At 64.9% G+C, this 57671-nt stretch carries 48 protein-coding genes, 1 tRNA gene, 1 pseudogene and 2 riboswitches (2 of these 52 cut by a window edge); of the genes and pseudogenes, 30 read left to right on the top strand and 20 right to left on the bottom strand.

Annotation, left to right across the window (positions count from 1 at the left end):
- Positions 1-721, top strand: partial view of an HDOD domain-containing protein gene (locus PCE31107_RS17050; protein WP_150609977.1) — the 3' portion only. The gene continues 788 nt to the left of window position 1, outside the view; 721 of the gene's 1509 nt are visible here — the last part of the coding sequence; its start codon lies beyond the left edge, outside the window; its stop codon occupies positions 719-721.
- 431 nt (positions 722-1152) lie between these two features.
- Entirely contained in the window at positions 1153-2523 is a 1371-nt protein-coding gene (locus PCE31107_RS17045; protein ID WP_017231792.1) for a nucleobase:cation symporter-2 family protein, read from the top strand.
- A gap of 61 nt (positions 2524-2584) precedes the next feature.
- On the opposite strand, the gene PCE31107_RS17040 is transcribed toward PCE31107_RS17045, so the two are convergent.
- From PCE31107_RS17040 to imuA, 5 genes are all read right to left on the bottom strand, one after another.
- A complete protein-coding gene (locus PCE31107_RS17040; RefSeq protein WP_130026523.1) occupies positions 2585-2896 on the bottom strand; it encodes a HigA family addiction module antitoxin in 312 nt (103 codons plus the stop codon).
- A 63-nt stretch (positions 2897-2959) separates the two neighbouring features.
- Positions 2960-3241, bottom strand: a complete 282-nt coding sequence (locus tag PCE31107_RS17035; protein WP_281352581.1) for a type II toxin-antitoxin system RelE/ParE family toxin — start codon at positions 3239-3241, stop codon at positions 2960-2962.
- A gap of 127 nt (positions 3242-3368) precedes the next feature.
- Positions 3369-6677, bottom strand: coding sequence for an error-prone DNA polymerase (locus PCE31107_RS17030; RefSeq protein WP_150609975.1), 3309 nt, complete (start codon positions 6675-6677; stop codon positions 3369-3371).
- Positions 6678-6698: 21 nt separating this feature from the next.
- Positions 6699-8237, bottom strand: a complete 1539-nt coding sequence (locus tag PCE31107_RS17025; RefSeq protein ID WP_174966703.1) for a Y-family DNA polymerase — start codon at positions 8235-8237, stop codon at positions 6699-6701.
- Complete coding sequence (gene imuA / locus PCE31107_RS17020; protein WP_174966702.1) at positions 8167-9165, bottom strand: translesion DNA synthesis-associated protein ImuA; 999 nt, start codon at positions 9163-9165, stop codon at positions 8167-8169. Before imuA ends, PCE31107_RS17025 begins: the two co-directional genes overlap by 71 nt.
- A 19-nt stretch (positions 9166-9184) precedes the next feature.
- Here imuA and PCE31107_RS17015 point away from each other — a divergent pair, with 19 nt between their 5' ends.
- Positions 9185-10495: an Nramp family divalent metal transporter gene (locus PCE31107_RS17015; RefSeq protein ID WP_150609971.1), complete on the top strand. Its 1311-nt coding sequence runs from the start codon at positions 9185-9187 to the stop codon at positions 10493-10495.
- A 58-nt stretch (positions 10496-10553) separates the two neighbouring features.
- Here PCE31107_RS17015 and PCE31107_RS17010 read toward each other — a convergent pair whose 3' ends face one another.
- A complete protein-coding gene (locus tag PCE31107_RS17010; RefSeq protein ID WP_017234183.1) occupies positions 10554-11030 on the bottom strand; it encodes a nuclear transport factor 2 family protein in 477 nt (158 codons plus the stop codon).
- Between the two features lie 295 nt (positions 11031-11325).
- Here PCE31107_RS17010 and PCE31107_RS17005 point away from each other — a divergent pair, with 295 nt between their 5' ends.
- The 4 genes from PCE31107_RS17005 to PCE31107_RS16990 all read left to right on the top strand — a co-directional run bounded on the left by PCE31107_RS17005 (position 11326) and on the right by PCE31107_RS16990 (position 13822).
- On the top strand, positions 11326-11967 hold the full coding sequence (locus tag PCE31107_RS17005) for a CsgG/HfaB family protein (protein WP_130027897.1): 642 nt from the start codon (positions 11326-11328) through the stop codon (positions 11965-11967).
- Between the two features lie 123 nt (positions 11968-12090).
- Positions 12091-12462, top strand: coding sequence for a DUF4810 domain-containing protein (locus PCE31107_RS17000; RefSeq protein ID WP_130026528.1), 372 nt, complete (start codon positions 12091-12093; stop codon positions 12460-12462).
- Positions 12459-13124 (top strand): DUF799 domain-containing protein, encoded by a 666-nt coding sequence (locus PCE31107_RS16995; protein WP_130026529.1) that lies wholly within the window; start codon positions 12459-12461, stop codon positions 13122-13124. Before PCE31107_RS17000 ends, PCE31107_RS16995 begins: the two co-directional genes overlap by 4 nt.
- A 233-nt stretch (positions 13125-13357) precedes the next feature.
- Positions 13358-13822: a DUF995 domain-containing protein gene (locus PCE31107_RS16990; RefSeq protein ID WP_130026530.1), complete on the top strand. Its 465-nt coding sequence runs from the start codon at positions 13358-13360 to the stop codon at positions 13820-13822.
- Between the two features lie 243 nt (positions 13823-14065).
- Here the strand turns inward: PCE31107_RS16990 and PCE31107_RS16985 are convergent, their stop codons facing one another.
- The 4 genes and pseudogenes from PCE31107_RS16985 to PCE31107_RS16970 form a co-directional block, all read right to left on the bottom strand.
- Positions 14066-14206, bottom strand: a complete 141-nt coding sequence (locus PCE31107_RS16985) for a DUF3563 family protein (protein WP_017234185.1) — start codon at positions 14204-14206, stop codon at positions 14066-14068.
- Positions 14207-14691: 485 nt separating this feature from the next.
- Positions 14692-15081 (bottom strand): annotated as a pseudogene (cueR, locus tag PCE31107_RS16980) (Cu(I)-responsive transcriptional regulator); the annotation flags it as partial.
- Positions 15082-15088: 7 nt separating this feature from the next.
- Complete coding sequence (locus tag PCE31107_RS16975) at positions 15089-15895, bottom strand: endonuclease/exonuclease/phosphatase family protein (protein ID WP_150609970.1); 807 nt, start codon at positions 15893-15895, stop codon at positions 15089-15091.
- Between the two features lie 174 nt (positions 15896-16069).
- Positions 16070-18616, bottom strand: a complete 2547-nt coding sequence (locus PCE31107_RS16970) for a heavy metal translocating P-type ATPase (protein WP_150609968.1) — start codon at positions 18614-18616, stop codon at positions 16070-16072.
- Between the two features lie 271 nt (positions 18617-18887).
- Between PCE31107_RS16970 and PCE31107_RS16965 the strand changes: the two genes are divergently transcribed.
- The 3 genes from PCE31107_RS16965 to PCE31107_RS16955 all read left to right on the top strand — a co-directional run bounded on the left by PCE31107_RS16965 (position 18888) and on the right by PCE31107_RS16955 (position 21092).
- Complete coding sequence (locus PCE31107_RS16965; RefSeq protein ID WP_150609967.1) at positions 18888-19088, top strand: heavy-metal-associated domain-containing protein; 201 nt, start codon at positions 18888-18890, stop codon at positions 19086-19088.
- A gap of 228 nt (positions 19089-19316) precedes the next feature.
- Positions 19317-19496, top strand: a riboswitch (FMN riboswitch).
- 97 nt (positions 19497-19593) lie between these two features.
- Positions 19594-20337 carry a 3,4-dihydroxy-2-butanone-4-phosphate synthase gene (gene ribB, locus PCE31107_RS16960; RefSeq protein WP_150609966.1) on the top strand — a complete coding sequence of 248 codons (744 nt, stop codon included), beginning with the start codon at positions 19594-19596 and terminating at the stop codon, positions 20335-20337.
- Between the two features lie 188 nt (positions 20338-20525).
- Positions 20526-21092, top strand: coding sequence for a PaaI family thioesterase (locus tag PCE31107_RS16955; RefSeq protein WP_130026535.1), 567 nt, complete (start codon positions 20526-20528; stop codon positions 21090-21092).
- A gap of 107 nt (positions 21093-21199) precedes the next feature.
- Here PCE31107_RS16955 and PCE31107_RS16950 read toward each other — a convergent pair whose 3' ends face one another.
- Both PCE31107_RS16950 and PCE31107_RS16945 read right to left on the bottom strand, forming a co-directional pair.
- Positions 21200-22981 carry a cation:proton antiporter gene (locus tag PCE31107_RS16950; RefSeq protein ID WP_130026536.1) on the bottom strand — a complete coding sequence of 594 codons (1782 nt, stop codon included), beginning with the start codon at positions 22979-22981 and terminating at the stop codon, positions 21200-21202.
- 176 nt (positions 22982-23157) lie between these two features.
- Entirely contained in the window at positions 23158-23421 is a 264-nt protein-coding gene (locus tag PCE31107_RS16945) for a hypothetical protein (protein WP_150609964.1), read from the bottom strand.
- Between the two features lie 32 nt (positions 23422-23453).
- Here PCE31107_RS16945 and PCE31107_RS16940 point away from each other — a divergent pair, with 32 nt between their 5' ends.
- The 4 genes from PCE31107_RS16940 (at position 23454) to PCE31107_RS16925 (ending at position 27097) form a co-directional block, all read left to right on the top strand.
- Positions 23454-24140, top strand: a complete 687-nt coding sequence (locus PCE31107_RS16940) for a DUF2848 domain-containing protein (RefSeq protein WP_150609963.1) — start codon at positions 23454-23456, stop codon at positions 24138-24140.
- 127 nt (positions 24141-24267) lie between these two features.
- Positions 24268-24975, top strand: coding sequence for a GntR family transcriptional regulator (locus PCE31107_RS16935; RefSeq protein ID WP_246181864.1), 708 nt, complete (start codon positions 24268-24270; stop codon positions 24973-24975).
- A gap of 2 nt (positions 24976-24977) precedes the next feature.
- Positions 24978-26363, top strand: a complete 1386-nt coding sequence (locus PCE31107_RS16930) for an amidase (protein WP_150609962.1) — start codon at positions 24978-24980, stop codon at positions 26361-26363.
- 221 nt (positions 26364-26584) lie between these two features.
- Positions 26585-27097 carry a disulfide bond formation protein B gene (locus tag PCE31107_RS16925; RefSeq protein WP_130026540.1) on the top strand — a complete coding sequence of 171 codons (513 nt, stop codon included), beginning with the start codon at positions 26585-26587 and terminating at the stop codon, positions 27095-27097.
- Between the two features lie 95 nt (positions 27098-27192).
- On the opposite strand, the gene PCE31107_RS16920 is transcribed toward PCE31107_RS16925, so the two are convergent.
- Positions 27193-28158: a LysR substrate-binding domain-containing protein gene (locus tag PCE31107_RS16920; protein WP_150609960.1), complete on the bottom strand. Its 966-nt coding sequence runs from the start codon at positions 28156-28158 to the stop codon at positions 27193-27195.
- A 190-nt stretch (positions 28159-28348) separates the two neighbouring features.
- Between PCE31107_RS16920 and xdhA the strand changes: the two genes are divergently transcribed.
- The 7 genes from xdhA to PCE31107_RS16885 all read left to right on the top strand — a co-directional run bounded on the left by xdhA (position 28349) and on the right by PCE31107_RS16885 (position 38658).
- The gene (gene xdhA / locus PCE31107_RS16915; protein WP_150609959.1) at positions 28349-29821 is read left to right on the top strand and encodes a xanthine dehydrogenase small subunit; all 1473 of its coding nucleotides are present in this window, start codon (positions 28349-28351) and stop codon (positions 29819-29821) included.
- Positions 29822-29833: 12 nt separating this feature from the next.
- The gene (xdhB, locus tag PCE31107_RS16910; protein WP_150609957.1) at positions 29834-32182 is read left to right on the top strand and encodes a xanthine dehydrogenase molybdopterin binding subunit; all 2349 of its coding nucleotides are present in this window, start codon (positions 29834-29836) and stop codon (positions 32180-32182) included.
- On the top strand, positions 32182-33261 hold the full coding sequence (gene xdhC / locus PCE31107_RS16905) for a xanthine dehydrogenase accessory protein XdhC (protein WP_150609956.1): 1080 nt from the start codon (positions 32182-32184) through the stop codon (positions 33259-33261). The genes xdhB and xdhC overlap by 1 nt, the downstream gene beginning before the upstream one ends.
- An 86-nt stretch (positions 33262-33347) precedes the next feature.
- Positions 33348-34388, top strand: coding sequence for an adenosine deaminase (locus tag PCE31107_RS16900; protein ID WP_150609954.1), 1041 nt, complete (start codon positions 33348-33350; stop codon positions 34386-34388).
- A 277-nt stretch (positions 34389-34665) separates the two neighbouring features.
- Positions 34666-36090, top strand: a complete 1425-nt coding sequence (locus PCE31107_RS16895; RefSeq protein WP_240756015.1) for an NCS2 family permease — start codon at positions 34666-34668, stop codon at positions 36088-36090.
- Positions 36091-36109: 19 nt separating this feature from the next.
- Entirely contained in the window at positions 36110-37447 is a 1338-nt protein-coding gene (gene guaD / locus PCE31107_RS16890; RefSeq protein ID WP_130026544.1) for a guanine deaminase, read from the top strand.
- A 452-nt stretch (positions 37448-37899) separates the two neighbouring features.
- Positions 37900-38084: riboswitch (yybP-ykoY riboswitch) on the top strand.
- A gap of 16 nt (positions 38085-38100) precedes the next feature.
- Positions 38101-38658 (top strand): TMEM165/GDT1 family protein, encoded by a 558-nt coding sequence (locus PCE31107_RS16885; protein WP_130027900.1) that lies wholly within the window; start codon positions 38101-38103, stop codon positions 38656-38658.
- A gap of 160 nt (positions 38659-38818) precedes the next feature.
- Here the strand turns inward: PCE31107_RS16885 and PCE31107_RS16880 are convergent, their stop codons facing one another.
- On the bottom strand, positions 38819-39436 hold the full coding sequence (locus PCE31107_RS16880) for a DUF4136 domain-containing protein (protein ID WP_174966700.1): 618 nt from the start codon (positions 39434-39436) through the stop codon (positions 38819-38821).
- 200 nt (positions 39437-39636) lie between these two features.
- Between PCE31107_RS16880 and pepN the strand changes: the two genes are divergently transcribed.
- Positions 39637-42348 (top strand): aminopeptidase N, encoded by a 2712-nt coding sequence (gene pepN, locus PCE31107_RS16875; protein WP_150609951.1) that lies wholly within the window; start codon positions 39637-39639, stop codon positions 42346-42348.
- Positions 42349-42456: 108 nt separating this feature from the next.
- Here the strand turns inward: pepN and metE are convergent, their stop codons facing one another.
- A complete protein-coding gene (gene metE / locus PCE31107_RS16870) occupies positions 42457-44769 on the bottom strand; it encodes a 5-methyltetrahydropteroyltriglutamate--homocysteine S-methyltransferase (RefSeq protein ID WP_150609949.1) in 2313 nt (770 codons plus the stop codon).
- Between the two features lie 132 nt (positions 44770-44901).
- Here metE and PCE31107_RS16865 point away from each other — a divergent pair, with 132 nt between their 5' ends.
- Positions 44902-45825, top strand: a complete 924-nt coding sequence (locus PCE31107_RS16865) for a LysR family transcriptional regulator (RefSeq protein WP_150609947.1) — start codon at positions 44902-44904, stop codon at positions 45823-45825.
- A gap of 34 nt (positions 45826-45859) precedes the next feature.
- On the opposite strand, the gene PCE31107_RS16860 is transcribed toward PCE31107_RS16865, so the two are convergent.
- From PCE31107_RS16860 to PCE31107_RS16850, 3 genes are all read right to left on the bottom strand, one after another.
- A complete protein-coding gene (locus PCE31107_RS16860; protein ID WP_150609945.1) occupies positions 45860-46453 on the bottom strand; it encodes a class I SAM-dependent methyltransferase in 594 nt (197 codons plus the stop codon).
- Positions 46454-46510: 57 nt separating this feature from the next.
- On the bottom strand, positions 46511-47929 hold the full coding sequence (locus tag PCE31107_RS16855; RefSeq protein WP_150609943.1) for an MFS transporter: 1419 nt from the start codon (positions 47927-47929) through the stop codon (positions 46511-46513).
- A gap of 514 nt (positions 47930-48443) precedes the next feature.
- Positions 48444-49364 (bottom strand): LysR substrate-binding domain-containing protein, encoded by a 921-nt coding sequence (locus PCE31107_RS16850; RefSeq protein WP_026131997.1) that lies wholly within the window; start codon positions 49362-49364, stop codon positions 48444-48446.
- A gap of 134 nt (positions 49365-49498) precedes the next feature.
- Between PCE31107_RS16850 and PCE31107_RS16845 the strand changes: the two genes are divergently transcribed.
- The 3 genes from PCE31107_RS16845 (at position 49499) to PCE31107_RS16835 (ending at position 52235) form a co-directional block, all read left to right on the top strand.
- Positions 49499-50782 carry an aspartate carbamoyltransferase gene (locus tag PCE31107_RS16845; protein ID WP_026131998.1) on the top strand — a complete coding sequence of 428 codons (1284 nt, stop codon included), beginning with the start codon at positions 49499-49501 and terminating at the stop codon, positions 50780-50782.
- A 151-nt stretch (positions 50783-50933) separates the two neighbouring features.
- Complete coding sequence (locus PCE31107_RS16840; RefSeq protein ID WP_130026552.1) at positions 50934-51956, top strand: class 1 fructose-bisphosphatase; 1023 nt, start codon at positions 50934-50936, stop codon at positions 51954-51956.
- A gap of 203 nt (positions 51957-52159) precedes the next feature.
- Positions 52160-52235, top strand: a tRNA-Thr gene (locus PCE31107_RS16835).
- Between the two features lie 380 nt (positions 52236-52615).
- Here PCE31107_RS16835 and PCE31107_RS16830 read toward each other — a convergent pair.
- Both PCE31107_RS16830 and PCE31107_RS23420 read right to left on the bottom strand, forming a co-directional pair.
- Complete coding sequence (locus tag PCE31107_RS16830) at positions 52616-53257, bottom strand: DUF1415 domain-containing protein (RefSeq protein WP_246181863.1); 642 nt, start codon at positions 53255-53257, stop codon at positions 52616-52618.
- The gene (locus PCE31107_RS23420) at positions 53254-53418 is read right to left on the bottom strand and encodes a hypothetical protein (RefSeq protein ID WP_174966699.1); all 165 of its coding nucleotides are present in this window, start codon (positions 53416-53418) and stop codon (positions 53254-53256) included. Before PCE31107_RS23420 ends, PCE31107_RS16830 begins: the two co-directional genes overlap by 4 nt.
- A gap of 32 nt (positions 53419-53450) precedes the next feature.
- Between PCE31107_RS23420 and PCE31107_RS16825 the strand changes: the two genes are divergently transcribed.
- The 4 genes from PCE31107_RS16825 to hmpA form a co-directional block, all read left to right on the top strand.
- Positions 53451-54656 (top strand): hypothetical protein, encoded by a 1206-nt coding sequence (locus tag PCE31107_RS16825; RefSeq protein ID WP_150609941.1) that lies wholly within the window; start codon positions 53451-53453, stop codon positions 54654-54656.
- Positions 54657-54852: 196 nt separating this feature from the next.
- Complete coding sequence (locus PCE31107_RS16820; protein WP_150609939.1) at positions 54853-56568, top strand: ankyrin repeat domain-containing protein; 1716 nt, start codon at positions 54853-54855, stop codon at positions 56566-56568.
- A gap of 23 nt (positions 56569-56591) precedes the next feature.
- On the top strand, positions 56592-56966 hold the full coding sequence (locus PCE31107_RS16815; RefSeq protein WP_150609937.1) for a hypothetical protein: 375 nt from the start codon (positions 56592-56594) through the stop codon (positions 56964-56966).
- A gap of 190 nt (positions 56967-57156) precedes the next feature.
- Positions 57157-57671: the 5' end (the start) of an NO-inducible flavohemoprotein gene (hmpA, locus tag PCE31107_RS16810; RefSeq protein WP_130026555.1), read on the top strand. Its footprint extends 688 nt past the window's final position; only the first 515 of its 1203 coding nucleotides appear in the window; it begins with the start codon at positions 57157-57159; the stop codon falls past the right edge of the window.

Below are 57671 nucleotides of genomic sequence, written 5' to 3'. Positions count from 1 at the left end.
CGCGCTGGACGTGCGAGACGTGGTGTCCGTGGGCGAAGAAATGGTGCGCGACACGAGCCACCAGGAATTCATTGCGATCAGCACCAAGGCATCGGGCACGCGCCAGCCGCCGGCGGGCAAGCCGCTGGACTCGGCGCGACGTCTGGCAGACGGTCTCTCGGAAGTTCGGGCCGCCACGGGCGAGACCGACGCGGTCGGTCTGCTCAACCTGACGCTCGAAGCGATCATGCAGTCGCTGGGTTTCGCCAACTGCGCGGCCTTCGTGCGCGTGCCGGCGGGCAAGTCGTTCGAGCTGCGCTTCGGCATCGGCCGCGACGTGCAGCCCGTGCTGGGCCTGTCGTTCCCCGAAGCCTTCGAACCGGACGTCTTCCATCTGGCACTGACCAACGGCCGCGCGATTCTGATCGACAACGCTCGCGAGCCGCGTATCGTGCCGCGTATTCCGATGTGGCACCGTGAGCATTTCTCGAACGTGAAGTCGTTCTTCCTGCTGCCAGTTCGCCAACGTAACCAGACCGTGGCGCTGCTTTACGGCGACTGGGGCGGCACGCTGTGCGCGGGAGGCATCGGCGCGAAGGAGCTGGAATTCCTGCAGCACATGGGCAACGAGATCTCCAGCAAGCTCGATAGCGTGGCACAGCAAAGCGGCGGCGCGGGCAATACCGCCAATGCCAGCGACATGCTCGCCCGCAAGGCCTCCGGCACAACCGGCACACGCTGAGCCGCGCAGCCTGACGGCGTTGCGGCGGGGCGATATCCCGGCATCGCACTGTCGCCGAGATTCATACGCCAGTTGCAATCTTTAGTATTGCGGATTCGATATGATCCTCGGCGCGCGGCCAACGTCTGCCGCACGGTGCGGTACGATTCGCACGCATCCGATCGCGTTCCGCCCTCTCCCGCCAGTCACTCCCCTGCGACGTCGCGACCATACGGCATAAGGCTTTCCGGGAAGTCGCCCGCTGCGGCGCCAACCGGCGTACCCTGTCGCGATGCCTCAATTTTTCCCCATGACGCCCCGCCGGGGGGCAATCACGACGCACCCCCGACCATCCGCTCTGCATTTTTGACGGCACTCGCTGCGCCTCGGTAAAAAATTTACGCTCGGTTCCACCATGTAAATCGATTCGTACCGTCGGACCAGGAGAAGACATGACGCAATCTGCTGCTGCACCGGTGCATCCGGTCGACGAGCGCCTGCCGCTCCCCAAGTTGTTCACGCTGGGACTGCAACACGTACTGGTGATGTATGCGGGGGCGGTGGCGGTACCGTTGATCGTCGGCGGTGCGCTCCACATGTCGGTCGATCAAGTCGCGTTTCTGATCAACGCCGATCTGTTCGCCTGCGGGATCGCCACCTTGATCCAGACACTCGGCCTGTGGATCTTCGGCTTGCGTCTACCCATCATGATGGGGGTGACGTTTACCGCCGTCACGCCGATGATCGCCATCGGCACGAATCCCGATCTCGGGTTGCTCGATATCTATGGCGCGACCATTGCCTCGGGCCTGATCGGCATTCTGATGGCGCCGCTCATCGGCAAGCTGCTGCGGCTGTTCCCACCGGTGGTGACCGGGACCGTCATCACGGTGATCGGCATCTCGCTCATGGGCGTGGGCATCAACTGGGCGGCAGGCGGCTTCGGCAATCCCGATTACGGCAATCCGCTGTATCTGGGCGTGTCGTTCGCCGTGCTCCTGTGCATTCTGTTCATCACCAAGTACGTGCGCGGCTTCTTCGCCAACATCGCGGTGCTGCTGGGCATTCTGTTCGGCACGATCGTGGCGATGGCGCTGGGCAAAGTATCGTTCGCGGGCGTATCCGACGCGCCGTGGTTCGGCTTCGTCATGCCGTTTCATTTCGGCGTGCCACGCTTCGATCCGGTTGCCATTGCGACGATGACGCTGGTCATGCTCGTGACGTTCATCGAATCGACCGGCATGTTCCTGGCGGTGGGCGACATTGTCGGCCGTCCGGTCGACAGAAAGACGCTGGTGCGCGGCTTGCGCGTCGATGGGCTGGGCACGATGATCGGCGGCATCTTCAACACGTTCCCCTACACCTCGTTTTCGCAGAACGTGGGGTTGGTCGGCGTGACCGGTGTGAAGAGCCGCTGGGTGTGTGCCATGGGGGGCCTAATACTGATCGCGCTGGGCTTGTTTCCGAAGGTGGCACACGTAGTGGCGTCGGTGCCGCAGTTCGTGCTGGGGGGCGCGGGCATCGTGATGTTCGGCATGGTGACGGCCACGGGGGTGAAGATTCTCTCGACGGTGGACCTGTCGAAGAATCGTTACAACCTGTACATCATCGCAATCAGTATTGGCGTGGGGATGATTCCGGTGGCGTCGGACAAGTTCTTCATGAAACTGCCGCATGCGCTCGCCCCGTTCTTCCACAGCGGCATTCTGCTCGCGTCGATCAGCGCGGTGCTGCTCAACGCGCACTTCAACGGCTTGCGCAGCGAAGCCGAAGCGAGCGCCCTCGCGCAAGCGGCCGGCAAGCAGGCCGACGCCGCGCATTGAGCAATGGCATGACATCCGTCGACGCGCGACGGCAACGGCTGACGTGTCGTTGGGGGGAGCATCACGCCGCAGCGAGAAGATCCCGGGCACGTCGCTTGATGTCGCGCAGCACGTCGGCCATGTTGGCGCGTGCGATCTCGGCATCGTACTGGTTTTGCAGATTGAGCCAGCTCTGTGCATCCACGCCGAAGAACGCTCCCAGGCGCAGCGCCGTATCGACGGTAATCGCACGCTTGCCCAGAACAATTTCGTTGATGCGGCGAGGCGGCACGTCAATGGCCCTCGCCAGCGCATATTGAGAAAGCCCCATCGGGCCCAGCCAGTCCTGCGCGAGAATTTCGCCCGGCGTTGCCAGTGGTACTTGTCGGGTCATTTTTGGCCTCCGTCGACCTGTAGCAAAATCCGCAGAAATATCGGAACGCGCCCGCCTATCGGATCAGTGGTAATCCACGATCTCGACGTCAGAAGCGTTGCCCGCGTCGAAGCGGAAACACAAGCGCCACTGATCGTTGATACGAATGCTGTACTGCCCCAGGCGATTTCCTCGCAGTGCCTCGAGTCGGTTACCCGGCGGTGCGCGCAAGAAACCGAGTGTCGCGGCGGCATGCAATTGCTGAAGTCTGCGCATGGCGGCCCCTTCGACCGCGCGCCAGCGCCTCACCCGGCATCCGTTGAATAACAACGCCGTATCCCTGCATTTGAAATTTTCGATCACAATTAATAACGCAACACGTTATTAACGCATGGCGCCAATAGTAAAGCGAGGCGCCAGTCACGTCAACAAAGAAGAGGCGAGATCCACGCATGGCAGGGGGCCGGAGACACCTCATCCTATCGAAGTCCCCTTAGTGAAAGTTCCGACTCGAGATCGTGAGTTCGCCGAGCATCGACGAGAGATCGACCAGGCGATGCGCCACCAGATGGGTCACGCGCTCCTCACGCTGCCAGACCCCTTCCACCCCCAACAACGACGATGCCAGCAACGCCTTGCGCTGCGACTCGACCAGATCGGGCCAGACGATCACGTTGATGACGCCTGTTTCGTCTTCCAGCGAGACAAAGACCGTGCCATTGGCCGTGCCCGGGCGCTGCCGTCCCGTCACAATGCCCGCCGTGCGCACCCGGCGTCCGTGCACGCCCTCGGTCTGCAAATCCCTCGCCGTTCGCACCCGCATCCGGGTGAGCGTCTCGCGCAACAGCAGCAGCGGGTGACGCCGCAGCGTCAGCCCCGTGCTCGCGTAATCAGCCACGATGTCCTGCCCCTCGGCCATCGGCGGCAGCGCCACTTGCTCGTCGGCACTGCCCGGCACCGCGTCGCGCAAGACCGTCGCCCCCAGCAGCGGCGTGGGGGGCTGCCATGCGGCGACCGCCCAGCGCGCCTGCCGCCGACCGCCGAGCAACGCCGACAGCGCGTCGGCAGCCGCCAGGGCATCGAGATCCCGACGTGACAACGCGGCCCGCGCGGTCAGATCGTCGATATCCGTCAACGGCCGCTGCCGACGCGCACGCTCGATCGCATGCGCCCCATCGTCGGACAAGCCCTTGACCAGCGACAGCCCCAGCCGCACCGCCGGCCGGCGGGCATTGCCGTACCGCCCGATGCGCGCCTCGGGACGCGACTCGACATCGCTCACACAAACGTCGATCGCGCGCACCTCGACATGATGTCGTCGCGCATCCTGCACCAACTGCGACGCCGAATAGAATCCCATCGGCAAACTGTTGAGCAACCCGCACAGGAACATCTCCGGCGCATGACACTTGAGCCACGCACTCGCATAGGCGAGCAGCGCGAAGCTTGCCGCATGACTCTCCGGAAAACCGTACTCGCCAAAGCCCTCGATCTGGCGGCAGATGGCCTCGGCAAACTCGCGCGGATAGCCGTTTTTCAGCATCCCGTCGATAATGCGGGTCTGGAATTTCTCGAGCCCGCCCTTGCGTTTCCAGGCTGCCATCGAACGGCGCAACTGATCGGCGTCGCCGGCCGAGAAATCGGCGGCGATCATCGCGATCTGCATCACCTGCTCCTGAAAGATCGGCACGCCCAGCGTGCGCTCGAGCGCCGCCTTGATCTCCTCACGCGGATAGACCACGTCCTCCTTGCCTTGTTTGCGACGCAGATACGGATGCACCATCCCGCCCTGAATCGGCCCCGGCCGCACGATCGCCACCTCGATCACCAGGTCGTAGAACTTGTCCGGCTTCAAGCGCGGCAACATGCTCATCTGCGCACGCGACTCGATCTGGAAGACACCCACGGTATCGGCGCGACGAATCATGCCGTACGTCGCCGGATCGTCGCGCGGAATGTCCGCCAGCGAGATCGGCTCACCGCGCCATTCCCCCAGCAGATCGAGCGTGCGGCGCAACGCGCTCAGCATGCCGAGCGCCAGCACGTCGACCTTGAGCAGCTTGAGCGTCTCGATATCGTCCTTGTCCCACTGAATGACGTAACGCTTGTCCATCGCCGCCGGCGCAATCGGCACCAGGCGCGAGAGCTTGTCGCGCGAAATCACGAAACCGCCCACGTGCTGCGACAAATGCCGGGGAAAGCCGATCAGCCGGGCGACCAGATCGGCCCATAGCCGCGTGGTCGGGGCGTCGGGCGACAACCCTTGTGCCGCCATGCGCGCGAGCAGATTCTCGCGACCATCCCACCATTGCTGACTCTGCGCGACCTGCTCGACAATCGACAGATCGATGCCCAGCGCCCGCCCCGTGTCGCGCACCGCACTGCGCATGCGATACGAAATCACCGTCGCGGCCAGCGCCGCCCGGTCGGTGCCGTACTTGTCGTAGATGTACTGGATCACCTCTTCGCGCCGCTGATGCTCGAAGTCCACATCGATATCGGGCGGCTCGTTGCGCTCCTTCGACAGAAAACGCCCGAACAGCACCTGCACCTCGTCAGGATTGACCGCCGTGATTCCCAGGCAATAGCACACCGCCGAGTTGGCCGCCGACCCGCGCCCCTGGCACAGGATGTTCTGGCTGCGGGCGAACCGCACGATGTCGTAGACCGTCAGGAAATACGGCTCGTACGCCAGCTCCCGGATCAGCGTCAGTTCGCTTTCGATGAGACGACGCACCTTCTGCGGTACCCCGTTCGGATAGCGCCGCGCCGCGCCGGCCTCGACTTCCTGATGCAAATACGTCACCGGCGTATGCCCGGCGGGCACCAGTTCCTCGGGATACTCGTAACGCAGGCTGCGCAGATCGAAATGGCAACGCGAGGCGATCGCAACCGTTTGCGCCAGGGCGTCCGGCGGATAGAGCCACGCGAGCCGCAACCGCGTGCGTAGATGCTGCTCCGCATTGGCGGCGAGCGCCAATCCGCAAGCCTGCACCGGCTTGCCCAGACCAATGGCGGTGAGCGTGTCCTGCAACGGCTTGCGCGAGCGCACATGCATGAGGACATGGCCGGTGGCGACGAGCGGCACGTCGCACTCGGCGGAGATCGCCCGCAACCGGGCCAGATGCGCGTCGTCGTCGGCTCGGTGACGACGTTCGAGCGCGAGCCACACGCGTCCTTCGCCGAACGTCTGTGCCGCCCAGCGGGTTTGGGCCAGCGTGCGCTCGGGACTCGCGCCGGTCTCCGGCACCAGGATCATCAGGCACCCCGGCAGACCCCGCAGATGCGCCTGCCCGGTTGCCGGCGCGCTGAAGTCTCGCGCGTGCAACCGATAACCGCGCTTCGGGCCGCGCATGCGACCGAGTGTAATCATCTCGGAAAGATTGCCGTAGCCTTCGCGGTGCTGCGCAAGCGCGACCAGATGCACACTGCCCAGCGCGGCTGCGCTGTCCTCAGGCGTCAGACGAAACTCGCTGCCCACGATCAACGACACCGACGGATGCTGCACCGCCTCGGCCAGTGCGCGAACGACACCGGCCAGCGAGCACTCGTCGGTCATCGCCAGCGCGGTGTAGCCCAGGTGCGCGGCCCGCGCGATCAGTTCCTCCGGATGCGACGCGCCACGCTGGAACGAGAAATTCGACAGGCAGTGCAGTTCGGCATAGGCAGGCAGGCTGCCGTCGTCGGCAGCACGCGGATCGGGGGGCGCCGCCGGATCGGCGCCGGCCGCGTCGGCACGCTCATCATTGGCGGCCAGCCCTTCGGTCGGGCCTTGCCACGGTAGGAAATCGTCGAAATTCATCGCACAGCGGACCCGCCGGACTCAGCCGAACAGGCCATGCAAGTACCACGCGGCATCCGCCCCATTCACGGGCCGCTCGCGAAACACCCACAGCAACGCCCCCGTGATATCGGCCGCAATGAAGTAGTCGCGCGTGACGGTGCCTGGCTCCCACCAGCCGGCTTCGATACGCTCAGGACCGCTCATCAGTTGTAGCGGCCCCTGCCGCCACGGGCGCTCCTGACGTACGCCGAGGCGCTGCGGCACATCGAGCAGCCACGCCGGGCGCGGCGGCAACAGGGACTCGCCATCGGGCCGATGACGGACCGCGCCGGACATCGTGACGTGGGAGGCATGGGAAGGATTGCCGGACACCCCATACGGCACGCTGACGAATGCCGCCTCGGGCCGGTGATCGCCACGCACCTGCAAACGCCGCACGTGCTCGTCGCCCAACCGCGCCGCCACACGCTCCATCAGTTGCACAAAATCCTGCCGGGCGCGGCCCGGCTCAGGCAGGAGCGAGCCGCTTTGCGGTACATGGGGCGCCGTCTGCGTGACATCGAGCCGCAACGTCAGCACCGGGGCCACCAGTGGCGAGCGGGCCAGCCGCTCCTTGCACAACGACAGCAAGTGCGCGGGCGCCGCACTCGCTTCGGCAAGACGGATGTCGAAACGCGTCGGTGCCAGCGTTTGCCGCCCAAGCGGCTCATGCTCGAGCACCAGCGCGAGCGCGCGCGTGGCCAGTTGCCCGGCGGCCAGCCATCCCGTGAGTTGGGCGAGCAGACGGCGCAGACCGAAGAGCAGCACGTCCACGTCATGCGTGAGCGACGGCAGCGGCAGCACCGCCTCGAAATGGGGCGGGGCGCGATACCAGGCGGGGGCTTCCGGCGTCTCGCCATAGGCCCGGGAAAGCGCAGCGGGTAGTTCCGCACCGCAGCGGCGCCTCACGCCCGCCGCAGGCAGCGCGCGCAGTTCGCCCAACGTCGCACAACCGATTTGCGCGAGCCAGTCGAGCCACGGCTGCGCCTCGGGCAACAAGGCGACCGAGCGGGAATCGAGGGATTGCGGCAGCGTCATCGGCGTCGGTGGTGTCGATGGCAACCGCGGCGGCCCACCAGGAGCACCGGCACGCGCGAGCAACGCCGCCGCGCTGGCCGTGGCGGCAAGGCCCAACGACGCCCGGTGCCCGAGCGCCTCGGCACTCTCAAACACCTGCGCCGCCAGCGATGCCAGACCGCCAAACAGACGCAGGCTCGGTGCCACGTCGATCAGCACGCATTGTGGCGAGGCGATCGCAACGTCGGGGCCGAAGCGCAGCAAGGCCAGCGCCAGCGCTTCGAGCGCGACCGTCTCGGCCGCTTCGTCGCGATCGTGGAATCGTGCCTGCGGCAATAGCGCCAGCACGCCGCCACGGCGCATGCCGGGTTGCACGCCGGCTGCCTGCGCCGCCTCACTCGCCTGCCAGACACGCGACTGCGCCAGCACGACCGTCGTGTCGGTCAGCGTGTCAGCCGGTGTGAGCGGAGAGGCGATCTCGAGCGCCAGATAGGGCAGATGCAGGGCGATCCAGCAAGCCATGCGAGACTCCGGAAACAGAAACCAAAGGCACCGTGGACGGTGTGGACGAAGGTGCCGGACCGGGCCCGACAGGCCCCGGCCGCGCATCGTCGGCCGCGCCCGTCACCGGTTGCGAGACATGCGCATACGGCGCGGGCAACGTCAGCCAGAGCGGCTCGAGACGCGGCGGCCCCCGCCGCTTGTGAAACTGCACGCCGAGGCGACTCCCCGGCCCAACGGCAAGCCCCAGTCGCAACGGTGCCGCCGAGGCGGTCGCGACGGCGGCGGGCCCTCGCACCACCCAGGCCAGCGTCTCGCCGCCACCGGCCGCGACCTGAAGCCGCCGAATCTGCTCGGGCGTCGCGGCCGGAAGCCAGGTGAGCACCGCCCCGCAGCACGCGCTTTTGAGGGCCTGCTCGGCACACCAGAGCATGTCGCGATCCTCCGCCTTCAGGCCGCGTGTGCCGCGCGCCCGAGGCGCCTGACGTGCCGGGCTCACCGGACGCATCACGACACTGAGCCAGCGTAGATCGATGCCCCATCCCGCCAGTGCCGGGGCATATGGCAGCATCGGCGGCGCAATCACCATCACCGGCTGGCCCGCCTGCGTGAGATCGCGTAGCGCCGGGGCCAGCAACCGCCATTCACCGATGCCCGGGCGCTCGCTCAGCAACTCCGTCACCGCACCATGCGGCCACCCGGCGCCGGGCAGCTCGGCGTCCAGCGCGGCAAAACCCGTGGTGTGGCCAGCACGGTGGCAATGCGCCAGTTCACTGGCGCGCCACAGCCCGGCAGGCAAAGAGGAAAGTGGCAGGGTCATCGCGCACCCAAAATACTGTATGAATGTACAGTATAGCAGTTCATCTGCCACCGCCGCGATATCCGTGACCTTGCCGCCGCCATGATCGCGCTTGCCGGCAGGCGCCGGCCCGGCTACCGTTGGCGTCATCGACCGATCTCCTTTCCTCATGCCGCTGCCGACCACCGCCACTGCGCCCTTCTGCCCTTCCGAAGTCAAAGGCAGCATCGTCATCGACGCGCGCGAACCCCGCTGGATCAAACTCAAGCGTTTTGCCGGCCCAGGCCTGCTCGTCGCCATCGGCTATATGGACCCCGGCAACTGGGCGACGGACATCCAGGCCGGATCGCAATTCGGCTATTCGCTGCTCTGGGTGGTGGCGCTCTCCAGCTTTGCCGCCATCTTTCTCCAGATGCTCGCTGCCCGGCTGGGACTGGTCGCCGGGCGCGACCTCGCGCAGGCGAGCTACGAGCGCTACGGGCGGGCGGGACGACTCGTCCAGTGGATCACCGCCGAGATCTCGATCGTCGCCTGCGATATCGCCGAAGTCCTGGGCTGTGCGCTCGCCTTCAAGCTGTTGCTGGGGGTGCCGATCGCCTGGGGCATCGTCCTCACCGCGCTCGACACGATGATCGTGCTCGGCCTGCAGGGCAAAGGCTTTCGTCAGATCGAAGCCATCGTCTTCGGCTTGATCGGCACGATGGCGCTGTGCTTCGTCGCGCAAGTGGCCATGGTGCCGCCCGATTGGCATGCGGTGGTCGCCGGTCTTGTGCCGGGTGCGCCCAGCCACGACCGGCACGATGCCCTCGTGCTGGCGCTCGGCATCGTCGGCGCCACGATCATGCCGCACAATCTGTACCTGCACTCGTCGGTCGTGCAGACGCGGCGGGTGGTCGGCGGCAAACGCGGCGACGTGCGCGACACCCTCGCGCTGGTGCGCATCGACACATGGGTCTCGCTCGCGCTCGCCATGTGCGTGAATGCGGCCATTCTGATACTGGCGGGTTCGGTATTTCACGCCAGCGGCCAGACCAACGTCACCGATATCGAGCAGGCATATCGGCTCATCACGCCGCTCGCGGGCGGCGCCGCGGCCTTCCTGTTCGGCATCGCCCTGCTTGCGTCGGGACAAAGTTCCACGCTCACGGGGACCATCGCCGGGCAGGTCATCATGGACGGCTTTCTGCACGCCCGGATCCCCTGCTATCAACGTCGTCTGATCACGCGCGGGCTGGCGCTCGTGCCCGCGCTGATCGGCGTGCTGTGGCTCGGCGACGGCGCCGTGGGCAAGCTGCTGGTGTGGAGTCAGGTGCTGCTCAGTCTGCAACTGCCGTTCGCCATGTGGCCGCTCATCCGCTCGGTGAGCGACCCGCGCGTGATGAACGGCAACACGCTCGGGCGTCCCGCACAGGCGCTCGCGTGGGGCCTCTTCGCGGTCATCACCGCCACCAACCTGCTGCTCATCGTTGGGCTGGACTGAGGTCGCGCAAACGGCGACGCGACGCGCGTCAGCATCATCGTCGCCATGCCCGCCGGCTTTACAGCCCGAGTTCGGTCAATCCCGGATGATCGTCGGGACGGCGTCCCTGCGGCCAATGGAACAGGCGCTCGCCTTCGGTGATGCGCGAGTCGTTGATGCTGGCATGGCGCTCGGCCATGAGCCCTTGCGCGTCGAACGCCCAGTTTTCGTTGCCATACGAACGGAACCAACTACCCGAATCGTCTCGCCATTCGTAAGCGAACCGCACCGCGATGCGATTCTCGGTAAACGCCCACAGTTCCTTGATTAGCCGGTAGTCGAGTTCGCGTTGCCATTTACGCGTCAGGAACTCGACGATCTGCTCACGGCCACGCGGAAATTCGGCCCGATTGCGCCAGCGGCTGTCGACCGTATAGGCCAACGCAACCCGCGCAGGATCGCGCGAGTTCCAGCCGTCCTCGGCCATACGAATCTTCTGAATTGCAGTTTCACGCGTGAATGGCGGAAACGGCGGGCGGGCTTCACTGTCGGCCATGACAACACTCCTATCGAAAGTATGAGGGGAAGGCCGTGCGAGTGTATCGCCAAGCTGCACTTGGCGCTTGGCGCAGGGGCGCGCATACCTCCGTCGACGCACTAACACGACAATGCTGCATGCTAAGATCAGCACCCCTTACCAAATTCGAAAAAAGCAAAGCCAACCGAGCGGCAAGGGAACCAGATGCCCGTCACGGATCGATGCCACCGCGCCTCGCCCGCCGGGTAACAATACATACAGGGGTATCACCGTGCAGAAAAGCAAGTCCAGCATTGCGCTGCTCAGCGCCGTCATGCTCGCCGCCGGCGCGCTCGGCGGTTGCGCCACCGAAAGCTCGCGCACCTTGCAAGTCGCCAAGGTCGAAAGTGCCAGCCGTCCCTACGTCGGGGTGCGCACACCGATCGCCGTCGGCAAGTTCGACAACCGTTCCGCGTACATGCGTGGCGTTTTTTCCGATAATGTCGACCGCCTCGGCAGTCAGGCCAAGACCATCCTGATCACCCATCTGCAGCAGACCAACCGTTTCAACGTGCTCGACCGCGACAACATGGCCGAGATTCGTCAGGAAGCCGACATCAAGAAGACCCAGCAAACGCTCAAGGGCGCCGACTACGTGATCACCGGCGACGTCGTCGAATTCGGCCGCAAGGAAGTGGGCGACAAGCAACTCTTCGGTATTCTCGGCCGGGGCCGCGAGCAAATCGCCTACGCCAAGGTCAACCTGAACGTGGTCGATATCGCCACCTCGGAAGTCGTTTTCTCGAGCGGCGGTGCAGGAGAGTTCGCGCTGTCCAATCGCGAAGTGATCGGCTTCGGCGGCACCGCGGGCTACGACTCGACGCTCAACGGCAAGGTCCTTGACCTCGCCATGCGCGAAGCCGTCAACAACCTGGTCGCAGGCATCGAGAGCGGTGCCTGGAAGCCCGGCAAGTAAACCCGAAACGCCTTAGTTGTCGCATGCGCGGCGTATCGTTCGCGATGCGCCGGGCCTCGCACGTCACGTGCAGGCGGGCGCGATGCCTTCGCCCGCCGCCTGCCTGTCAGGATCTCTATCGCCATGAATCGCAAGTTCTCGTCCGCCCGTGCCGCCGCGCTGGCCATCCTCGGTGGCACGCTGCTCACGGGCTGCGTCACGCCGCCCAAGCCTCTGTACGACTGGGAAAGCTATCAGCCGCAAGTCTACGAATACTTCAAGGGTGAATCGAAGGAAGCGCAGATCATCGCGCTCGAGCGCGATCTCGAGAAGATCAAGGCCGCCAATCGCGCCGTGCCGCCGGGCTATCACGCTCACCTGGGTCTGCTCTACGCATCGGTGGGCAAGTCCGACAAGATGGTCGAGGAATTCCAGACCGAGAAGCAATTGTTCCCCGAGTCGGCCGGTTACATCGACTTTCTCCTCAAGCACAAGACCCCGGAGGCCAAGCAATGATCGTTCGACTCTGCCAATGGATGACGGTAGCGGCGCTGGCCGCCCTCATGACCGGTTGTGCGGTTCATCAAGCCAAACCGTACGATTACACCGCGTTCAAGGAAAGCCGCCCGAAGTCGATTCTGGTGTTGCCGCCGCTGAACGACTCGCCCGACATCGATGCAACCTACAGTGTGCTCTCGCAGGTCACGGTGCCGCTGGGTGAGGCTGGCTACTATGTGATGCCCGTCGCCCTGGTTGACGAGTCGTTTCGCCAGAACGGCCTGACCGTGGCCGGCGACATCCATCAGGTCAGTCCGGCCAAGCTGCGCGAGATCTTCGGGGCCGACGCCGCGCTCTACCTCAAGATCACGCAGTACGGCACGAAGTACATGGTGCTCGACAGCGCCACGGTGGTGACGGTCTCGGCCGACCTCATCGATCTACGCAACGGTGCCAAGTTGTGGAGCGGGGTGGCCAGCGCGTCGAACAACGAGGGGAACAACAACAGCGGCGGCGGTCTGATCGGCATGCTGATCACGGCAGCGGTCAAGCAGATCGTGAACAGTGTGTCGAACGCCGGTTACACGGTCGCGGGCACCGCCAACGCACGTCTGCTGTCGGCCGGGCATGCCAATGGGCTGCTCTACGGCCCACGGTCTCCGAAGTACGGCACCGACTGAGGCCACCTCATGTGCCCCGGGACGAGGCGGTGGGTCGCTCACCGCGCGCCCCCGGGCGGCACGCGTCTGTGCAGACGCCCGCTTGTCGCCTATAGTAGTAGCGCATCATCTGGACCGATAGCGACACCGCGTCTCAATGCGGGACGATAACGTCTGACGGCACGCACGACCGATCGCGGCGCGCGTACCGTCGGCCTGCATGCGACATCGGCAGGCTTCGTCCGGGAGTCATCATGGTCCGCCGCTTCACATCCCCCGCCACGGCATTGCTTGCCACCGGCCTGCTCGCACTATCGTCGTTCGCCCACGCGGACCCGATGCATCTCTCCGATATCAAGAGTGCCAACGGTCAGCAACTCAGTGTCGACGAATTGCGTTCGCTCATGCCCGGCGCGCACATCACCCACCTCGCCAACAACGGCAGTACGCGCAAATGGATCAACGACACCAATGGGTCGCTCAATGCCACGAGCGACAACAAGGGCAGCATCGGGTCGGGTAGCCGCGCGAATCAGGTTGCTCACGCCACCGGCACGTGGTCGGTCAACGACAACGGATCGTACTGCGTGAACCTCGAATGGCGCGCGATGACCGAGAACTGGTGCCGCTTCATGTTCAAGGTCGGTGACAAGTACTACGGTGTGACCTCGCTCGCCAACGGCGCGGCGCTCGCCACCGAGTTCAGGATCGAGAAATAGACACGTTCCGCCGGGGTACGGCGAAAGCGAAGGACGAAAGGGCAGGACATTAACGACAAAGCCCGCCAAAGTGGCGGGCTTGCACTCGCCAACCCCGAAACCGCAGGGATTGGCATCCGGACTCACGGTTGGGCGCCGTCGCACGCCATCGCATGGATGACGGGGATCGCCCGTTGTGACGATTGACTTGCCTGCTTGCGCCAGCGACGACCGTTCGTCCGGAGGGACTTGCTACAAACTTGCTTAGTAACCGGCGGTTTCGAGCGCGCGGATACGTTGTTCCAGTTCAATGATGTCCTTCGACTCAGCCAGGAACGCTTCGCGACGACGACGCTCAGCCGTTTCAAACCAAGTGTTCACGACTTCAAACAGGGCGGCAACCATGATGTTTCTCCAATTCATTTAGTGTGCTGCATCGCAGCAGTGCTTCGCATTGTATAGGGTTTTCCCGTTAAGGGTTAGCCCCTATTTGCAAAAAACATCAAAAATCTGCTAGAGGCTCACTTCAAATACAGTCAATTCATGAAAATTTTATTTAAAATCATATACATATGCAGTTGTCTACGTAACGCAACACCCCGCTGCGGCATGCTGTCGCAGCGGGCGAATCAAAATTCAGGAAACAAAAAAAGCGCCGTCATTGCGGCGCGTCATAGGGGATATCGGGCGTCAGCCGGTCATGTCGGCTTCATGTGTTAGGGTTGGGGGACGTGACGGATCTGCCCCTCGCTGTCACTAACCGAGCCGCCTGCCGACGCCGGGGCATCGGTGCCGGTCGCGGCGTCTGAGGCTGTGGCCGACTGCGCCGGACCGCACGACGCTTTCGCGCTCGCGAAACGCGCCCCCTTGCCGCCCAGGTCGCCGGGAAGTTCAGCGGCAGCGATCCCCTCGAGTATCGGGCAGTCTGGACGATCATCACCGTGACAGTGCATGGCGAGATGAGAAAGCGTGTCGCGCATGGCCACCAATTCACCGATGCGCTGGTTGAGTTCATCGACATGGGTTTGCGCCAACGCCTTCACCTGCGCGCTGGTTCGGTCTCGATCCTGCCATAGTGCCAGCAGTTGACGGATTTGATCGATCCCAAAACCCAGCCGCCTCGCCTGACGAATGAAGCGAAGCAGATGCAGATCCTGCTCGCCGTATCGCCGGTAACCTGCCTCGGAGCGGGGACTCGGGGGCATCAGGCCGATACTTTCGTAGTACCGGATCATCTTGGCCGTCACGCCGCTGGCCTGCGCCGCTTGTCCGATGTTCATGGCTGCCTCACTGGGGGGAACGAGGGTTGAACGACGGGGGGGAGGAACCGTTCATCGTCTTGTCAGCGTCCGACGGCACAAGTCGGGCGCTGATTGGTGAATGATCGGAAATCCGTGACCAGGGACGCCCGTGTAAAACCTGCGCCCCTTCGATATGAAAGCCTCGTGCGTAAATGCGGTCAAGTCGTAAAAGCGGCAATCCGCTCGGAAAACTGCGCGCCGGACGCCCCCCGCGGTTCTGAAACACCTCGGTCAGCGCCAAGCGTTCCGCCAGCAACCGGTCCGCCTGATTGCTCCAGTCATTGAAGTCACCCGCGATAATCAACGGCGCATCGGCGGGAATGGCGTCGGCCACACGCTCCGTCAACATTTCGAACTGGCGACGACGACCGCGTCCGGCCAGCGACAAATGCACACACAGGGCATGCAGCGGCTGTTTCAAACCCGGCACGGCAATCTCGCAGTGAAGCATGCCGCGCTTCTCAAAACTATAGGTTGTGATGTCGTGGTTGTCCGACCTGACGATCGGATAACGGCTCAGAATCGCATTGCCATGATGCCCCTGCTCATAGACAACATTGCGCCCATACGCGTGATCGCGCCACATGGCGCCGGCCAGAAACTCATGTTGCGGCTGCACCGGCCAATTCCTGTGACGCACCGCATGCCCCTGATGCAGGCCCTGCACTTCCTGCAGGAAGACCAGATCCGGCGCAAGCCCTTCCAAGCCGGCACGCAGTTCGTGAACACGCAGACGGTTGAATGCGGAGAAGCCCTTGTGGATGTTGTAACTCGCGATATGGAGGCTATTCATGTTCGGCAGGATTCATTCCGCGCCGGAAGGCAGACGATATCAGTCAAATGATGCCGCTTTCGACGAATTTAAAGTCAGTTAAAAATTCAGGCACCGCATCGGGCGGTCGCCGACCGCGCGCCCCCCTAACGAATTCATTATGCGCCGTTCGCCTTGTGCCCGGGCAAACCACCCTCAAGCTCTGGCGCTGCGGGCCTCGCCAATCTTGGCGGCAGCGCCGGCACTGACGTCTTGCGTCGCCGATGAACGCCAGCGCCGCAGCAGCAACGCGTTGCTCACCACACTCACGCTGCTGAGCGCCATCGCCGCCCCCGCAATCACCGGGCTCAAGAGCCCAAACGCCGCCAGCGGAATCCCGACCACGTTGTACGCGAACGCCCAAAAGAGGTTCTGGCGAATCTTCGACCAGGTGCGACGCGACACATCGATGGCATCGGCCACCCGCAGCGGATCGCCGCGCATGAGCGTGATGCCCGCCGTCTGCATGGCCACGTCGGTACCCGAGCCCATCGCGATGCCGACGTCGGCCGCTGCCAACGCCGGGGCGTCGTTAATGCCGTCGCCCACCATCGCTACGACCGCGCCGTCGCGCTTGAGTTGCGCGATCACCGCCGCCTTGTGCTCCGGCAGCACGTTGGCATGCACTTCGTCGAGTCCCAACGCGTCGGCGACCGCCTTGGCGCTCCCTGCGTTGTCGCCGGTCACCATCACGCAACGCACGCCCAGCGCATGCAAGCGCTCGACGGCCGGCCGCGCCGTGGCCTTGAGCGTGTCACCGAACGCCAACAGACCCAGCAAGCGCGCCGGCGCGTCGTCATTTGCGCCTTCCCCCGCAGTCTCGACCAGCCACGAGACGGTACGTCCCTCGGCCGCCAGACGCGCTGCCTCGTGAGCCAGTGCCCCTTCCGAGACACCCAACTCCTCAAGCAACCGCGCGTTCCCCAACTGCAGCGTATGACCGTTGCGCGAGGCGCCCGCGTTCTCGACGCCCCTAACACCCCCGCCCTCCCCAACTTCCTCGATACGTGCCCGCATCCCTCTCCCCGGCAGCGCAGCGATGTCGAATGCCGTCGGCACCGCCGAGGTCACCCCGGCTTGCGCGGCGGCGGTCGTGACCGCCTTCGCCAGCGGATGCGAACTGCCCGACTGCACCGCCGCGGCCCATCGCAGCAAGGTATCGGCACGCACCCCCGTCGCCGGCAGGTGGGCCACGAGGCGCGGCTTGCCCTCGGTCAACGTGCCCGTCTTGTCGAACGCCACGACGCGGATGCGGTGCGCCAGTTCGAGCGCTTCGGCATCCTTGATCAGAATGCCCTGCCGTGCCGCCGCCCCGGTGCCCACCATGATCGCGGCAGGCGTTGCAAGACCCAGCGCACACGGGCACGCGATGACCAGCACTGCCACCGCATTGAGCAGCGCTGTCTCCAGGCCGATGCCGAGCCCCCAGCCAACGACCAGCGTCATGACGGCGACCAGCACCACCACCGGCACGAACACCGCGGCCACCCGATCGACGGCGCGCTGGATCGGCGCCTTGCCCGCCTGCGCATCTTCGACCATGCGAATGATGCGGGCCAGCGCCGTATCGGCGCCGACCGCCGTCGTCTCCACCCGCAGCGTACCGGCGCCGTTGATCGAGCCGCCAACGACCTTGTCGCCGCCTGCTTTTTCGATCGGCAACGGTTCGCCGGTCAGCAACGACTCGTCGAGCTGGCTCGCCCCCTCGCGAATGACGCCATCGACGGGCACCCGTTCACCGGCGCGCACCTCCACCCAGTCGCCGACTTTCACCTGGCCCAACGGCACCGTCACCTCGCTCGCCGCGCCCTGCGGATCGCGCAACACGCGCGCGGTCTCGGGACGCAAGGCCGCCAGCGCACGAATCGCTTCCACGGTGCGACGCTTTGCCCGCGCTTCCAGCCACTTGCCGAGCAGCACCAGCGTGATGACCACGGCCGCCGCTTCGAAATACAGGTGCGCCATGCCCTGCGCCGGGGCACGCCACCATTCGTAAAGACTCAGCCCATAGGCGGCCGACGTGCCCAATGCCACCAGCAAATCCATATTGCCGCTACCGGCGCGCACCGCTTTGTACCCCGCCCGATAGAAGCGCGCCCCCAGCCAGAACTGCACCGGTGTGGCGAGCAACCATTGCACCCACGGCGGCAACATCAGATGAATGCCGAAGGGTTCGAGCAGCATTGGCAGCAACAACGGCAGGGACAAGACCGCCGCCACGGCAACCGGCCACCACGCCGGACCTTCGTGGGATGCGGCCGCCTGCGCGGGGTCCGTGACTGGCGACGCCTCGTATCCCGCCTGCTCCACGGCAGCGGTGAGCGCCGCCACGTCGAGCACGCCACGCACCCCGCGCACGGCGGCACGCTCCGTCGCCAGGTTCACGTTTGCCTCGACCACACCGGGCACCTGGCGAAGGGCCTTCTCCACGCGCCCCACGCACGACGCGCAGGTCATGCCGCCAATCGCCAACTCGAACGATTGCTCCGCCACCCGGTATCCCGCGTCGTTGACGGCCGTCTCGACCGCGCCAAGCAGAGCCGCGGGCGTCACGCCAGGTGCAGCTTCCACGGCCGCCGTCTCGGTCGCGAGATTGACGTTGGCGCTGGCCACACCCGGTGCGCGCCGCAATGCCTTCTCGACCCGTGTCACACACGAGGCGCAGGTCATACCTTCGATACCGACCGACCAGTTCCGAATCATTTCAAGGTCTCCAGGAGCATTGTCATCATGCGTCGAAGCATAGACCTTTCCATGAAGGGAAGGTCAAGCCGCCAGCGTCAATCTGCCGCACGCCTTGCCATGCCAGTCTCGTCAATTATTACGATAGCGCGCCCGGAACCGCCCGGGTTTGGGCTGCGTCTGGGCGATCCAGCGAATACACTGAAAATAGCGCTTGAGCTTCCTGTCGTAGGAAGGTCTATTATCGATTTGTCTGATCACCGTCACCGAAACCGCTTTCAAGGAGTGCAACATGCAAGTGCAAGTCGAAGGGATGAGCTGCGGTCATTGCGTCAAAGCCGTCACGCGTGCGATCACCGAGCGCGATCCCGCCGCCAAGGTCAATGTGGATCTGGACTCGGGGCGCGTCGACGTCGAAAGCCGACTCTCGCCCACTGAGGTCAGCGCCGCCATCAGCGACGCCGGCTATACCGTCAAGGGCACCCACGCCTGAGCATCACCCGGCACGTCCGACGTCGCGCAACGCTCACGTCGGCGGCCGGCGCGACATCCGCGCCGGCCCTCCTCCCGAGCCGACGTCGACCCAATCACCCGCCATCATTCCCACGTGCGCGGCGCAGTCTTCCCTGCAGCGCCGCAACACCCTGTGCTACGCTCTCTCTCGCCGACTACGCAACCACGCCACGCGATCAGTGACAGCGAGGTGCGCTGCGTGCGGCATACACGTCTTCAGGGCGGGGTGAAAGTCCCCACCGGCGGTATGTGACGCCGCGCAGTGCAAGCTGCGTGCGTCATGAGCCCGCGAGCGCCTGCCACCGTCGCTTACGTGACACTGGCAGGGTCAGCAGATCTGGTGCAAAGCCAGAGCCGACGGTCATAGTCCGGATGAGAGAAGATGCGTCGATACCCGCGCGCCATGGGACGTCGTCCCATGGAGGCGTCCGTTCGCATGCCCCGAAAACGTTTTTCGCCCGATTGATTTACGCGAGGAGCGTTTCATGTCCGTTACCCAAAGCACCACCCAAGCCGTATCGCAAGCCGTTACATCGACAGCGCACAGGGCCGATGCGACCCGCACAACCGACGATCTGCATGCCTACCCGGCGTTCGCCAACCTGGCATCGGTCAACGTCCGTCTGCCAGCCGCGCTCGACGCCATGCGCGAAGGCCGTCCGGTCATTCTGATGGACGACCTGGACCGCGAGAATGAGGCCGATCTGATCGTCGCCGCCGAGAAAATCACGCCGGCGACCATGGCCATGCTGATCCGCGAATGCAGCGGCATCGTGTGCCTGTGTCTGCCTGACGAGACATTGCGCCGTCTCGATCTGCCGCCGATGGTCGAGCAGAATCAGAGCCGTCATGGCACGGCCTTCACCGTGACAATCGAGGCGCGTCAGGGCGTGAGCACCGGCGTGAGCGCCGCCGACCGCGTGACCACGATTCGCGCCGCCATCGCCGACGATGCCCAGCCCGCCGACCTGTCCCGCCCGGGCCATGTCTTCCCGCTGCGTGCACAGCCGGGCGGCGTGCTGACGCGTCGCGGTCACACGGAGGGCTCGGTCGATCTGGCGGTGCTTGCCGGTCTGAAACCTGCCGCCGTGCTGTGCGAGTTGATGAATCCAGATGGCACGATGACGCGCGGCGCCGACATCGAGCGCTTCGCCGAGCAACATGGCCTGCCGATCCTGACCATCGACGAATTGGCCCAGTATCGTCGCAGCCGCGCCCAAGCGGCCTGAGCCGGCGGCGCGGCCAGCGCCCTCCTTCCGAGGTACCGGCGACAACCCGAATCGCGGCGACGGCGTGAGCCACCGTTGCAGTGATTCGGTCTCGACGCTTCCCTCTAACGCCGAACCCCCCGGGGCGCACCGCGACTTTTATAATCTCGCGCCATCGCTTGCCTGATAAAAGTTACGAGGAAAACGCCATGAATACCCGACCGGATGCCGCCGCCGTACTGGCGCAATGGGAAGCCGACGAAGCCGCCGTGCGCGAACGGCTCACACGTAGCGGTCCGCTACGCTACGGCGTGGCAACGCCGTCCGAAGTGATCGGCCTGTCGGGCACGGAAATATTTGAAGCGATGTTCGACGGCAGGCTGCCGCTGCCGCCGATCAGCGAGACACTGGGCTTCATCGCCATCGAAGCCGCGAACGGCCGCGCGGTCTTTCAGGGCCGCCCGGCGTTGCCCTATTACAACCCGCTCGGTGCCATACACGGCGGCTGGTTCGCCACGCTGCTCGACTCCGCGCTCGCCTGCGCGGTGCACTCCACGCTACCCGCGGGACGCAGCTACACCACGCTCGAACTCAAGACCAATATGTTGCGCGCCCTCACGCGCGACGTGCCTTGCGTGCGTGCGGAAGGCGAAGTCATCCAGGTCGGGCGTCAGGTCGGCATCGCCGAGGGCCGCATCGTCGGTCCGGATGGGACCCTGTATGCGCACGCCACGACGACGTGCCTGATCTTCGACTTGCCGCCGCGCAAGTCATAAGGGCAGCGACGCGCCATGAAAAAAGCCCGCCGGGGAAGTAAATCCACCGGCGGGCTTTTGTGCCGCTGCGCGCCGTCGTCAGGACGTCGCCACGGCTCGCGCGTCGATCAATGCGGGGAGCCGCCGCCCTGCTCGCTATCGGGCTGGTGTTCCAGCGTCTCCTTGAGTGCGATCTGCAGCTTGGCGTGCATGCGCACGAACCAGCTCCGCATGACGATCGCCAGCACCACCGTTCCCGCCACGATCAGCACGACCATCTCCGTGGACGGCAGGATACTCGCCGACAAGGCCGCCACCAGCAGGATCACCCCGACCATGGCGGCAATCGGCAGAATCTCGGCCACCACGCGGCGTACCTGGTATGTGTAGCGTCCGGTCAGGCTCGGCGGCACCGACAACTCCACAAGCAGGAGCGAGAGCGATTTGAGCTTGCGGTACACCGCGATCAGGAACGGCAGCGACAGCACGAGTGCCACGCCCCACACCACAGCACTTTGCAGGCTCGGGTCGCGCACCCACGGCGACATCAGCGCCGCCAAACGCCGATAGAAGAAGGCGCCGCCGAGGAAAATCGTCACCACGAGCGCAAGATTGATCGCCACGCTCATCACGATGCGACGCACGATGCCGACGAGCGCCGCGCTATCGCCCGTCAGATGAATGCTCTGCAACCACTGCGTGTACTGACGCAGCACGTATGACAGACGCCCGGGCATCATGCGGCCGAGCCATCCGGTGAACGGATCGGCGCTCTTGATCAGGTACGGCGTGAGCAGTGTCGTAATGACCGAGACGGCGACCGCAATCGGGTAGAGGAAGTCGCTCGTCACCTTGAGCGACAACCCAAGCGACGCAATGATGAACGAGAACTCGCCAATTTGCGACAGCCCCATGCCCACGCGCATCGACGTCCGGCCGTCCTGCCCCGAAAGGTACGCCCCCAGTCCGCACGAGACGATCTTGCCGATCACAACGGCGAGGGTGATCACGAGAATCGGCCAGATGTAGGTCGCCAGCACGTGCGGATCGAGCAGCAGCCCGATCGTGACGAAGAACACGGCGCTGAACATGTCGCGCAGCGGTGCAACCAACCGCTCGATGGTATGCAGCTCTCGCGCCTCGGCCATGATCGCGCCGATCAGGAACGCGCCGAGCGCCACGCTGTAACCCATCTGGATCACCAGCAGGCAGAAGCCGAAGCACAGGCCGAGCACGACGACCAGCAGCATCTCGTCGCTCTTGAATTTCGCCACGTACGCGAGAATGCGCGGCACGAGCAGAATGCCCACGACAAGCGACACCACCATGAACAGCAGCAGCTTGCCCAGCGTAAAGGTGGCCTCGCCGGCGTCGACCGAGCCGCTGATGGCAATGCCCGAGAGCAGCGCGATCATGCCGATGGCGAGCACGTCTTCCACGATCAGCACGCCGAAAATGAGCTGGGCGAATCGCTCCCGCTTCATGCCGAGTTCGTCGAGCGCCTTGACGATGATGGTGGTCGACGAGACGGCGAGCATCGCGCCAAGGAAAATCGAGTCCATCGCCTTCCAACCGAAGAAGCGGCCGATCTCGTAGCCGAGCCAGAGCATCAGCACAATCTCGGTGATCGCCGCCACGAATGCCGTCACGCCCACTCGCGCGAGCTTGCGCAAGCTGAACTCCAGCCCCAGCGAAAACATCAGGAATACGACACCGAGTTCGGCCAGGATGCCGATCGTCTTCTCGTCATGTATCAGCGCAAACGGCGGGGTATACGGGCCAATGATCACGCCCGCCACGATATAGCCGAGCACGACCGGCTGCCGGAACCGGTTGAAGATGACCGTCACGATGCCTGCCAGCAGCATGATGACGGCCAGGTCCTGAATGAAGTCGATGGCGTGATGCATCCGATACGTTCTCCCCGCGGCGCGTTGCGCCGATTTTGCTGTTTTTGATGTCACGCCAGCCGCTCACCGCTTCCCTGACGGGCCGCCGCGACGATGCAGAACGTGATGCTTGATGAAGGTGGGAAGCCGGCTGTGTGCTGCCGACTTGATTGACGTTGCGCTCGTTCGCCCGGTTGTCACTCGGGCATTGGCCGCCGGGCCGCTGCGCCGCCGATCCCCTGAGGGGTTTCGGCCTCCGCGACCATTTCGGCAAAAATCAGACGAATATCCGACCCGAATATCCAACCCAATACCGACGCCGATTCAATATACGCGATGGGCGAACACGCGCGCAACCCAGGATTGACGGGGCTTTTCATAAAAAATTCCCGATATTCGTCGCGCACGACGAAATTTTTCCGCTTGCTTTTTGTCTTCCGGCCTTGTGAAATATCACACAAATATCAATCGAATTTTACAGGAGTGGTCACGTATGCGTTCCCATCTGTCGTTCAGGGTGTCCGGCGACGGTCCCCATCCGTGCGTCGACGTGTCCGTCGACACGTTGATCATCGCCGGCTGGGCCGGGCGCGATCGCCACGCCGTTGAGCACCACATTGCCGAGTTGGCCGCATTGGGCGTGCGCCGCCCGTCGAGCACGCCGTGCTTCTACCGACTGGCGCCCGCGTTGCTCGCGCAAGACGACGCCATCGACGTCGTCGGCCAGACGAGCAGCGGCGAAGCCGAATGCGTGCTCGTGCGCCACGATGGCGATTTGCTCGTGAGCGTGGGCTCGGATCACACCGACCGCGAAGTCGAAGCCTATGGCGTGACCGTCTCGAAGCAGGTCTGCGCGAAGCCGGTGGCACGCGACGCGTGGCGCTTTGCCGATGTCGCCGCGCACTGGGATCAGCTGATGCTGCGCTCCTGGGTGACGTGCAACGGCGCACGGCGCCTTTATCAGGAAGGAACCGTGGCCAGCCTGCTCTCGCCGCAGGATCTGATGGAAAAGCTCGGGTCGGACGGCCTGCCGGCGGGCACCGCCATGTTCTGTGGCACACTCGCTGCCATCGGCGGCGTGGCCGGCGGCGAGCAGTTCGAAATCGAACTGCATGACCCGGTGCTCGGCCGCACGATCCGGCACCGCTACGCCACGCAGGCGCTGGCGATTGCCGACTGAAGCCGATCAGCGGTGATTGAGGCCGACCGGAGCCCACCGAAGCGCCGAGCGCCATCGATTCCGGCCGACCGAACCGACCTGCCCGATGCCCAACGACACCCAAGACGACCCCCTGCTCGCGCCCCGCATGACTGCCTCCGATGCCCCCGATGCCTCCGCTACCTCGGATGTGGCCGCTACCGCCGCACCGCAGGCCGCCGCCGATGGCCGCAGCCTTACCGAGCGCGCGTACGACGCGATCAAGCACGACATCATCACGCTGCGTCTACGCCCGGGCGAGACGCTCAACGAAGCGCAGTTGATGCAGTCGACGGGACTCGGACGCACCCCGGTGCATCAGGCGATGCACCGCCTTGCCCTCGAAGGGTGGGTGGTGATCCTGCCGCGCAAGGGGGCGATGGTCGCGCCGGTCTCGCTCAACGATGCGCTCGAGATCATCGACGTGCGCATGATCAACGAGACGTATTGCGCGGCGCTGGCCGCGCGCGCCGCCACGCCGGACGACCTCGCCGTCATCGAAGCCGTGCTGGCACGGTCTCAGGCGGCCATCGCAGCACGCGACGTAGCGGCGATGATGCGCATCGACCGCGACTTCCATCTGGCCATCTCGCGTGCCTCGCGCAACCAGACGCTCGCCGAGCTTCTGCGCGGCCTGCACGAGCGCTCGCTGCGTTTCTGGTTTCTCGCCCTGTCGACGCCCAGCCATCTGGAAGACGTCTACGAGGAGCACCTCGAACTATTTGAAGCGCTTGCCGCGCACGATGCCGAACGCGCCCGCCGGGCCATCGCCCGGCATATCGAAGAATTCCGCACCCATATCCTGAAAGCGATCTGACCATGAGCACCGACGCCATCGATCTTCAACGCCCCCTGTCCGATCTCGCCGCCGCGCTCGACGCCGGGCGCACCAGCAGCCGCGCACTGACCGAGCAGGCGCTCGCGCGCATCGCCGATCCGGCGGGTCAGGGCAACGTCGTCTTCACGCAAGTCGATGCACACGCCGCGCGCAGCGCCGCCGACGGCCTTGACGCCCTGCGCCGGGCCGGTGCACGTCTGTCGCCGCTGATGGGGGTTCCTGTGTCCGTGAAGGATTTGTTCGACGTGGCGGGACAAGTCACGCGCGCAGGCTCCAAGGTTCTGTCGGACGCCGCCCCGGCCAAGCACGACGCCCTCGCCGTGGCGCGTCTGCGTCAGGCCGGCGCCGTCATCATCGGCCGCACCAACATGACCGAATTCGCTTTTTCCGGCCTCGGCCTGAACCCGCATTACGGCACACCGCGCTCGCCGTGGCAGCGTCAGGCCGGGCACATCGCCGGGGGATCGTCGTCGGGCGCGGCCGCATCGGTGGCCGATGGCATGGCGGCGGTCGGACTCGGCACCGATACGGGCGGATCGATCCGCATTCCCGCGGCCTTCTGCGGCTTGACCGGCTTCAAGCCGACCGCCACGCGCACGCCGCGCGAAGGTGCCCTACCGCTGTCGACGTCTCTGGACTCCGTCGGTCCCATCGGCCGCTCGGTCGATTGCTGCGCCTGGGTCGATGCGATCCTCTCAGGCCATGCGGTCGTCGACACGCTGCCGGCACCACGCAGCGTTCGCGGCATGCGCTTGGGCGTCTTGACGAACTTCGTGCTGGACGGCGCGGAACCCGCCGCCATCGCGATCTACGAGCGCGCCCTCGCCACACTCGCCAAGGCGGGGGCGACGCTGGTGGAATTCCAATTCACGCCGTTCGAACAGTTGCCCACCATCAACCGCTTCGGCTTTTCGCCCATCGAGGCCTATGCGTGGCATCGCAGGCTGCTGGCCGAGCGTGCGCAGGACTACGATCCGCGTGTGCTGGTGCGCATCCGAAAGGGAGAACCGGCCGGCGCCGCCGACTATATCGACCTGCTGAACGCGCGCGCCGCGCTCATCGCGGCGGCGACCCCTGTCTGGCAGGGCTTCGACGCGGTGCTGTGCCCGACCGTGCCGCTCACGCCACCAGCCATCGCGCCGCTCGAGGCGAACGACGACACATTTACGGCCACCAACGCGCTGGTGCTGCGCAACCCGACGGCCATCAACATGATCGACGGCTGCGCGTTCTCGCTGCCGTGCCAGGCCGAAGGCGAAGCGCCCATCGGCCTGATGGTCAGCGCCGCGGGGGGCGACGACGCCCGCCTGTTCCCGGTCGGGCGCGCCATTGAGCATGCCCTGCGCTCGGCGGGCTTAGGCGGATGATGTCGACCGCGCGGGCGGCGGCATCGCTCGCGCTGCGTCGCAACACGGGGCCATGAACGCTGGTGCAGCGCGCGCAAACGTCTGATTTTCTGACAGAAAGTTCCGTAATTTTTCGACTCACGCACGCCTCGGGCTGGGGTTACAATGCCAGCCCAAGTGCCTGCTGCCCGGCGTCATGCGGGGTTGAGCGGGATTCGTGATGGCCCACCGCCCGAAGTGAAATGAACGCTCAAATCGACCCGGCCCTGCGCCGCGAACGCCTGCGGTACCTCCTGCTCACCGTCGTCTGTCTCGCCCTGCTGGGCGGCGCGCTGTACTTCCAGTACGTGCGTCACGAGGATCCGTGTCCGCTGTGCATTCTGGCGCGTTACGCGCTTGTGCTGATCGCGATCTTCGGGCTGGCCGGCGCGGTCTCGCGTGGCTGGGCGGGTATTCAGTTCGCACGTGTGCTCGCCGCCTTGTCGGCGATCGGCGGCATGGCGGCGTCGGGGTATCTGATCTACGTGCAGGCCAATCCGCTGGTGAGCTGCGGGTACGACGTGGTCGAGGCATTCGTCGATGCGTTGCCGACGTCGCGCCTGCTGCCGCAAGTCTTCCAGGTTCAGGGGATGTGTCAGACGATGTACCCGCCCATTCTCGGTCTCACCCTGCCGATGTGGTCGCTCGCCGCGTTTGTCGTGATCTTCCTCTCGCTGGTGTTGCATCGTCCGCGTCGCGCAATTTCGCTGCGCTGAGCGTTACGCGTCTCTCGGGCCGCCTGCCTCCGGGCGGCGGCCTCGTCTCGCCGCCCCGTTAGACGTCCGGCCGTTCGAACGTCCGTCCCCCGCCATCAAGGTCGCGCCAGCACGGGCGCCGGCGTCCCGCTGCCGTTCGCGGCATCGAGCTCCGTTGCCACCTCCGCCACGCGCCGGCGCAGCCACGTCACCTCCGGTGCGGCATGCGTGCGCTCGTGCCATAGCTGATAGAAGCGCATCGGCGGAAAGGCAAAGGGCGACGGCAACACGCGAATCGGCAGATAGCGGGCATAGTGCTGCGCAAACTGCCGCCCGGTTGTGAACACCAGATCGGTGCGCATCAGCACGTACGGCACGAGTCCGAAGTACGGCATCGTCATCTGGATATTGCGGCGCAGGCCCTGCTCGGCCAGACATCCGTCGATAAAACTCTGGCGCTCAGCCACGTAAGGCGTCGGTGCCAGATGCGGCAATTCCAGATAATGCTTAAGCGAAATGCCCTTGTTCGCGAGCGGATGCTGCGCGCCCAACATGCAAACCACTTCGTCGTCGAACAGCCGGGACATGTGCAGTTGCGGCGGCGGCTCCAGCCAATTGCCGATCACCACGTCGAGCGAACCGTTCTCCAACGCGCCCGCGTAGTCGAAGGCAGTGTTGATCGGCTGCACGTGCAGCCGCGCCGAGGGGGCGTCACGGCGCAGCACTTCGGCGATGTTGGGCAGGAAGACGGCGTCCAGGTAATCGGGGGCACCGAGGCGAAACGCCCGCGTGGTGGTCTGAGGCGCGAATTCCGTAGCGGGATGGGTAATGCGCTCGATGGCGGCGAGCGCGTCGGTGGCGTAGCCCAGCAACTCCCGGCCACGCTCGGTCGCCACCATGCCGCTCTTGCCGCGCACCAGGATGGCGTCGCCCGTGATCTCGCGCAGGCGGCGCAGCGAGTTGCTGATGGCCGGCTGCGACTGGCCGAGCTTGAGCGCAGCGCGTGAGACACTCTGCTCGGTGAGCAGTGTGTGCAGTACCCGCAGCAGGTACGCGTCGATCTGTTCGCGGGGTCTTTGCATGGGGCGGGCGCGCTCTGCGAGGCTTGGGGTCGAGCCATAGTTTATGACAATGCCACGTCATCGGGGCGACCGAATAGCCATCATCATGGCCGCGAAATATTTACCCCCGCCGCCGGTGCTATCTTCGGCTCATTCCCACGCCGGCCATGTCCCGGCGCGCCCGCAATCCCACTGCACTACACTGAGAACCATGGAGACACAAGCCATCCGCTTCTATTACCGCGGCAAGGTGCACGAGGTCACTGGCGAAGCCACGACCCGTACCGTGCTTCAGTACACGCGCGAAGACCTGCACTGCACCGGCACCAAGGAAGGGTGCGCCGAGGGTGATTGCGGCGCCTGCACCGTCGTGATCGGCGAACTGGCCGACGACGGCAACGTGGCGCTGCGCGCGGTCAACGCCTGCATCCAGTTCCTGCCCACACTCGACGGCCGCGCGCTCTTCACGGTCGAGGATCTGCGCGCGCCCAACGGCGCGCTGCATCCGGTGCAGCAGGCGCTGGTGGACTGCCACGCCTCGCAATGCGGCTTCTGCACGCCGGGCTTCGTGATGTCGCTGTGGGCCATGTACGTGAACCGCCCCGAGCAGGCCGGATGCCCGACCCGCCGCGAGATCGACGACGTGCTCTCCGGCAATCTGTGCCGCTGCACCGGCTATCGTCCGATCGTCGACGCCGCCCAGCAGATGTTCGACCTGCCGCGCCAGGAATTCGACCGCGCGGCGCTGGCCAAGCAGCTCCAGGCATTGCAGCGCGACGACACACTGTCGTATTCGCACGACGGCCAGGTCTTCCACGCCCCGCGCACGCTGGCCGAGCTGGGCCGCCTGCGCGCCGCGTACCCGGACGCGCGCCTTCTGGCCGGCAGCACCGACGTCGGTCTGTGGGTCACCAAGCAATTCCGCGAGTTGAAGCACCTGATCTATATCGGACAGGTGGCGGAACTGCGCGAGATTTCGGAGGGTCCGAACGGCCTCTACATCGGGGCGGGCGCCCTGCTCAACGATGCGTTCGATGCCTTGGTCAAACACTATCCCGAGCTGGCCGAGATGCGCCAGCGCTTCGCCTCGTTCCCGATCCGCAACGCCGGAACGCTGGGCGGCAACGTCGCAAACGGCTCGCCCATCGGCGACTCGATGCCCGCGTTGATCGTGCTCGGCACGCACATCGTGCTGCATCGCGACGGCGTCGTGCGCGAGATGCCGCTCGAAGACTTCTACCTCGCGTACCAGAAGAACGCGCTCGAAGCGGGCGAATTCGTGCAGGGCATCCGCGTACCGCTGCCGGGGGCGGCCCAGCGCTTTCGCACCTACAAGCTGGCCAAACGTTTCGATCAGGACATCTCGGCGGTGTGCGCGGCCTTCGCGGTCGACCTCGACGGCGAGATCGTGCGCTCGGCTCGCGTGGCCTTCGGCGGCATGGCGGCCACGCCCAAGCGCGGCAGCGCCATCGAAGCGGCCCTGATCCACCAGCCCTGGACCGACGCCACCGTACGCACTGCGATGGCGGCCTTGCCCGCTGACTACCAGCCGCTCTCGGACATGCGCGCGACCAGCGCCTACCGGCTCGCCGGCGCGCAGAATCTGCTGTATCGTTTTTTCCTGGAGACGCGCCTCGATGCGCCGCTTGCGGCACACGAAGTCAACGCGTTCGCCAACGTCTAACCGGAGTTGCCCATGAACACGCAAGTCGAAGGCTTCATGACGCAGACCGGTGCCGCGGCAGGCGCCAGCGCACAGGTGGGCCGCTCGCGGCCCCACGAGTCAGCCGAACTCCACGTGGCCGGCGAAGCCACCTACACCGACGACATCCCCGAACTGCAAGGCACGCTGCACTGCGCGCTCGGAGCGTCGCCCAAGGCGCACGCACGCGTGCTCTCGCTCGATCTCGACGCCGTGCGTCGGGCGCCGGGCGTGGTTGCGGTGCTCACCGCCGCCGACATCCCCGGCGTGAACGATTGCGGTCCGGTCATTCACGACGACCCGATTCTCGCGGACGGCCTCGTCCAGTACATCGGTCAGCCGATGTTCGCCGTGGTGGCCGAATCGCATGACGCGGCCCGCCGCGCGGCGCGTCTGGCCAAGGGCGAATACGAAGACCTGCCCGCCATTCTCACGCCACAGGCCGCCAAGGCAGCGGGGGCCAGCGTGCTGCCGCCCTATCAACTGCGCCGTGGCGACGCCGACGCCGCGCTGCAAGCCGCGCCGCACCGTGTGAGCGGCACGTTCGAGTGCAATGGGCAGGAGCAGTTCTATCTCGAAGGACAGATTTCGTACGCGATTCCGAAGGAAAACGACGGCATTCACGTCTACTGCTCGACGCAGCACCCAACCGAGATGCAAGCACTCGTCTCGCACGCGCTGGGCTGGCACAGCCATCAGGTGCAGGTCGAATGCCGTCGCATGGGCGGCGGCTTCGGCGGCAAGGAATCGCAATCGGGGCTGTTTGCCTGTGTCGCCGCGTTGTGCGCCACGCGTCTGAAACGCCCCGTGAAGCTGCGCCTGGATCGTGACGACGATTTCATGATGACCGGCAAGCGTCACGGCTTTTACTTCGAATACGACGTCGGCTTCGACGACGACGGCCGTATCACGGGCGCGAAGGTCGACATGACGCTGCGCGCCGGTTTCTCGGCCGACCTGTCTGGACCGGTCGCCACGCGCGCCATCTGCCACTTCGACAATGCCTACTTCGTGCCGGACGCCGACCTGCGCGCGCTGTGCGGCAAGACGAACACGCAATCGAACACGGCGTTTCGCGGTTTTGGCGGCCCGCAGGGCGCGCTCATCATGGAAGTCGTGCAGGACGCCATCGCACGACGCCTGGGCAAAGACGCACTCGACGTGCGTCGCGTGAACTTCTATGGCAAGACCGAGCGCAATGTCACGCCGTACGGGCAGGTCGTCAAGGACAACGTCATTCACGAACTCGTCGCGCAACTGGAGCAGACGAGCGAGTACCGCGCGCGGCGCGACGCCGTGCGCGCGTTCAACCGCACGAGTCCCGTGCTGCGCAAGGGCCTCGCGCTCACCCCGCTCAAGTTCGGCATTTCGTTCAACGTGCAGGCCTTCAATCAGGCGGGCGCGCTGGTGCACATCTATCGTGACGGTTCGATGCTGGTCAATCACGGCGGCACCGAGATGGGCCAGGGCCTGAACACGAAGGTTGCGCAGGTCGTGGCGCACGAACTGGGCGTCGATCTCTCGCATGTGCGCGTGACGGCGACCGACACCAGCAAGGTGGCGAACACGTCGGCCACCGCAGCTTCGACGGGCGCCGACCTGAACGGCAAGGCCGCGCAGAACGCCGCATGGCAGATCCGCCAACGTCTGGCCGCGTTTGCCGCGCAGACCTACGGCGGTGCGCCCGACGACGTGCAGTTCGCCAACGATGTGGTGAGTGCAAACGGCCACGACATCCCCTTCCCCGATCTGGTGGAAGCGGCTTACTGGGCCCGCGTGCAATTGTGGTCCGACGGCTTCTATGCCACGCCGGGCCTGTCGTGGGACGCCGCGACCATGAACGGCAACCCATTCTTCTACTTCGCCTACGGCGCGGCCGTCTCCGAAGTGGTGCTCGACACGCTCACCGGCGAATGGCGGCTGCTGCGCGCCGACGTGCTTCACGACGCGGGAAAATCGATCAACCCCGCGCTCGACATCGGGCAGGTGGAAGGGGCGTTCATTCAAGGCATGGGCTGGCTGACGACCGAAGAACTGTGGTGGAATCAGGAGGGCAAGCTCATGACGCATGCCCCGTCCACGTACAAGATCCCCGGCATCAGCGATTGCCCAACGGATTTCCGCGTGGCGCTGTTCGAGAACACGAACGTGTCGGACTCCATCCATCGCTCCAAGGCCGTGGGCGAGCCGCCGCTGCTGCTGCCGTTCTCGGTATTCAACGCGTTGCGCGACGCCGTGGCGAGCGTGAACGACTATCGGGACGAGCCGGTGCTCAATGCGCCGGCAACGTCCGAGGCGCTGCTCACGGCGATTACCGAGCTGCGCACGCGGAGCACCGCCTGATGCATCGCTGGGTCGACGCCGCTCACAAGCTGCTGGTCCGCGGCGAGGCCGCGGTGCTGGTCACGATCGCGCGCGTGGAAGGCTCCGCGCCGCGCGAAGCGGGCACGCACCTGCTTGTGACCCGCGAGCACGTGTGGGAGACCATCGGCGGCGGCCATCTCGAATGGCGGGCGATGGACGTCGCGCGCCAGTTGCTGCGCCAATACGGACAGCAAGGCGCGCGGCACGTCGAGCGTTTCGCGCTCGGCCCAAGCCTCGGGCAGTGTTGCGGCGGTGCGGTCACCCTCGCCTTCGAGGTGCTTACGCTGACCGACCTGGCCTGGGTGAGCGCCTTGCACAAGCGGCTCGCAGCCGGCGAGGCCAGCTTGCGCAGCGTCGCGTTCGGCGCACCCGGGGCCGATGCGGCGGCCAGCCAGCAACAAGGCGGCGCCGTCTTGCTGACGGCACTCGACCCGAACGAACCGCTCGCGCATCCGCACACGCTGACGCGCGACGCCGACGACGCCGCCTGCTCGTTCTGGCAAGCCAGCGACGGCTGGCTCTGGCTGAGCGAGCGGCTGGCGCCCAGCGATTTTCACATCGTCCTGTTCGGTGCCGGTCACGTCGGACAGGCCATCGTGCAGGTGCTGGCCACGCTGCCGTGCCGGGTCACCTGGGCCGACGAGCGGACCGAGACGTTCCCGGAGAAGGTGCCGCCGAACACCGTCGTCGAGTCGACCGACACTCCCGAGGCCCTCGTCGCCGAGGCGCCGCCGGGCGCGTATTTCCTTGTCATGACGCACAACCATGCGCTGGATCAGCGCCTGTGCGAGGCCGTTTTCAAGCGCGACGACTTCGCCTACTTCGGTTTGATCGGCTCGATGACCAAACGTCGTCAGTTCGAGCATCGCCTGCGCGATCGCGGGGTGCCGCCGGAGCGTTTCGCGCAGATGATCTGCCCGATCGGCGTGGCGGGCATCACGGGCAAGGCGCCAGCGACGATCGCAATCGCGGTCGCCGCGCAACTGCTGCGCGTGCGCGAGCAACAGATGCAACACAGCGGACCGGCGGCGTCGCAGGACACCGGCGTCCAAGTTTGAAGGCCCCCTGGCGCCCGGGACAGCGGGTGACCGACTTTCGCGGGCGACGGTAAAATCCCGCCCATCCCCCTCATCAACACCTAGTCATGCCACTCACGCCCGAACTCGCCAAGACCCTTTGCGCCATGCCCAAGGCGGAGCTGCACGTGCATATCGAGGGCACTCTGGAGCCCGAACTGATCTTCCGGCTCGCCGCGCGCAACCACGTCACGCTGCCCTACCCGAGTGTAGAGGCCCTGCGCGACGCCTACGCCTTCACCGATCTGCAGTCGTTCCTGGACATCTACTACGCGGGCGCGAGCGTCTTGCTCACCGAAGACGATTTCTACGACATGACGCGCGCCTACCTTGCGCGCGCGGCCGCCGACAACATCCGCCATACGGAAATCTTTTTCGATCCGCAGACGCACACCGCGCGCGGCGTGTCGATGGCGACGGTGATCCACGGCATCGAACGCGCACTGGCCGAAGCCGAGACGCAGCACGGCATCACAAGCCGCCTGATCCTCTGCTTCCTGCGTCATCTGCCCGAAGCGGATGCCCTGCAAACGCTGGAAACGGCGCTGCCGTATTTCAACAGCCACGGGCACCGGCTCGTCGGCGTAGGCCTCGATTCGTCCGAGCAGGGCCACCCACCCGCCAAATTCGCGCGCGTGTTCGCGCGGTGCCGCGAGTTGGGGCTGCACCTCGTGGCGCATGCCGGGGAAGAAGGGCCGCCCGCGTACATTCACGAGGCGCTGGACGTGCTGCACGTCGAGCGTGTGGACCACGGCGTTCGCGCTATTGAAGACGAGGCGCTGCTCGAGCGTCTGGCCCGGGAAAAGATCGCGCTGACAGTGTGCCCGCTGTCGAACATCCGCCTCAAGGTGTTCGACCATATGGGTCAGCACACGCTGCACGCGTTGCTCAAGCGCGGACTGGCCGTCACGATCAACTCGGATGACCCGGCCTACTTCGGCGGCTACCTGAATGAGAACTTCCTCGCCACGTTCGACGCGCTGGACATGACGCTCGACGACGCTTACACGTTGGCAAGGAATAGTTTCGAAGCCTCGTTCATCGACGACGGCGAAAAACGACGCCTGGTGGACGAATTAGCGCGTTTTCGCGCCGCGCAGGCGGGGTAAGCGTTAGCCGAGCCTCGTCGATCGGCCACCCCGAACCGCATCGAACCCCACAACGCCCGAAGGCCTTTCGGGCGTTTTTTTATTCCGGCGCAACGCACACCGCGCCCCCATGCATCGCCACATCATCTCGCGATGATGTGGAACATGCCGCAAGGGGAATATTTTCGCCGGGGCCCGATGCTATTTTTCGAGCGTGCCCAGATAGGCGTCACGCGGTGCCCCCACACCTGCGGCGTCATGCGAGCACGACACCTTAGAACATCGGAGACAACACCCCATGGACTCATCGCTCAGCCCTCCTGCGGGCAGTGCCGCGCCCGAAGCGGCCCACGACAGCGCGCGCGTGGCGGGCGCGCAACCTGTCTCGACCCTCGACCGATATTTCGGCATCACCGCACTCGGATCGACGTTCCGTACGGAAGTGATCGCGGGTATCACGACGTTTCTTGCCGCGATGTACATCATCGTCGTCAACCCGGCCATTCTGTCGAAGACCGGCATGGCGTTCCCGGCGGCCCTGACCGCTACGGTGCTCATCAGCTTTTTCGGCAGTTGCGCGATGGGGCTCTACGCGCGCAATCCGGTGCTGGTCGCACCGGGCATGGGGCTGAACGCGCTGTTCGCGTTCACGATGGTGCACGGCGTGGGCATGCCATGGCAGACCGCACTCGGCTGCGTGTTCTGGTCGGGCATCCTCTTCGCGCTGCTCGCCGCGCTCAATGTGCGACGCTTCGTGGTCGAGGCGATTCCGGCGAACCTGCGCTATGCGATCTCGTGCGGCATCGGCCTGTTCATCACCGTGATCGGCCTCGTCAATGCCCGGCTCGTGGTCGGCGACCCGGTCACCGTCGTGCGGCTGGCCCACTTGTCGCCGCCGACCGTCACGTTCCTCATCGGGCTGGCCATCACGACCGTGCTCGTCGCGCGCCGCGTGAACGGTGCGCTGATGATCGGCATCATCGCGACCACGCTCATGGCCATTCCGGTCGGACGTCTGTGGGGTGACGGCAGCGCGTATTTCCCCAAGGAAATCGCCACGGCTACGTTAGTGAACTTCCACGGTTTCTTCGCCGCGCCCGATTTCTCGGGTATCGGCCAGCTCGATCTACTGGGTGCGCTCAAGGTCGCGTACCTGCCGTTCATCTTCGTGATGCTCTTCACCGCGTTCTTTGATACGCTCTCGACCTTCATGAGCATTGCCGAGGCCGGCAACATGAAGGATCGCGACGGCAATCCGCGCAATATGCGTCAAGCCATGATCGTCGATTCGTTCTCGGTGTTGATCTCCGGCCCGCTCGGCACGAGCCCGGCCAACGCCTATATCGAATCGGCCGCCGGCATTGCGCAAGGCGGACGCACCGGGCTGACCGCCGTCGTCTGCGCCCTGCTGTTTCTGCCGTTCCTGTTCGTGTCCCCGATGCTCTCGCTGGTGCCCGCCATCGCGACAGCCCCGGCGCTGATCCTGGTCGGGGTGTTTATGATGGAGTCCGTGGCGCGCATCGAATGGCACCGCATGGACGAAGCGATTCCGAGCTTCATCGCAGTCGTGATGATTCCGATTTCGTACTCGATCACCGACGGTATTGCCTATAGCTTTCTCGCGTTCGTCGTACTCAAGCTGTTCACGGGACGCGTGAAGGAGATCAAGCCGGCGATGTGGATCGTCGCCGCGCTGGCAGTGCTGCTGCTCACGCAAATGTAACGACGCAAGGACCCAGTACATGTCCACGACACACCAAGCCCTGCGCGCTGTGCGCGCGCAACTGGTCTACTTCACGCACGATCCGTCGCGCGCCTACCTCGACGGCTCGCCCGGCACCGTGCACCACACCGACGGCCTCGTTGCCTTCGAGAATGGGCGCATCACCGCTGTGGGCGACTACGCGAAGGTGGCCCCCACGCTGCCCGACGGCACGCCGATCGAAGATTTGCGCGACAAGGTCGTCACGCCCGGCTTCATTGACACGCACATCCACTATCCGCAGACGGACATGATCGCGTCGCCCGCGCCGGGACTGCTGCCGTGGCTCGAGAAGTACACATTCCCGACCGAGCGCCGTTTCGAGAATCCGGCGTACGCGGCCGACGTCGCCCAGTTCTTCCTGGACGAACTGCTGCGTGTCGGCACCACGAGCGCGCTCGTGTACTGCACGGTGCACCCCGGCTCGGTCGATGCGTTCTTCAAGGCCAGCGACGCGCGCAATCTGCGCATGATCGCCGGCAAGGTGATGATGGATCGCAACTGCCCCGAATTCCTGCGCGACACAGCCGAGAGCGGCGCGCGCGACAGCGAGGCGCTGATTCAACGATGGCACAACCAGGGACGCCAGCTCTACGCGCTCACGCCGCGCTTCGCGCCGACATCGACCGAAGCCCAATTGGGCGTTTGCGGCGAACTCGCCACGCAGTATCCGGACGTGTTCATCCAGAGCCACGTGGCCGAAAACACCGACGAGGTCGAATGGGTGCGCTCGCTGTTTCCCGGGCATCGCAGCTACCTCGACGTGTACGACCACTACAAGCTGCTGCGCAAGCGCGCCGTGTACGGCCATTGCATCTGGCTTGACGAGCATGATCGTCGCCGCATGTTCGAGACGGGCACCGTCGCCGCGCATTGCCCGACGTCGAACCAGTTCCTCGGCAGTGGTCTTTTCGACTTCGCGGCGGCGGAAGCGAGCCGCATGCCAGTGACGCTCGCGACCGACGTGGGCGGCGGCTCGACCTTCTCGATGCTGCAGACGATGAACGAGGCCCACAAGGTGGCGCGGTTGTCGGGCTATCACCTGTCGGCCGAACGCATGTTCTATCTGGCCACCGAAGGCGCCGCGCACGCGCTGGATCTGCACGGCACCATCGGCACGCTGGCCGTGGGCGCCGAGGCCGACTTCGTGGTGCTCGACCCGAAGGCCACCCCGCTGCTCGCCCGTCGCACGGCACTGGCCGAATCGCTCGAAGAGCTGCTGTTCGCATTCGCCATGCTTGGCGACGATCGTGCCATCGCCACGACCTACGCCGCCGGCCAGCCGGTGCATCGCCGCACTGACGCACTGATGCACTGATGCCCCGCGCGCCCGCACGGGCGTTCGGGTCGTTCGGGTCGTTCGGGTCGTTCGGGTCGTTCGGGTCGTTTGGGACGTTTGGGACGTTTGGGACGTTTGGGACGTCTGGGACGTCTGGGATGTCTGGGATGTCTGGGATGTCTGGGATGTTTGGGATGTTTGGGACGTTTGGGACGTTTGGGACGCTGCGAGACGTTGCAAGACGCTGTGAGACATCACGGAGCGTCACGACTTACGCGAGAGAACGCGCGCCGTCGCCTTGGCACGACGCGCATTCCCTCGCGGTCACCGGTCGCGCGCAAGGGGCATGCGGCCGGGGATCTCCTTGGGCAGCCGATCGGCTGCCCTTTTTTCCTTGCCGGGTGTGCGCTCATCAAGTGCCCGACAAGCCCCCATCCAGCGGACAACGTCCCCCCGTCATGCCCCCGTCACGCGACAAATGCTATAATCCGCTCCGATTCATTGGGGAGTAGCCGCCCTGTCAGAGACGATGGTCTTCGGCAGGGGCGTACGTCAACAGACTTGGCCGATTCCGGCTATGGCGTGCGCAGCCCTCGGGCCTGGCGAGACCGATGACGATGCTTCCGCCAACCGGGCCGGGACGCATGGTCATTGGCTCGCGCATTCACGGCCCGGCGGAGATAAAAAATACGATGTCCCCCTTCCTGGTCTCGACCGGTGTGGTCGCGCTCGCTGAAATCGGCGATAAAACCCAACTGCTGTCCCTCGTGCTCGCCGCGCGCTTCAAGAAGCCCGTGCCGATCATTCTTGGCATTCTCGTCGCCACCCTCGTCAATCATGGCTTTGCCGGTGCCGTCGGCGAATGGCTGTCCACGGCCATCAGTCCCGCCATCATGAAGTGGGCCGTCGTCGCGTCGTTCCTCGGCATGGCGATCTGGATTCTCATCCCCGACAAGCTCGATGACGAAGAGACCACCACGCGACGCAAGTTCGGCGTGTTCGTGACGACCGTCTTCACGTTCTTCATCGCCGAGATGGGCGACAAGACGCAGATCGCCACGGTGATGCTCGCCGCGCGCTACCAGGACTTCTTCGGCGTCGTGGCCGGCACCACGCTCGGCATGATGCTGGCCAACGTGCCGGCCGTGCTCGTGGGCCACAAATTCGCCGGTCGTCTGCCGACCAAGACCGTACACGCCGTGGCCGCCGTGATCTTCGCAGTGCTCGGCATCATCACGTTGATGCAGTAAACAGCAAACGCCAAGGCGAGTCGCGCGTTTCGAAGACACATCGCCTCGCCTTGGCGTAAGTCTGTCGCATGCCGTTCGTCGGCGCGATCTCTGGATGACCGCCCGACGTCCGCCGGGTCTAACCTACCGCCTTACCGCCCTCGGCCGGCCTGACGCCCGCCTAACGCCCGACCTTCTGCTCGACATTGATCGTGCGCCCGCTTGGCAACGGCAACTGCTTGAGCGCGGCGTCGATCAGGTATGGCATGGCGGAGGCCAGCGACGTGCCTGCGTCACTGGTATTGGCCTGCACTCGGTAGACCTCCTTGCCGCTCGCACGGTCCGTGAAGCGCAACTGCAAACCCGCCAGCCCATACGAATAATCCCGCTGGACGTACGCGGGCGGCGCGCCGAACGGGTAGCCGTAACCGCCCCACGGACGTCCCCAAGGCCCCCAGGGGCCCCACGGGCCGGGCCCAAACATCGGATCGTAGACGGGCTCGGCCACGCGCATCATCTGTTGGGTGATGCCGTAGCTCATCCCGACCAGATAGTGCGCGCTCGACGAGCTTCGTTCGCTGAAGCCGTCTCCGGCCAGACGCGTTCGCAGCCACTGCTCGTAAGTCGCGTGCTCCTGATTGTTCTGCTGTTCGGGCGTGCGCACGAGCGCGTAAGTTCGCGGGCCGTCGAAGCCCGGTGCATCGCCGAACGCGGTCACCTGACTCGTGACCGTGCTGGCACACCCCGCCAGCAAAACACTGACGACGGCCAACGTCGCCAAGGCCCATCGTTTCCCCATGATCGCCTGCTCCAGTAAGCGGCCAGGCGCACCGCCGTGCCCCCGTCGCGCCGATTTAAACATAGGACGGCGCAGCGCGCACATCCGAAACCTTTGACGGCGGCGCCGACACAAAATTCAGCAAATCGCTCGCCTGAACGCCAAGGCGCCGCCACTCCGTTACAATTTGCAAATCCTTGGCCGTCCGCAAAACACCGTCCATGCTCAGAACCGACCTCGCAGGTGTCATCCAACGCTCCGACTATACGCCCCCGGCGTATCTGATCGACACCGTCCAACTCGACTTCGACCTCGCCCCCGACGTCACCACCGTCACCAGCCGCATGCGCGTGCGCCGCAACCCGGCGGGTCCGGGCGGCGCGCTCGAAATGGTGGGGCAAGGCCTGCAACTGGTGAGCCTCGAACTCGACGGCAAGCCCTGGCCCGGCTACCGCACCGGCGAGGAAACGCTCACGGTCGACGCGCCCCCCGAGGCCTTCGACCTCATGCTCGTCACGCGCTGTCGCCCCCAGGAGAACACGTCGCTCATGGGGCTGTATGTCTCGGGCGGCAACTTCTTCACGCAATGCGAAGCCGAGGGCTTTCGCAAGATCACGTACTTCCTCGACCGCCCGGATGTGATGGCAACGTACACCGTGACGCTGCGCGCCGATCGCGAAGCGTATCCGGTGCTGCTGGCCAACGGCAACCTCATCGATCAGGGCGACCTGCCCGATGGCCGTCATTTCGCCGTCTGGGACGACCCGTTCAAGAAGCCCAGCTACCTGTTCGCCCTGGTCGCCGGTCAACTGGTGTGCCGTGAGGAGCACCTCGTCGCCGGCGACGGCCGCGAGAAGCTGCTCCAGGTCTGGGTACAGCCGCAGGACCTGGAAAAGACCGAACATGCGATGGATTCGCTGGTCAACTCGATCCGGTGGGACGAGCAGCGCTTCGGCCGCGTGCTCGATCTCGACCGCTTCATGATCGTGGCCGTGAGCGACTTCAACATGGGGGCGATGGAGAACAAGGGTCTGAACATCTTCAATACGAAGTATGTGCTGGCCGATGCCGCCACCGCCACCGACGACGACTTCGGCAACATCGAAGCCGTGGTGGGCCACGAGTACTTCCACAACTGGACCGGCAATCGCGTGACCTGCCGCGACTGGTTCCAGCTGAGCCTGAAGGAAGGCCTGACCGTGTTCCGCGATCAGGAATTCTCGGCCGACATGATGGGCTCCGAGTCGGGCCGCGCCGTCAAGCGTATCGACGACGTGCGCGTGCTGCGCCAGGCCCAGTTCCCGGAAGACGCCGGTCCGATGGCGCACCCGGTGCGTCCCGAGAGCTACGTCGAAATCAACAACTTCTACACGGTCACCGTCTACGAAAAGGGCGCCGAGGTCGTGCGCATGTATCAGACGCTGCTCGGGCGCGAGGGCTTCCGCCGGGGCATGGACCTGTACTTCGAGCGTCACGATGGGCAGGCGGTCACGTGCGACGAGTTCCGCGCCGCGATGGCCGATGCCAATCAGCGCGATCTCACGCAGTTTGGCCGCTGGTACAGCCAGGCCGGCACCCCGCGCGTGAGCGTCGAAGCCGCCTATGACGAGGCCGCGCGCACCTATACCCTCACTCTGACTCAGCGCTGCCCGAAGGTCGGCGTGGAATTGCAGGACAGCCAGCTCGTCAAGCAGCCGTTCCATATCCCGTTCGCCGTCGGCCTGCTCGATCGCGACGGTCGCGACATGGCACTGCGTCTGGCCGGTGAGCCCGGCGATGCGCCGGCCGCCACCACGCAGGTGCTCGACTTCACGCAGGAGCGCCAGAGCTTCACGTTCGTCGACGTGCCGCACAACCCGATGCCGTCGCTGCTGCGCGGCTTCTCGGCGCCGGTGATCGTCGAGCACGAGTACACCATCGACGAACTCGCGTTCCTCATGGCGCACGACAGCGATCCGTTCAACCGCTGGGAGGCGGGACAGCGGCTGGCCACGCGTCAGTTGCTGGCGCTCGTCGAATCGATTCAGATGGGCCAATTGCCGAGCGTGGACAGCTATGTGCTCGAAGCCTTCCGCCAGGTGCTGCGCGACGAGACGCTCGACCCCGCCTTCCGCGCACAAGCACTCACGCTCCCGGCCGAATCGTATCTCGGCGAGCAGATGACGGAAATCGACCCGGCGGCCATTCACGCGGCGCGTCAATATCTGCGTCAGCGACTGGCCGCATCGCTGCATACCGAGTGGCTCGCCGCGTATCACAACCATCGCGTGCCGGGCGCCTACCGCCCGGACGCCGCCTCGGCGGGCGAGCGCGCGCTGAAGAACCTCGCGCTGTCGTACCTGATGGAACTCTCGGATGCGGGTATCGCGCAGACCGCGCGTACCCAATACGACTCGGCCGACAACATGACCGACCGTTTCGCCGCGCTCACCGCGCTCGTGCAACGCGGCGGCGCCGCGCGCGAAAGCGACGCGGCACATGGGTCGCACCATGCCGCCGAGGTGCTGGCAGACTTCTATCAGCGCTTCGAGCACGAGCCGCTCGCCATCGACAAGTGGTTCGCGCTGCAAGCCATGCAACGCGGCGACGGCGGCCATTGCGTGATCGACGGGGTGCGCGCCCTCATGGGGCATCCGGCTTTTACGCTGAAGAACCCCAACCGCGCGCGTTCGCTGATTTTCAGCTTCTGCAGCGGCAATCCCGCGCAGTTCCATGCGGCCGACGGTTCCGGTTATCGATTCTGGGTCGAGCAGGTCCTCGCGCTCGACGCACTGAATCCGCAGGTGGCCGCCCGGCTGGCTCGCGTGCTCGACCGCTGGCGCAAATACACGCCGGCCCTGCGCGAGCGCATGCGTGAGGCGTTGCAGCAAGTCTCGCAGCACGCGGCACTGTCGAAGGATGTGCGCGAGATCGTCGAGAAATCGCTCGCCTGAGCCGCGCCGCCCTGTGCTGAACTGACCCGCAAGCCCGAAACGCCGCCGATGCTTCCCGCATCGGCGGCGTTTTGTCGTGGGTGCCATGCGAGGGAGAGGGGCGCGGCGTCAGGCAGCCAGCACCTGTCCTTGTCCTTGCGCCACAGTCAGGCGCGTACGCACGGCATTCGCGGCCGCGACCAGATTCGTCAGCGCGCTATCGACCTGCGCCCAGTCGCGGGTCTTTAAACCGCAATCGGGGTTGATCCACAGACGCTCGGCAGGAATGCGTGCGAGCGCAGCCTCGATCAGACGCTCCATTTCCGCCTGCGACGGCACGCGCGGCGAGTGAATGTCATACACGCCCGGCCCGATCTCGTTCGGATACGCAAAGGCTTCGAAAGCGCCCAGTAGTTCCATGTCGGAGCGCGTGGTCTCGATGGAGATCACGTCGGCGTCGAGCGCGGCAATCGACGGCAGAATGTCGTGGAACTCCGAATAGCACATATGCGTATGGATCTGCGTGTCGTCAGCCACGCCCGATGAACACACGCGAAACGCGCGAACCGCCCACGCCAGATACGACGGCCAATCCCCCTCGCGCAGCGGTAGCCCCTCGCGTAGCGCAGGTTCGTCGATCTGAATCACGCGCACGCCGGCCTTTTCCAGCGCCGCCACTTCCTCGCGAAGCGCCAGCGCGATTTGCAACGCCGTGACTTCGCGCGGTTGGTCGTCGCGCACAAACGACCATTGCAGCATCGTTACCGGCCCGGTCAGCATGCCCTTGACCGGTTTGTCAGTGAGTTGCTGCGCGTAAGCGCTCCACGTGACGGTCATCGGCTCGGGCAGGTACACGTCGCCATAGATCACCGGCGGCTTCACGCAGCGCGAGCCGTAGCTCTGCACCCAGCCTTGCTCGGTGATCACGAAGCCCCACAGCAGATCGCCGAAGTACTCGACCATGTCGTTGCGTTCGGCCTCGCCGTGCACGAGCACGTCGAGGCCGTAAGCTTCCTGCTTCTCGACGGCCAGACGAATCTGCGCACGCATCGTTTCCAGGTAATCGAGATGCGAGAGGGCGCGTCGCTTGAAGTCGGCTCGTGCCCGACGAATCGCCGGCGTTTGCGGGAACGATCCGATGGTCGTCGTCGGCAGTACGGGCAGCTTGAGCCACGCGCGCTGAGCGCTGGCACGCGTTGGGTAGTCGGACGCACGGCGCGCGTGCGCGTCGGTGAGCGCCGCGAGACGCTTTTGCACCACGCTGTTGTGAATGCGCGGCGACGTCCGACGCGCGGCCTGCGCGGTGGCATCGGCGACGAAGGCGGCGCTTACGTCGGCGCTCGCGAACGCCGCAGCGTCCAGCGAGCGGCGCAGCAGCGCCACTTCAGCAAGCTTCTGCACGGCGAAGGCGAGCCAAGTGCGCACTTCCTTGTCCAGACGGCCCTCGCTCGCCAGATCGACCGGGCAGTGCATCAGCGAGCCGCTCGACGCCACCCACAGCCGGTCCCCGAGCGCATCCGCCAACGGCGCGAGCAGCGCCCTCGCCTTCGTCAGATCGCAACGCCAGACGTTTCGGCTATCGACCACTCCCACAGACAGCACCTTCTGTTGCGGCCACTGCGCGGCGAATGTGTCGAGTTGCTTTGGTGCACGCACACCGTCGAGATGCACCCCGGCCACGGGCAACGCCGCCAGCAGCGCCGCGTGCTCGCTGACATCGCCAAAGTACGTGGCGAGCAGCAATGATGGGGCGATGGGCGCGAGACGGTGATACACAGAGGTGAAGGCGTCGCGCCACGGCTCGGGCAGGTCGAGCGCCAGAATCGGCTCGTCGATCTGCACCCACGTCACGCCTTGCGTCTTCAGGCGCGCCAGTACCCGCTCATATTGCGTGAGCAGGTCGGGCAGCAACGAGAGACGGTCGGCCAGGCCGTTCTTCTCTTTGCCCAGGTACAGCAGCGAAAGCGGGCCGAGCAACACCGGCTTGACGCTTCCGCCCTCGGCCAGCGCTTCCGCCACGTCGTCGAACAGCCACTCGGTGCCCTCGCCGAAACGGGTCTGCGGCGAGTATTCCGGCACGAGATAGTGGTAATTCGTATCGAACCACTTCGTCATTTCCATCGCGCTTTGGCCAGCATCGCCCCGCGCAGCGACGAAGTAGTCGTCGAGGCTCAGCGCTGCGGGCGCCCGGCCAAAACGCGCCGGCAGCCCGCCGACGAGCGCCAGCGTCGAGAGCACGTGGTCGTACCAATGGAAGTCGCCAACGGTGATCCAGTCGAGCCCCGCCTCGCGCTGCGCGCGCCGATTGGCCGCGCGAATCTGCCGCCCGGTCTCCTGCAACGCCGAGGCGCTCATCTCGCCGCGCCAGAACGCCTCGACGGCGAATTTGAGTTCACGGTGTGCGCCGATGCGCGGCAATCCGAGTACGTGGGCCTGAGCCATGGGGGTGTCCTTCCGGGAAGCGTGCGATGTTGCGAAGTCGTCTACGGGCAATGCCCGTCCAGGCTGGCAGTATCCGGGTCATCCGTGTATTATTCAAACGAAAGTTTTTGCTATTTATTATTAATTTTATTCATGCAACGCACACCCATCGAACTTCGCCATCTACAGACGCTGCTCGCGTTGCGCGATACAGGCAGCGTTTCGCGTGCGGCGTTGTGGCTGCACCTGACGCAGTCCGCGCTCTCTCATCAGATCAAGGCACTGGAGGATTTCTACGGCTTGCCGTTGTTCGTGCGCAAGTCGTCGCCGCTGGTGTTCACCCCCGCGGGCAAGCGGCTGCTGGCGTTGGCGGAGGAAGTCGTGCCGGCGGTCGACGAAGCGGGCCGCGACCTCACGCGGCTTGCACAAGGCACCCAGGGCACGCTGCGCATCGCAGTCGAATGCCACACGTGTTTCGATTGGCTGATGCCCGCGATGGATGCCTTCCGGCAACGCTGGCCGGAAGTCGAACTCGATATCGTGTCGGGCTTTCATGCCGACCCCATCGGGCTGTTGCATCAGGACCGCGCCGATCTGGCGATCATTTCCGAACGTGAGGAAGGCGAGGCGGTCGACTTCCACCCGCTGTTCCGCTTCCAGATGATCGCGATCATGGCGAACGACCATCCGCTCGCCGGCAAACCGTATCTCGACGCCGTGGACTTCCGTGACGAAACGCTCATCACCTATCCCGTGCCCGACGACATGCTCGATATCGTGCGTCAGGTGCTGCGTCCCGCAGGGATCGAGCCGACGCGCCGCACCACCGAGTTGACGGTGGCGATTCTGCAACTGGTCGCCAGCCGGCGCGGGCTGGCGGCTCTGCCGCTGTGGGCCGTGTCGGGGTATCTCGAGCGACGCTATGTGAGCGCGCGCCCGATCACGCCACAGGGGCTCACCGCCGAACTCTGGGCGGCAACGTTGCCGGCGATCACCGCGCGTCCCTATATCGGCGAATTCGTCTCGCTCATGCGCGAGACGAGCCTGCTCACGCTACCGGAAATCGAATTGCTCTGACGCGGCGTCGCGCGGTCAATCGCCATGCCCGGTGTCAAGCCGGGCGCCGTACGACCAGACGGCACACTCGCTTACCGGAACTCGCGCTGGTGACGTCCTCCTCGTGCAAGGCTACGCCGCCGTGAAGGGCAGCGCGCACCACGTCGGGCGAGAAGGCGCTATAGAGCCGTCCGTCGGCATGGCGAAGATCGTCACCCTCGGTGACACGCCAGGAAACGTAAAGCACGCCTCCAGGACGCACGAGCGCCCAGAGCCGGGCGGCCGCCTGCGGCACTTCATTCGCGGGCAGATGCATCAGCACCGTCTCGCACATCACGTTATCGAACTGCGTCGTCACGCCTTCCAGTCCCGGGAGGTGCCCGACGTGAAACGTCACCGACGCAAACGATTGACGCGCCAGGTCGACGAGTGCGGGCGAACTGTCGTAGCCCACCACGTCGAACCCTTGCTGCGCGAGCCAGGCGGCATCGCGTCCGTTGCCGCAGCCCACATCGATCGTGCGTCCACCGGGGACGAAATGGCGCACCAGCAGTGCGTACATGTCGTGAGGCGGCGGCTGGTTGCGCCAGTCCTCGTTGTAACGAACGGCGTTGGCCTCGTAGGCCGCTTCTGTTTGCAGATCCGTCATGATCGGCGACTCCGAAAGCAAGCGGGGAATGGCCGCGTCGGCGCGCGGCGCTATGCCTTACTGCGAGATCTTCTCCAGCGCGATGTCACGTGTGCGCGGACCCATCAGGCCAATGGCAAGCATGACGATCAGCATCGCGCACGAGATGAACACGAACACCCCGGTTACCCCGAAATGGCGCAACGCGGCGGCGATCAGGAATGCCGTGAAGATCGCCGAGAAGCGGCTCCACGAATAGACGAAGCCGACGGCGCGCGCCCGGATCCCCGTGGGGAACAGTTCGGTCTGGTACGCGTGATAGCTGTAAGACATGATGTTGTTCGCGAGCGTCAGGCCGATCCCCATTGCCACGAGCAGGAACGACGACGTCACCTGCGAGAACGCGATCCCACACACGATACCGATGCCGGCCGTCCACACGATGGCGTGCTTGCGCTCGACCTTGTCGGCCATCCACAGCCCGATCAGCGGACCCACGGGGGCGGCCAGCGCGATCACGCTGGCGTATGCCAGACTCGTCGTCACGGTAATTCCCTGTTTGATGAGCAGCGTAGGCACCCAGTTGGCGAAGCCGTAGAAGCCGACCGTCTGGAAGATGTTGAACAGAATCATCATGATCGCGCGCTTGCGATACGGCGGTGCCCACATGTCGCGGAACGCGCCCTTCGGCACGACCCGCTCCGGCTCGCCCGGGGGTGGCAGCGGTTTGCCGTACTCGCGGGCGACCTTCGCTTCCAGTTCGCAGAGGACCCGGTCCGCCTCGTCGAGGCGCCCCTTCTGCGCCAGCCAGCGCGGGCTCTCCGGCAGCGCGCGGCGAATCCACCAGACGAACACCGCACCATGGGCGCCGATGAGCACCACCCAGCGCCAGCCCGCCAGGCCGAGGAACTCGCGCGGCACGAGCCAGTAGGCGAGCAGCGCAACGACCGGCACGGCGGTGAAGCCGACCGCCTGTTCGCACGCGAACGCCCGACCGCGAATCTGCTTGGGTACGAGTTCGGCAATATAGGTGCCGATCGTCACCAGCTCCACGCCGATGCCAAGCCCCACTACGAAGCGCCAGAAGTTGAGACCCGTGGCGGTATCCTGAAACGCCATGATGACGTTGGCCACCGTGTACCAGAGCAGCGAGCCCGTGAACACGGCGCGACGGCCGTACCGATCCGCGAGAAAGCCGCAGGCGATGGTGCCGATGAACAGACCGGTGAACAGCGCCGCGATGAAGCTCGCCACGCCCGTCATCCCGAACAGCCCCGATGTCGTAGGCGTCAGGATGCCGCTTTTCACCAGCCCGGGCGCCACATAGCCCGTGTAAAGCAGGTCGTAGAGTTCGAAGAAGAAGCCGAGACTGAGCAGCACCACCAGTTTCCAGACGGTGCGTGTCGGAGGCAGACGGTCGAGGCGGGCGGAAATATCGCCGGGGCTCAGGCGGGTTGCCGCGGCGGGCGCTTGAGCGGCGCGAGGCATGGAAGGCATTGAAGCGTCGGGGGATAGCATGGAAATCGTCTCCGGGCCCGCTCGGTCATGGCCGAACAGATCATTGTCCGACGCGTCCCGGCCGACCGGCTGGCAGGCAATCGCCAGACGAGCCTTGGCCGGCGCATCGGATACACCATGAATCGACAGGCAAGGGGGCGAAATTGTGCCGCGAATGACACCGCGCCTGTCAGCTTTGCGACGTAGTACGAAAAATGGCGATATTCATCAAGTCCGCGCACCGCGCACGATGACCGAAACGTCGGACAGGAACCGAATGCAGCCACCGAAACGAACGTCGCAGCCGAACCGTGTTCCCGAAGACAGCATAGCGGCGCGGTTTGCACCCTGCCGTGCCGTCTTGGCAAGGCCGGCGTGACCGTTTGCGAAGTGAGGCGCGCGCGGCGGATCGCCGGTTCGGCGCGTCGGCGTGAGCCGTTGCGGGGGCGCCTCGGGCCGCCAGTGTGCCGCCGCGACGAACCGATGAAAGGCCTTCGCGCGTCGCGAGTTCCCGTTACAGCCCGGATCCCGCCTGCCCTTGTGCGAGGAAATTCACCACGGCGGATGCCGTCGCACTCAACTGCTCGCGCGAGGGGAACACGAGCCAGAGCTGGCGATGCGCCCACTCGTCGGTCAACGGGCGCACGACCACATCGAGCTTGCCCACGTAGAGTTGACCGACCTGCTCGGGCGCGATGGCAATGCCGAGGCCCGCATGCGCCATGCGGCACAACGCGTCGAGACTGGACACGCGAATCTTGATCCGCAACGGCGCCCCTGCTGCGCTCGCCTGCTGGCGCAGCAACTGCGTGAGTGCGCTGTTGCCTTGAAGGCCCACCAGCGTCTCTCCCGCACAGGCCGAGAACGGGATCTCGCCCGCACGCGCGGCCAGCGGATGTCCAGCGGGCAGAATCACGGCGAGGCGGTCGCGGCGGTACGGCACCATCGTGAACGCCTCGATGCCTTCGACGGCGTTGCAGATTCCCACGTCCACGGCCCGCTCGGCCACGCGCTGGAGCACTTCGTTGCTGTGCTGTTCGTCGAGCTCGACGTCCACGGCGGAAAACACTCGGCCGAACGCGGCCAGATCTTCCGGCAGGAACTGCACGATGGCCGACAGGTTCGCCGCGATGCGCACACTGCCGCGCGCGCCTTCGTGGAACTGCGACAACTCCGCCCCCAGCGATTCAATGGTGCCGAGAATGTGTTCGGCGTAGCGGCGCACCGTCTCACCCACCGGCGTGACGGTAATACCGCGCTGATGACGCTGGATAAGCGGGAGACCGACGATCGCTTCGATGTCGGCAATGCGGCGGCTGATCGCCGACGGCGCAATGAATTCGCGCTCGGCGGCACGCGCCATACTCCGCTCCTGGCACACGGCCACGAAAAGGCGCAAAGATGTAAGGTCTAGCTTGCGGAGAAGGTTTTCCATACCCGTACGGCATACGCCGGAAATGCCGGAAACGCCCGGCTGGCGCGGCCCCGCGCGGGGCACGTCTTTTGCTGGACAAACAACGAATCGACGCCTATTATACGCATCGCGTACACCTCCCTGCCGACCCGACCATGAGTGCACAGCAGACTTTCCTGCGCGACGCGATGCGCCGCCTGAACATGACCCGCGACAGCTTCGCCGAGCGCATCGGCGTTCGCCGGCGCGCCCTCGACACCTGGCTGCTGCCGGAGGACTCGAGCGAATATCGCACGATGCCGAGCATCGTGGAGAAATTCGTCGGTGAAATCCTCGGTCGCGAAGCCCCGTCCTCGGAATCTACGCAAAGCGCACACAAGCCGCTGCGTGAACGCATGGGCCTCGACGGCAAGCCGCATTTGATCTCGGTCGACCAGTTCTCGCGCGATTCGCTCGAAGCCCTGTTCCACGTCGCCGATATCATGCAACCGATTGCGCGCCGGCAAAAGATTTCGCGTGTGCTCGAAGGCGCGGTGCTCGGCAATCTGTTCTTTGAAGCCAGCACGCGTACCCGCGTAAGCTTTGGCGCAGCCTTTTGTCGCTTGGGCGGCTCGGTGTGCGACACGACCGGCTTCACGTTCTCGTCGATGGCCAAGGGCGAATCGATCTACGACACGAGTCGCGTGATGAGCGGATATGTCGACGCGCTCGTCGTACGTCACCCGGAAAAGGGTTCGGTCGCCGAGTTTGCCCGCGCCACGAACATTCCCGTGATCAACGGCGGCGACGGCCCGGGCGAACACCCGAGCCAGGCGATTCTCGACCTCTATACGATCGGCCGCGAGTTTTCGCGTCTGGGCAAGCTGGTCGACGGCGCGCATGTCGCGATGGTCGGCGACCTGCGCTACGGCCGCACGGTGCACTCGCTCATCAAGCTGCTCGCCCTGTACCGCGGCCTGAAGTTTACGTTGATCTCGCCGCCGTCGCTGGAAATGCCGACGTACATCCTCGATCAGATCTCGCAAAACGGTCACGTGATCGTGCAGAGCCACTCGCTCGCTGATCTGAACGGTGCGGATGTGGTGTACGCCACGCGCATCCAGAAGGAACGCTTCGCCGATGAAGCCATCGAGGGCTACACGCCGGACTTCCAGATCAACGAAGCGCTGATCAACCAATACTGCGACGCCCGCACGATCATCATGCACCCGCTGCCGCGTGACAGCCGGCCCGGCGCCAACGATCTGTCGACGGACCTGAATCACGACCCGCGCCTGGCGATCTTCCGTCAGACCGACAACGGCATTCCGGTGCGCATGGCGATCTTCGCGATCCTGCTCGGCGTGGACAAGCAGGTACAGCACAGCATGCGCGACGCCGCATGGCGCGCGCCTTCGCACATCGGCCCGGACGACGCCCTGTTCGACGGCCTCGACTGATCGGTCGTCGCTCGGAAAACACCGAAACCTACCTCAGCCACACCTGAAATTGCACGGCCCCCAAGGATTTTTCGCGGGGGCCGTGCGTCTTTACGAGTAAAATTGCGTCCATCTCGAATCGGTACGCTTTTTTGCTTTCCCGGAGGCCCACATGCGGCGCAAGACCCTTACCCAATATCTCATCGAACAGCAGCGGGAGTTCGACAACATTCCTGCGGAGCTGCGTCTGCTGATCGAGGTGGTCGCGCGCGCGTGCAAGTCGATCAGCCATGCCGTGTCCAAGGGTGCGCTTGGCGGCGTGCTGGGCAGCGCGGGCAGTGAGAACGTACAGGGCGAAGTACAGAAGAAGCTCGACGTGATCTCCAACGAGATCATGCTCGAAGCGAACGAATGGGGCGGGCACCTGGCGGCGATGGCATCGGAAGAGATGGAAGACGTCTTCCACATTCCTAACCGTTATCCGCAGGGCGAGTATCTGTTGATGTTCGATCCGCTTGATGGCTCGTCGAATATCGACGTGAACGTGTCGATCGGCACGATTTTCTCGGTGCTGCGTTGCCCGGAAGGCGTGACGGATCCGACCGAGAAGGACTTCCTGCAACCGGGCACGCAACAGGTCGCGGCCGGTTACGCGGTGTATGGCCCGCAAACGGTACTGGTGCTGACAACGGGGCACGGCGTGAACTGCTTCACGCTCGATCGCGAGATGGGGTCGTGGGTGCTCACGCAGGAAGGCATGCGCATTCCGGAGGACACCAAGGAATTCGCGATCAACATGTCGAACGAGCGTCATTGGCATGCGCCGGTGCAGCGTTACATCAACGAGCTGCTGCAAGGCAAGGAAGGCGTGCGCGGCAAGGACTTCAACATGCGCTGGATCGCCTCGATGGTGGCGGACGTGCATCGCATTCTCACGCGCGGCGGTGTGTTCATGTACCCGGCCGACAAGCGCGATCCAGACAAGCCCGGCAAGCTGCGCATCATGTATGAAGCGAACCCGATGAGCTTCCTGGTCGAACAGGCGGGTGGCGCGGCGACGAACGGCGTGCAGCGCATTCTGGAAATTCAACCGCAAAAGTTGCATGAGCGCGTGGCGGTGTTCCTCGGCTCGAAGCATGAAGTCGAGCGCGTGACGGGCTATCACCTGGAAGCAGGGGCGAAACAGGGCGAATGAAGCGGAATCAAGGCGGATGGATCGTCGTTGCGAAGGCTGCATGACGCGAGCCCATGATTGGGAAAAATGCCTTGCGACGACGAAAGCGCCGAATGTCTGAGATTTCAAAGATTTACGCGTGACTCACGCAAAGACAGCAAAAAATCTTTGGAAAAGGTAGTGACAAACGGGCAAAGTCTGCTATTATCTCACTTCTTCGCAGCGCCGGAGTAGCTCAGTCGGTAGAGCAGCTCATTCGTAATGAGAAGGTCGGGGGTTCGATTCCTCTCTCCGGCACCAGCGACTTAAATAGTTGGATATGACGAAGTCCTTAAAACCCGCATAAGCATTAGCTTTGCGGGTTTTTTGTTTGTTCGCGAGGTACCGTGCAATGCCCCCCAACCTCGAGCAATCTGGGGGCATTTGGGGGGGCATAACCGAGCCTCCGGCGACCCATGCCCCAACAGGAAGGGAGTCGCGATCATGGCACTGACAGACGCTGAAGCTCGAACAGCGAAACCAGCACAAAAGACGTATCGACTTGCCGACGACATCCGAGGGCATCGTCGATACCTCGCTCGATCGATGGCGCCCACGACCGTCTCCCGTCCGCCCTTCCAGTCGCGCCCTAACTCGCTGACACCGCGACTGCGGATATCCCCCGCCGTTCGGCGCGTCTCTTAGGCACCGCCGATCCCATTATCATTCGCCCCGTCCTCATCCTCCGCCGTCCGCGCCATCCACGCGTGATAGCCCGCCACGCCCATCTGCCGCATCAGGGCTTCGTTGCGCGCGAAGATCGCCTCGGCCTCGGGGAACGCCTCGACCGCGCGATCGATGCTCGACTCGCGCAGCAAATGCCATATCGGATACGGCGAGCGGTTCGTGTAGTTCTCCACGTCGTCCGGTGACGTGCCCTCGAATTGATAGTCCGGGTGAAAACTGGCGATCTGCAATTCGCCTTCGAGACGCAACTGCTTGAGCATGCGCTGCGCGAAGAACAAGGCGTCGTTGTACTCGTGAAAATCGAGCAGCGCGCCCGGCATGATCAGCAGCGTCGTGTCCACGCCCCGCGGATCGGCTTGCGCCAACCACTGCAACTCGCGTTCGAGATCGAGCAACGCGCCTTCCGTATCGCATGCCGTGCTCACGGCATAGCGAATCTGTTCCTTGACGTGCACCGCCTTCGCAAACGGGCAAAGATTCAGCCCGATCACCGCGCGTGTGAGCCAATGGCGCGTCGCCGCAATCACGGCCTCAGAGTCCTGCGCTTGCACCGAAGGGGGCGTGGCGTCAGCGGCCGGAAAGGTCTTCTCTGTCATACAAGCATTTGGCGATAAATCATGAATATCGCATTGTAATTCCCAGCGCTTCCCACCCGCATTTCCGCCCGCATTTCCACCCGCATTTCCACCCGCATGCCCGCCACCGATAATCCCGGGGCACAAATGCCAAGATCGACCGGCGGCTTATGCGCCACCATGCGGCTTTTCCACCGCCACGTGCCCAACGACTATGCCCGGTCCGTCGTCCATTCCCTCGCCCGCCGCCAGCTCGCCCGAAATCCTCTCGCCCGCCCCGCCCGCCATCGGGCGCAACGTAGCGCGCCGCGTCTACAGCGTCGATACCGCGCCGTTGACGGCCATGACGCTCAGTCAATTGCTCAACGCCCAGCAGTCGAGCAAATATCGCACCCAGGACATCTGGCGCGCCCTGGTTGACCCGCAAGCCTACGCGAGTCGTGAGTTGCGGCTCGCGTGCGACAGCGCCTCCCCCAACGGACCGTTGTTCCTCCAGATGGCGACGCTGCTCACCACGCCCGAGGAGGAACGCACCCTGGATCGATTGATCGACGTCGGCATCTTCCTGGTGCCGGCACTCGCCCGGCAACTGCGCGCCGACGACGCCGCCTTGTTGCGAAGCAACGAAGGGCTGAAACTCTGGCTGCAATACGCCGCGTCTCCCACCTGCTATCTGAGCGTGTTCGACGGCTCCGACGTCTTCGGCGAAGCCACCACCAAGAGCCGCGCGCGCATCGACAAGATCCTCCGCGTGCTGGTGGCGGTCGGGCGCGACAAGACCGATGCCACGCCCGCGAACCCGACCGCCACGGCACCTCGCAATCCGCTCGCGCATTTGTGCAGTCAGACCGCCCCCCAGTGGCTGCGCCGCCTGCTCCAACTCGGCGCGTGCGCCGAGCAGATGAACGACCAGGGCATGCCGCTGACGGTGGTGGCCATGCGCGCACAGGCGCTTCGCCTGTACACCGCCGGTCACGATCCCCTTGATCCGCACGACTCACTGCACCAGCTCGCGCAACTGCTCAGGCGGCAGGGTGCGGATCTCGCGCGATCGAATCGGGAAGGCATGCCCGCGCCGGCATTGCTCACGTTCCATGGGCTCTGCGGTGCCGCCGAAGCGTTGCTGGCCGCCGGCGCCGATCCGAACACGCCCGACCGGAACGGCAACACGCTGATGCACCATCTCGCGCACGTCGTTCGCTTGCAAGACGACCCGGTAAAGCTCGATTGCGCCTGCCTCGCGCGTCACGCCCTCGCTGTCGCGTCAGGCTACGGCGGCGACATGGACCGAGCCAACCGTGCAGGACAAACGCCTCGCTCTTGGCTTTCCGAACCCTTGTCAGCCACCTTGCAAATCGGCGATCAGCGCCTGGAGATCGTCAGAACCACCGCGCGTCGACGGATTCGCGCACTTATCTAGCGCGCCCGTCGGCCGGAGATCCGCCGTCGTCCATCGCACAGCATTCCGACGTGGCCGTCGCAACGTGTCGTGAGTCATGCGCCATGCGTCGTGACACGCCGTCTTGCGACGCAGGCTCGATGCGCCGCGTTTCACTCGTTGTTGCTATCGCTCACATCTTTCACGCGCTCACGTTTTTCACACACCCATATCCTCCATGCCTCGATCCCCACTGGCGGCGGCGTCCTCTTACGCCGCCCCCTCTTCTTATCCAAGTCCCGCGCCGCTGCTCGATACCCCCGACGTTGTTCCTAACGGGTCACGCGCCGCCGCACCCCCCCTTGCCCTGTCCGAAATGACGCTCGATCGCCTGCTGATCGCCAGGCGAGACGGGCAATGCTCGTCGCAACAGGCGGGGGAAATCCTGATGAACCTGAACACGACGGCGGGTCGAGCGCTACGCGACAGTTGCCTGGCTACCGGCGTGGCGCGTCCCGAGGAAATGGCATTCTCGATGGCCACGCTGTTCTGCATGTCAGCGCAGGACCGCACCCTCGCTAAGCTCGACGAAGCCGGCATCTTCATCGACCGGGCGCGCCGTGAACGATTGCGGCCCGAAGACGCCGCGTTACTGTTGAGCGACGAAGGATTGCAACTCTGGCTCCGGTTCGCGGCGTCGCCTTCGGCCTACCTGAGCGTGTTTGTCGATTCGATTCTGAACGAGGCGCCTCCCGCCGAACCCACGGGCACAATCGCGGCAGCGCTCAGGGTGCTGGTCGCCAGCGGCCGCGATACGACCAACGATGTCGCCGCGTCCGAGATCCCGGGCATCGTCTATCTCCCACTCTCGCACGTGTGCAGCCAGGTCGCTCCCGAGTGGTTACCCGCACTGCTGAGCTTCGGCGCCGACGCCAATCAGCGCACCTCGAACGGTGTGCCACTGGTCGCCACCGCGCTGGCCGCGCAAGCCCAGCGCCTTCACCTGCAAGGCCACGACCTGCTGGTCCCGCACCTGTCGCTCTACCAGTTCGGGGCGATGCTCCAGTCGCATGGCGCCGATCTGTCCCTGCGCTCGCGCACGGGATCGCCCCCCGTCATGTTGCTCGCCCTGAACGGCTATTGCGCAGCCGCCGAAGCGCTGCTCGCCCTGGGTGCGGGCCGCCACAGCGCCGACCGCAACGGCAATACGCTCATGCACTATCTCGCGGCGGTAACGCACCTCCGTCAGCACGCAGTCTGCGCGTTCTTCATGCTCAACCTTGCCATGCGATTCGGCGGAGATCCCGATGAACCCAACCGTGAAGGCACGACGGCATACGCACTGCTTGGCGAGGGACTCGCGCAGTACCTGCGGCTGAATCACACGATGATTACGCAGGCGCGAGAACGAGCGAAGCGTGGCGTATCGCCCCCCGCGCGACTGTCTGCGCAAGACAGCAACCGCCACGTGCCGCCCTTCGTTATCGCTCTGGCCGCCGAGGCGCGTCGTCTCTGCGAGCAGGGCCACGACCCGCTGCTCCCACACGAAGCGCTCGTTCAACTGGGAATGTCTTTCCTGCACGATGGCATCGATATCGGACAGCCGCACCCCGATGGCACGCTCCCTGTACTGTGGCTGGCCCGGCAGGGGTACTGCGGTGCGGCGGAAGTGCTGCTCGCGCTGAATCCGAACGCCAACGTCTGCGAGCCGAACGGTAACACCCTCATGCACGCCCTTTCGGGCGCGACCCGCATCCGGGAGAGCGCCATTTTCGCCGACTATATGCTCACCACGGCATTGCGCTACGGCGGGGATCCTACTTTGCCCAATCGTTGCGGAAACACGGCGCTCTCGTACCTGTCGGCCGAGCGCACTCGATTCGTACGGGCCAGCTTTGCCTTCGTCACCGAGACGCGCCTCAACGCACAAAGAAAGGTCGCCAACCGTCGCTAACGCAATGCTCAGTCGCCGGTGACATGGCTTGCATCACTGACGTTGGTGGCGTCAGTGACGTCGCTTGCCTCGGTCGTAGTGGTCTCGCCGGTCTCGTCGGTCTCGTTGGCCTCATCGGTCTCATCGGTCTCATCGGTCTCGTCGGTCTCGTCGGTCTCGTCGGTCTCATCGGTCTCATCGGTCTCGCCGGTCTCATCGGTCTCATCGGTCTCATCGGTCTCATCGGTCTCGCCGGTCTCGCCGGTCTCGTTGGCCTCTCCGGTCTCGTTGGCCTCGTCGGTCTCGTCGCGCGTGCCCGCCGCGGCCGAGGCCTTGATCGCATCGGTGGCATTCGTGGCGCCGGTCGCACCCGTCGCGCCGATGCGACATTACGCCGCATCCCTATAATATGCATTTAATTTGCATCTTATAATGCGCTCGCCGGGTCCCTAAAGTGATGGTCGTGTTGTGAGCCCTGGGACACCGGCGACCGAATGCCGCACCGAGAATCTTCCGCACAATGAGATCCGGCGGTGCCAATGGAATACCCACAAGTGCGACAAAAAAGATGCATATGAATTGCATCTTACAAACTCAGGAGTTTTTGCCATGCTTTCCGCAGCTTCCCGCCCTTACATCGATGCGAGTGTTCCGGTTTTGCGCGAGCACGGTCTTGCGATCACGCGCCACTTCTACGCAAGCATGTTCGAAGCCCATCCTGAGCTGCGCAATCTCTTCAACATGGGCAATCAAGCCAGCGGTGCGCAGCAACAGTCGCTCGCCTCGGCCGTGTTTGCGTACGCCGCGAACATCGACAACGCCGCGGCGCTGGGGCCGGTGCTCGAGCGTATCGTGCACAAGCACGTGTCGGTCGGCATCACGCCGTCGCATTACCCGATCGTTGGCCGCCATCTGCTCGGCGCCATCAAGGACGTGTTGGGCGACGCCGCCACGCCCGCACTGATCGCCGCGTGGGACGAAGCCTACTGGCTGCTCGCCGGCGAACTGATCGCGGCCGAAGCTCGTTTGTCGGAACGCACGCACTCGCCGCTGGGCGCGCTGCGCGAACTGGTGGTGGCCGATGTCGACCGCGAAACGGATCACATCGTCTCGTACTATCTGAG

This window comes from Pandoraea cepalis, assembly GCF_902459625.1.
In the GTDB taxonomy this organism is placed as follows: domain Bacteria; phylum Pseudomonadota; class Gammaproteobacteria; order Burkholderiales; family Burkholderiaceae; genus Pandoraea; species Pandoraea cepalis.
Note: the sequence above shows the minus strand (reverse complement) of the source record. Positions and strands in the feature narration are given on the sequence as shown.

Bases quoted from the DNA above. Each gene is read 5' to 3' on its own strand.
- PCE31107_RS17045 (WP_017231792.1), top strand. From the start codon at position 1,153: ATGACGCAATCTGCTGCTGCACCGGTGCATCCGGTCGACGAGCGCCTG.
- PCE31107_RS17040 (WP_130026523.1), bottom strand. From the start codon at position 2,896: ATGACCCGACAAGTACCACTGGCAACGCCGGGCGAAATTCTCGCGCAG.
- PCE31107_RS17030 (WP_150609975.1), bottom strand. From the start codon at position 6,677: ATGAATTTCGACGATTTCCTACCGTGGCAAGGCCCGACCGAAGGGCTG.
- PCE31107_RS17025 (WP_174966703.1), bottom strand. From the start codon at position 8,237: ATGGCTTGCTGGATCGCCCTGCATCTGCCCTATCTGGCGCTCGAGATC.
- imuA (WP_174966702.1), bottom strand. From the start codon at position 9,165: ATGACGCCAACGGTAGCCGGGCCGGCGCCTGCCGGCAAGCGCGATCAT.
- PCE31107_RS17015 (WP_150609971.1), top strand. From the start codon at position 9,185: ATGCCGCTGCCGACCACCGCCACTGCGCCCTTCTGCCCTTCCGAAGTC.
- PCE31107_RS17010 (WP_017234183.1), bottom strand. From the start codon at position 11,030: ATGGCCGACAGTGAAGCCCGCCCGCCGTTTCCGCCATTCACGCGTGAA.
- PCE31107_RS17005 (WP_130027897.1), top strand. From the start codon at position 11,326: ATGCTCGCCGCCGGCGCGCTCGGCGGTTGCGCCACCGAAAGCTCGCGC.
- PCE31107_RS17000 (WP_130026528.1), top strand. From the start codon at position 12,091: ATGAATCGCAAGTTCTCGTCCGCCCGTGCCGCCGCGCTGGCCATCCTC.
- PCE31107_RS16995 (WP_130026529.1), top strand. From the start codon at position 12,459: ATGATCGTTCGACTCTGCCAATGGATGACGGTAGCGGCGCTGGCCGCC.
- PCE31107_RS16990 (WP_130026530.1), top strand. From the start codon at position 13,358: ATGGTCCGCCGCTTCACATCCCCCGCCACGGCATTGCTTGCCACCGGC.
- PCE31107_RS16985 (WP_017234185.1), bottom strand. From the start codon at position 14,206: ATGGTTGCCGCCCTGTTTGAAGTCGTGAACACTTGGTTTGAAACGGCT.
- PCE31107_RS16975 (WP_150609970.1), bottom strand. From the start codon at position 15,895: ATGAATAGCCTCCATATCGCGAGTTACAACATCCACAAGGGCTTCTCC.
- PCE31107_RS16970 (WP_150609968.1), bottom strand. From the start codon at position 18,616: ATGATTCGGAACTGGTCGGTCGGTATCGAAGGTATGACCTGCGCCTCG.
- PCE31107_RS16965 (WP_150609967.1), top strand. From the start codon at position 18,888: ATGCAAGTGCAAGTCGAAGGGATGAGCTGCGGTCATTGCGTCAAAGCC.
- ribB (WP_150609966.1), top strand. From the start codon at position 19,594: ATGTCCGTTACCCAAAGCACCACCCAAGCCGTATCGCAAGCCGTTACA.
- PCE31107_RS16955 (WP_130026535.1), top strand. From the start codon at position 20,526: ATGAATACCCGACCGGATGCCGCCGCCGTACTGGCGCAATGGGAAGCC.
- PCE31107_RS16950 (WP_130026536.1), bottom strand. From the start codon at position 22,981: ATGCATCACGCCATCGACTTCATTCAGGACCTGGCCGTCATCATGCTG.
- PCE31107_RS16940 (WP_150609963.1), top strand. From the start codon at position 23,454: ATGCGTTCCCATCTGTCGTTCAGGGTGTCCGGCGACGGTCCCCATCCG.
- PCE31107_RS16935 (WP_246181864.1), top strand. From the start codon at position 24,268: ATGACTGCCTCCGATGCCCCCGATGCCTCCGCTACCTCGGATGTGGCC.
- PCE31107_RS16930 (WP_150609962.1), top strand. From the start codon at position 24,978: ATGAGCACCGACGCCATCGATCTTCAACGCCCCCTGTCCGATCTCGCC.
- PCE31107_RS16925 (WP_130026540.1), top strand. From the start codon at position 26,585: ATGAACGCTCAAATCGACCCGGCCCTGCGCCGCGAACGCCTGCGGTAC.
- PCE31107_RS16920 (WP_150609960.1), bottom strand. From the start codon at position 28,158: ATGCAAAGACCCCGCGAACAGATCGACGCGTACCTGCTGCGGGTACTG.
- xdhA (WP_150609959.1), top strand. From the start codon at position 28,349: ATGGAGACACAAGCCATCCGCTTCTATTACCGCGGCAAGGTGCACGAG.
- xdhB (WP_150609957.1), top strand. From the start codon at position 29,834: ATGAACACGCAAGTCGAAGGCTTCATGACGCAGACCGGTGCCGCGGCA.
- xdhC (WP_150609956.1), top strand. From the start codon at position 32,182: ATGCATCGCTGGGTCGACGCCGCTCACAAGCTGCTGGTCCGCGGCGAG.
- PCE31107_RS16900 (WP_150609954.1), top strand. From the start codon at position 33,348: ATGCCACTCACGCCCGAACTCGCCAAGACCCTTTGCGCCATGCCCAAG.
- PCE31107_RS16895 (WP_240756015.1), top strand. From the start codon at position 34,666: ATGGACTCATCGCTCAGCCCTCCTGCGGGCAGTGCCGCGCCCGAAGCG.
- guaD (WP_130026544.1), top strand. From the start codon at position 36,110: ATGTCCACGACACACCAAGCCCTGCGCGCTGTGCGCGCGCAACTGGTC.
- PCE31107_RS16885 (WP_130027900.1), top strand. From the start codon at position 38,101: ATGTCCCCCTTCCTGGTCTCGACCGGTGTGGTCGCGCTCGCTGAAATC.
- PCE31107_RS16880 (WP_174966700.1), bottom strand. From the start codon at position 39,436: ATGGGGAAACGATGGGCCTTGGCGACGTTGGCCGTCGTCAGTGTTTTG.
- pepN (WP_150609951.1), top strand. From the start codon at position 39,637: ATGCTCAGAACCGACCTCGCAGGTGTCATCCAACGCTCCGACTATACG.
- metE (WP_150609949.1), bottom strand. From the start codon at position 44,769: ATGGCTCAGGCCCACGTACTCGGATTGCCGCGCATCGGCGCACACCGT.
- PCE31107_RS16865 (WP_150609947.1), top strand. From the start codon at position 44,902: ATGCAACGCACACCCATCGAACTTCGCCATCTACAGACGCTGCTCGCG.
- PCE31107_RS16860 (WP_150609945.1), bottom strand. From the start codon at position 46,453: ATGACGGATCTGCAAACAGAAGCGGCCTACGAGGCCAACGCCGTTCGT.
- PCE31107_RS16855 (WP_150609943.1), bottom strand. From the start codon at position 47,929: ATGCCTTCCATGCCTCGCGCCGCTCAAGCGCCCGCCGCGGCAACCCGC.
- PCE31107_RS16850 (WP_026131997.1), bottom strand. From the start codon at position 49,364: ATGGAAAACCTTCTCCGCAAGCTAGACCTTACATCTTTGCGCCTTTTC.
- PCE31107_RS16845 (WP_026131998.1), top strand. From the start codon at position 49,499: ATGAGTGCACAGCAGACTTTCCTGCGCGACGCGATGCGCCGCCTGAAC.
- PCE31107_RS16840 (WP_130026552.1), top strand. From the start codon at position 50,934: ATGCGGCGCAAGACCCTTACCCAATATCTCATCGAACAGCAGCGGGAG.
- PCE31107_RS16830 (WP_246181863.1), bottom strand. From the start codon at position 53,257: ATGACAGAGAAGACCTTTCCGGCCGCTGACGCCACGCCCCCTTCGGTG.
- PCE31107_RS23420 (WP_174966699.1), bottom strand. From the start codon at position 53,418: ATGGTGGCGCATAAGCCGCCGGTCGATCTTGGCATTTGTGCCCCGGGA.
- PCE31107_RS16825 (WP_150609941.1), top strand. From the start codon at position 53,451: ATGCCCGGTCCGTCGTCCATTCCCTCGCCCGCCGCCAGCTCGCCCGAA.
- PCE31107_RS16820 (WP_150609939.1), top strand. From the start codon at position 54,853: ATGCCTCGATCCCCACTGGCGGCGGCGTCCTCTTACGCCGCCCCCTCT.
- PCE31107_RS16815 (WP_150609937.1), top strand. From the start codon at position 56,592: ATGGCTTGCATCACTGACGTTGGTGGCGTCAGTGACGTCGCTTGCCTC.